The 56,750-nt window shown below is 72.8% G+C and carries 48 protein-coding genes and 3 pseudogenes (1 of these 51 running past the window's edge); 32 read left to right on the top strand and 19 right to left on the bottom strand.

The genetic code is table 11. The features are described from left to right. Positions 1-39: 39 nt before the first annotated feature. The gene (locus ACWGKQ_RS38060; protein WP_453296614.1) at positions 40-873 is read right to left on the bottom strand and encodes an SCO2400 family protein; all 834 of its coding nucleotides are present in this window, start codon (positions 871-873) and stop codon (positions 40-42) included. A gap of 440 nt (positions 874-1,313) precedes the next feature. Here ACWGKQ_RS38060 and ACWGKQ_RS38065 point away from each other — a divergent pair, with 440 nt between their 5' ends. The 4 genes and pseudogenes from ACWGKQ_RS38065 (at position 1,314) to ACWGKQ_RS38080 (ending at position 3,966) form a co-directional block, all read left to right on the top strand. Next, positions 1,314-2,243: an SGNH/GDSL hydrolase family protein gene (locus ACWGKQ_RS38065; protein WP_453296615.1), complete on the top strand. Its 930-nt coding sequence runs from the start codon at positions 1,314-1,316 to the stop codon at positions 2,241-2,243. 174 nt (positions 2,244-2,417) lie between these two features. Continuing rightward, positions 2,418-3,090 (top strand): annotated as a pseudogene (locus ACWGKQ_RS38070) (MMPL family transporter); the annotation flags it as partial. A gap of 71 nt (positions 3,091-3,161) precedes the next feature. Next, positions 3,162-3,290 (top strand): hypothetical protein, encoded by a 129-nt coding sequence (locus tag ACWGKQ_RS38075; RefSeq protein ID WP_453296616.1) that lies wholly within the window; start codon positions 3,162-3,164, stop codon positions 3,288-3,290. Next, positions 3,287-3,966, top strand: a pseudogene (locus tag ACWGKQ_RS38080) (response regulator transcription factor). Before ACWGKQ_RS38075 ends, ACWGKQ_RS38080 begins: the two are co-directional and overlap by 4 nt. A gap of 27 nt (positions 3,967-3,993) precedes the next feature. Here ACWGKQ_RS38080 and ACWGKQ_RS38085 read toward each other — a convergent pair. Together ACWGKQ_RS38085 and ACWGKQ_RS38090 are read right to left on the bottom strand one after the other, a co-directional pair. Next, a complete protein-coding gene (locus tag ACWGKQ_RS38085; RefSeq protein WP_453296617.1) occupies positions 3,994-4,452 on the bottom strand; it encodes a PaaI family thioesterase in 459 nt (152 codons plus the stop codon). Positions 4,453-4,711: 259 nt separating this feature from the next. Beyond that, positions 4,712-5,533, bottom strand: a complete 822-nt coding sequence (locus ACWGKQ_RS38090) for a class I SAM-dependent methyltransferase (protein WP_453296618.1) — start codon at positions 5,531-5,533, stop codon at positions 4,712-4,714. Between the two features lie 350 nt (positions 5,534-5,883). Between ACWGKQ_RS38090 and ACWGKQ_RS38095 the strand changes: the two genes are divergently transcribed. Beyond that, positions 5,884-6,234 carry a 5-carboxymethyl-2-hydroxymuconate Delta-isomerase gene (locus ACWGKQ_RS38095; protein ID WP_453296619.1) on the top strand — a complete coding sequence of 117 codons (351 nt, stop codon included), beginning with the start codon at positions 5,884-5,886 and terminating at the stop codon, positions 6,232-6,234. Here ACWGKQ_RS38095 and ACWGKQ_RS38100 read toward each other — a convergent pair. Further along, a pseudogene (locus ACWGKQ_RS38100) lies at positions 6,235-6,687 on the bottom strand (substrate-binding domain-containing protein); the annotation flags it as partial. A 253-nt stretch (positions 6,688-6,940) separates the two neighbouring features. Here ACWGKQ_RS38100 and ACWGKQ_RS38105 point away from each other — a divergent pair. The 3 genes from ACWGKQ_RS38105 to ACWGKQ_RS38115 all read left to right on the top strand — a co-directional run bounded on the left by ACWGKQ_RS38105 (position 6,941) and on the right by ACWGKQ_RS38115 (position 9,137). Further along, positions 6,941-7,162, top strand: a complete 222-nt coding sequence (locus ACWGKQ_RS38105; protein ID WP_453296620.1) for a hypothetical protein — start codon at positions 6,941-6,943, stop codon at positions 7,160-7,162. Between the two features lie 186 nt (positions 7,163-7,348). After that, a complete protein-coding gene (locus ACWGKQ_RS38110) occupies positions 7,349-8,302 on the top strand; it encodes an NAD(P)-dependent oxidoreductase (protein ID WP_453296621.1) in 954 nt (317 codons plus the stop codon). Positions 8,303-8,429: 127 nt separating this feature from the next. Next, positions 8,430-9,137: a VC0807 family protein gene (locus ACWGKQ_RS38115; RefSeq protein ID WP_453296622.1), complete on the top strand. Its 708-nt coding sequence runs from the start codon at positions 8,430-8,432 to the stop codon at positions 9,135-9,137. A gap of 45 nt (positions 9,138-9,182) precedes the next feature. Here the strand turns inward: ACWGKQ_RS38115 and ACWGKQ_RS38120 are convergent, their stop codons facing one another. Further along, complete coding sequence (locus ACWGKQ_RS38120) at positions 9,183-9,857, bottom strand: response regulator (protein WP_453296663.1); 675 nt, start codon at positions 9,855-9,857, stop codon at positions 9,183-9,185. Positions 9,858-9,868: 11 nt separating this feature from the next. Then, entirely contained in the window at positions 9,869-11,116 is a 1,248-nt protein-coding gene (locus tag ACWGKQ_RS38125; RefSeq protein WP_453296623.1) for a sensor histidine kinase, read from the bottom strand. Positions 11,117-11,164: 48 nt separating this feature from the next. Between ACWGKQ_RS38125 and ACWGKQ_RS38130 the strand changes: the two genes are divergently transcribed. Beyond that, complete coding sequence (locus ACWGKQ_RS38130) at positions 11,165-11,620, top strand: RpiB/LacA/LacB family sugar-phosphate isomerase (RefSeq protein WP_453296624.1); 456 nt, start codon at positions 11,165-11,167, stop codon at positions 11,618-11,620. Positions 11,621-11,638: 18 nt separating this feature from the next. On the opposite strand, the gene ACWGKQ_RS38135 is transcribed toward ACWGKQ_RS38130, so the two are convergent. Next, on the bottom strand, positions 11,639-12,004 hold the full coding sequence (locus tag ACWGKQ_RS38135) for a DUF6479 family protein (protein WP_453296625.1): 366 nt from the start codon (positions 12,002-12,004) through the stop codon (positions 11,639-11,641). Between the two features lie 90 nt (positions 12,005-12,094). Continuing rightward, on the bottom strand, positions 12,095-12,709 hold the full coding sequence (locus ACWGKQ_RS38140) for a CBS domain-containing protein (protein WP_453296626.1): 615 nt from the start codon (positions 12,707-12,709) through the stop codon (positions 12,095-12,097). 326 nt (positions 12,710-13,035) lie between these two features. Here ACWGKQ_RS38140 and ACWGKQ_RS38145 point away from each other — a divergent pair, with 326 nt between their 5' ends. The 3 genes from ACWGKQ_RS38145 (at position 13,036) to ACWGKQ_RS38155 (ending at position 15,383) form a co-directional block, all read left to right on the top strand. Continuing rightward, positions 13,036-13,479, top strand: a complete 444-nt coding sequence (locus tag ACWGKQ_RS38145; RefSeq protein WP_453296627.1) for a universal stress protein — start codon at positions 13,036-13,038, stop codon at positions 13,477-13,479. Positions 13,480-13,548: 69 nt separating this feature from the next. Then, positions 13,549-13,923: a ferredoxin gene (locus tag ACWGKQ_RS38150; protein ID WP_453296628.1), complete on the top strand. Its 375-nt coding sequence runs from the start codon at positions 13,549-13,551 to the stop codon at positions 13,921-13,923. Between the two features lie 395 nt (positions 13,924-14,318). Then, entirely contained in the window at positions 14,319-15,383 is a 1,065-nt protein-coding gene (locus ACWGKQ_RS38155) for a Glu/Leu/Phe/Val dehydrogenase dimerization domain-containing protein (RefSeq protein ID WP_453296629.1), read from the top strand. A 234-nt stretch (positions 15,384-15,617) separates the two neighbouring features. On the opposite strand, the gene ACWGKQ_RS38160 is transcribed toward ACWGKQ_RS38155, so the two are convergent. Continuing rightward, on the bottom strand, positions 15,618-16,328 hold the full coding sequence (locus ACWGKQ_RS38160) for a methyltransferase (RefSeq protein WP_453296630.1): 711 nt from the start codon (positions 16,326-16,328) through the stop codon (positions 15,618-15,620). 333 nt (positions 16,329-16,661) lie between these two features. Here ACWGKQ_RS38160 and ACWGKQ_RS38165 point away from each other — a divergent pair, with 333 nt between their 5' ends. From ACWGKQ_RS38165 to ACWGKQ_RS38185, 5 genes are all read left to right on the top strand, one after another. Next, positions 16,662-17,186, top strand: coding sequence for a cupin domain-containing protein (locus ACWGKQ_RS38165; protein WP_453296631.1), 525 nt, complete (start codon positions 16,662-16,664; stop codon positions 17,184-17,186). A 94-nt stretch (positions 17,187-17,280) separates the two neighbouring features. Next, the gene (locus ACWGKQ_RS38170) at positions 17,281-18,459 is read left to right on the top strand and encodes an acyl-CoA dehydrogenase family protein (protein ID WP_453296632.1); all 1,179 of its coding nucleotides are present in this window, start codon (positions 17,281-17,283) and stop codon (positions 18,457-18,459) included. A 9-nt stretch (positions 18,460-18,468) separates the two neighbouring features. Further along, complete coding sequence (locus tag ACWGKQ_RS38175) at positions 18,469-19,314, top strand: oxygenase MpaB family protein (protein ID WP_453296633.1); 846 nt, start codon at positions 18,469-18,471, stop codon at positions 19,312-19,314. A 61-nt stretch (positions 19,315-19,375) separates the two neighbouring features. Next, the gene (locus tag ACWGKQ_RS38180; protein ID WP_453296634.1) at positions 19,376-21,595 is read left to right on the top strand and encodes a tetratricopeptide repeat protein; all 2,220 of its coding nucleotides are present in this window, start codon (positions 19,376-19,378) and stop codon (positions 21,593-21,595) included. Positions 21,596-21,766: 171 nt separating this feature from the next. Continuing rightward, entirely contained in the window at positions 21,767-23,338 is a 1,572-nt protein-coding gene (locus ACWGKQ_RS38185) for a phytoene desaturase family protein (protein ID WP_453296635.1), read from the top strand. Between the two features lie 9 nt (positions 23,339-23,347). On the opposite strand, the gene ACWGKQ_RS38190 is transcribed toward ACWGKQ_RS38185, so the two are convergent. From ACWGKQ_RS38190 to ACWGKQ_RS38200, 3 genes are all read right to left on the bottom strand, one after another. Continuing rightward, the gene (locus ACWGKQ_RS38190; protein ID WP_453296636.1) at positions 23,348-24,115 is read right to left on the bottom strand and encodes an SDR family oxidoreductase; all 768 of its coding nucleotides are present in this window, start codon (positions 24,113-24,115) and stop codon (positions 23,348-23,350) included. Between the two features lie 12 nt (positions 24,116-24,127). Next, the gene (locus ACWGKQ_RS38195; protein ID WP_453296637.1) at positions 24,128-25,333 is read right to left on the bottom strand and encodes an acyl-CoA dehydrogenase family protein; all 1,206 of its coding nucleotides are present in this window, start codon (positions 25,331-25,333) and stop codon (positions 24,128-24,130) included. Positions 25,334-25,398: 65 nt separating this feature from the next. Then, entirely contained in the window at positions 25,399-26,325 is a 927-nt protein-coding gene (locus ACWGKQ_RS38200; RefSeq protein WP_453296638.1) for a 2-hydroxyacid dehydrogenase, read from the bottom strand. Between the two features lie 238 nt (positions 26,326-26,563). On the opposite strand from ACWGKQ_RS38200, the gene ACWGKQ_RS38205 reads away from it, so the two are divergent. Then, a complete protein-coding gene (locus ACWGKQ_RS38205; protein ID WP_453296639.1) occupies positions 26,564-27,673 on the top strand; it encodes an NAD(P)H-dependent flavin oxidoreductase in 1,110 nt (369 codons plus the stop codon). After that, on the top strand, positions 27,670-29,223 hold the full coding sequence (locus tag ACWGKQ_RS38210) for an acyl-CoA synthetase (protein WP_453296640.1): 1,554 nt from the start codon (positions 27,670-27,672) through the stop codon (positions 29,221-29,223). The genes ACWGKQ_RS38205 and ACWGKQ_RS38210 overlap by 4 nt, the downstream gene beginning before the upstream one ends. A 14-nt stretch (positions 29,224-29,237) precedes the next feature. Here the strand turns inward: ACWGKQ_RS38210 and ACWGKQ_RS38215 are convergent, their stop codons facing one another. The 3 genes from ACWGKQ_RS38215 to ACWGKQ_RS38225 form a co-directional block, all read right to left on the bottom strand. After that, positions 29,238-32,150, bottom strand: coding sequence for an ATP-binding protein (locus ACWGKQ_RS38215; protein ID WP_453296641.1), 2,913 nt, complete (start codon positions 32,148-32,150; stop codon positions 29,238-29,240). 188 nt (positions 32,151-32,338) lie between these two features. Further along, positions 32,339-33,352, bottom strand: a complete 1,014-nt coding sequence (locus ACWGKQ_RS38220) for a (-)-alpha-amorphene synthase (protein ID WP_453296642.1) — start codon at positions 33,350-33,352, stop codon at positions 32,339-32,341. Then, positions 33,330-34,799 carry a cytochrome P450 gene (locus ACWGKQ_RS38225; protein ID WP_453296643.1) on the bottom strand — a complete coding sequence of 490 codons (1,470 nt, stop codon included), beginning with the start codon at positions 34,797-34,799 and terminating at the stop codon, positions 33,330-33,332. The genes ACWGKQ_RS38220 and ACWGKQ_RS38225 overlap by 23 nt, the downstream gene beginning before the upstream one ends. A 301-nt stretch (positions 34,800-35,100) precedes the next feature. Here ACWGKQ_RS38225 and ACWGKQ_RS38230 point away from each other — a divergent pair, with 301 nt between their 5' ends. From ACWGKQ_RS38230 to ACWGKQ_RS38245, 4 genes are all read left to right on the top strand, one after another. Next, positions 35,101-36,603 (top strand): acyl-CoA synthetase, encoded by a 1,503-nt coding sequence (locus ACWGKQ_RS38230; protein WP_453296644.1) that lies wholly within the window; start codon positions 35,101-35,103, stop codon positions 36,601-36,603. Positions 36,604-36,746: 143 nt separating this feature from the next. Beyond that, on the top strand, positions 36,747-38,267 hold the full coding sequence (locus tag ACWGKQ_RS38235) for a metallophosphoesterase (protein ID WP_453296645.1): 1,521 nt from the start codon (positions 36,747-36,749) through the stop codon (positions 38,265-38,267). Between the two features lie 27 nt (positions 38,268-38,294). Next, positions 38,295-39,014, top strand: coding sequence for a class I SAM-dependent methyltransferase (locus tag ACWGKQ_RS38240; protein WP_453296646.1), 720 nt, complete (start codon positions 38,295-38,297; stop codon positions 39,012-39,014). A 62-nt stretch (positions 39,015-39,076) separates the two neighbouring features. Beyond that, positions 39,077-39,913: an alpha/beta fold hydrolase gene (locus ACWGKQ_RS38245; protein ID WP_453296647.1), complete on the top strand. Its 837-nt coding sequence runs from the start codon at positions 39,077-39,079 to the stop codon at positions 39,911-39,913. On the opposite strand, the gene ACWGKQ_RS38250 is transcribed toward ACWGKQ_RS38245, so the two are convergent. Together ACWGKQ_RS38250 and ACWGKQ_RS38255 are read right to left on the bottom strand one after the other, a co-directional pair. Next, on the bottom strand, positions 39,850-41,628 hold the full coding sequence (locus tag ACWGKQ_RS38250; protein WP_453296648.1) for a sulfatase: 1,779 nt from the start codon (positions 41,626-41,628) through the stop codon (positions 39,850-39,852). The genes ACWGKQ_RS38245 and ACWGKQ_RS38250 overlap by 64 nt on opposite strands. Before the next feature lie 111 nt (positions 41,629-41,739). Continuing rightward, complete coding sequence (locus tag ACWGKQ_RS38255) at positions 41,740-43,353, bottom strand: acyl-CoA synthetase (RefSeq protein ID WP_453296649.1); 1,614 nt, start codon at positions 43,351-43,353, stop codon at positions 41,740-41,742. Positions 43,354-43,561: 208 nt separating this feature from the next. On the opposite strand from ACWGKQ_RS38255, the gene ACWGKQ_RS38260 reads away from it, so the two are divergent. The 8 genes from ACWGKQ_RS38260 to ACWGKQ_RS38295 all read left to right on the top strand — a co-directional run bounded on the left by ACWGKQ_RS38260 (position 43,562) and on the right by ACWGKQ_RS38295 (position 52,567). Then, positions 43,562-44,362 carry a crotonase/enoyl-CoA hydratase family protein gene (locus tag ACWGKQ_RS38260; protein WP_453296650.1) on the top strand — a complete coding sequence of 267 codons (801 nt, stop codon included), beginning with the start codon at positions 43,562-43,564 and terminating at the stop codon, positions 44,360-44,362. Positions 44,363-44,472: 110 nt separating this feature from the next. Continuing rightward, on the top strand, positions 44,473-45,414 hold the full coding sequence (locus tag ACWGKQ_RS38265) for a Zn-ribbon domain-containing OB-fold protein (protein WP_453296651.1): 942 nt from the start codon (positions 44,473-44,475) through the stop codon (positions 45,412-45,414). After that, on the top strand, positions 45,414-46,460 hold the full coding sequence (locus tag ACWGKQ_RS38270) for a thiolase domain-containing protein (RefSeq protein WP_453296652.1): 1,047 nt from the start codon (positions 45,414-45,416) through the stop codon (positions 46,458-46,460). The genes ACWGKQ_RS38265 and ACWGKQ_RS38270 overlap by 1 nt, the downstream gene beginning before the upstream one ends. Further along, the gene (locus ACWGKQ_RS38275; RefSeq protein ID WP_453296653.1) at positions 46,457-47,623 is read left to right on the top strand and encodes a thiolase domain-containing protein; all 1,167 of its coding nucleotides are present in this window, start codon (positions 46,457-46,459) and stop codon (positions 47,621-47,623) included. The genes ACWGKQ_RS38270 and ACWGKQ_RS38275 overlap by 4 nt, the downstream gene beginning before the upstream one ends. 83 nt (positions 47,624-47,706) lie before the next feature. After that, complete coding sequence (locus tag ACWGKQ_RS38280) at positions 47,707-47,949, top strand: DUF397 domain-containing protein (protein WP_453296654.1); 243 nt, start codon at positions 47,707-47,709, stop codon at positions 47,947-47,949. 158 nt (positions 47,950-48,107) lie between these two features. Further along, positions 48,108-49,028 carry a universal stress protein gene (locus ACWGKQ_RS38285; RefSeq protein WP_453296655.1) on the top strand — a complete coding sequence of 307 codons (921 nt, stop codon included), beginning with the start codon at positions 48,108-48,110 and terminating at the stop codon, positions 49,026-49,028. Between the two features lie 131 nt (positions 49,029-49,159). Beyond that, a complete protein-coding gene (locus ACWGKQ_RS38290; protein WP_453296656.1) occupies positions 49,160-51,835 on the top strand; it encodes an ATP-binding protein in 2,676 nt (891 codons plus the stop codon). Between the two features lie 234 nt (positions 51,836-52,069). Then, entirely contained in the window at positions 52,070-52,567 is a 498-nt protein-coding gene (locus ACWGKQ_RS38295) for a glycosyltransferase family protein (protein ID WP_293997271.1), read from the top strand. Positions 52,568-52,573: 6 nt separating this feature from the next. Here the strand turns inward: ACWGKQ_RS38295 and ACWGKQ_RS38300 are convergent, their stop codons facing one another. Both ACWGKQ_RS38300 and ACWGKQ_RS38305 read right to left on the bottom strand, forming a co-directional pair. Continuing rightward, the gene (locus tag ACWGKQ_RS38300) at positions 52,574-54,592 is read right to left on the bottom strand and encodes an N-acetylmuramoyl-L-alanine amidase (RefSeq protein ID WP_453296657.1); all 2,019 of its coding nucleotides are present in this window, start codon (positions 54,590-54,592) and stop codon (positions 52,574-52,576) included. A 275-nt stretch (positions 54,593-54,867) separates the two neighbouring features. After that, on the bottom strand, positions 54,868-56,007 hold the full coding sequence (locus tag ACWGKQ_RS38305) for an aminoglycoside phosphotransferase family protein (RefSeq protein ID WP_453296658.1): 1,140 nt from the start codon (positions 56,005-56,007) through the stop codon (positions 54,868-54,870). Between the two features lie 266 nt (positions 56,008-56,273). On the opposite strand from ACWGKQ_RS38305, the gene ACWGKQ_RS38310 reads away from it, so the two are divergent. Further along, positions 56,274-56,750, top strand: the beginning of a protein-coding gene (locus ACWGKQ_RS38310; protein WP_453296659.1) for a DNA-binding protein NsdB. Its footprint extends 1,020 nt past the window's final position; the window shows 477 of its 1,497 coding nt (coding positions 1-477); its start codon is at positions 56,274-56,276; its stop codon lies off the right edge, out of view.

Below are 56,750 nucleotides of genomic sequence, written 5' to 3' on the forward strand. Positions count from 1 at the left end.
GGGCTGCCTCACCCCTTCGCACGCGGCAGCCCGGCCGGTTCAGCCGAGGCAGATGACCAGCAGGCAGAGTTCGGAGGGCGAGGTCGCCGCCGGAGCGGGGCTCGCCGAGGAGGTCGGCGTGCCGGCGCCGGTGCCGGAGCCGCTGCCCGTGGAGGCAGAGGTCGAGGTGGAGGTGGAGGCGGTGGCTGTCGGCGTGGCCGCGGCCGTCGTCGTCCCCGCAGCCGTGCCGTCGGTGGTACCGGACGCCGTGGCGGCGGACTGCGCCCTGGCGGCGGAGGTCGCCGCGGGGTGCGGTGCGGCAGCGGTGTCCTGACCGGGCGTCGGCGTGGCGCGAGGCGCGCCGGTGGTCTGCTCGTGCGGGGTGTTCGCCGTCGCCGAGCGGGTGGTGGCAGTGGCGTCCGGGGCTCGGTGCCGGCCGGTCGGCACCGGCGTCTGGGCGGCGTCCGTGGCCTGCTCGTCGGCGAGCCCCATGGGCCTGTTGTCCGGGGCGGTGGCCGCCTGGGCCCGGTCCGTGCCCTGCCGGTTCATCGAGGCGACGGTCAGTCCGCCGCCGATCAGGGCGACCGTGGTGGCCACCACGGCCCGCCGCTGGTTCTTCTTCCAGCGGGCCCGCTGCCGGCGCCGGGCCGCCCGGCCCACCGACGCGGGCGGGGCGGCGTCCGGACCGTCGTACGGGCTCTCGACGTCCTCTTCGGCGTACGCGTCCGTGTCGAACCACGCGGTGTCGGCCGGGGCCTGCCAGGCCGCCGTACCGGGCGTCGCCCGGGGCGAGGGCGCGGCCGTGCGCGGCGCGATGTCCGGGGCGTAGGCGCCACAACCGGGGCACACCAAGGCGCCGTTGAGGTGCCGACGGCACGAGGAGCAGTAGTCCATCCGCGTCTTCCTGACTCGACTGCGCCGACGGCGTCCCGCGCCATGGCCTGGTCTCGTTCGCACGTGGGGCCGAACGGCCAGAACGGTAGCGAGCCTTTGGCCAGGCAGTGTGCAGCCTGTGTGTCGCTTCTGCGCAGATGCCGTCCCCGCCCGTGCACAGCCCGGCTCGGACGGCGTCCGGACCGCACCCGGGGTGTTCCCGGGGATCTGCCGCCGCGGTGGTGCGGGCTGCTGAGACCGCGGTAGCCGCTGCTGAATCCGCAGTACGCCGCTGCCGCCGCGCGTACTGCGCGGTGAGGCCGCCGATTGCCCACAGCGGTACGACGACGGGACACACGGCGCCCGGAGAGCCTGAAGCGGTGTCGGAGACCGGCGCCGGGCCGCCCCGCGAGGGCCGGCCCCGCACCGGTCGGATCCCCAGCAGCAGACAGGACCTTCGGATGAGGACTTGTACCGGGTTCGGGCTCGCGGCGGTCGCCTCGTGCGTCGCGCTCGTCACCGCCGTGACCGTCGGCAGAGGCGGCGGCGGTGGCGCCGCGCCGCCGCCCGAGGGGCCGTACGTGGCGCTCGGCGACTCGTACACCGCCGGGCCGGGGATCCCCGGGCAGCACGGCCGCCCGGCCGGCTGCGAGCGCTCCGACCGCAACTATCCCGCCCTGGTCGCCGCCCGACTCGCCCTGCGGGCCGCCGAGTTCCGGGACGTCAGCTGCAGCGGGGCCGTCATGGCCGACCTGTCCGCGCCGCAGTCGACGGACGACGGCGTCAACCCCGCGCAGCTGTCGGCCGTGACCGGCGCCACGCGGCGGGTCACCCTGGGCATCGGCGGCAACGACATCGGCTTCGGATCCCTGATCACGACCTGCGTGAAGAGCGGCGTGGCGTACCGGCTGGAGCAGCGGATCGTGGGCGGCGCGGCCGACGGGGCGCCGTGCCGCGACCGGTACGTGACGGACGGCACCGACGAGGTCGAGGCGAGGATCGGGACGGCGGCCGGCCGGCTCTCCGGCGTGCTCGACGACGTCCGGCGCCGGGCACCCGCGGCCCGGGTCTACGTGGTCGGCTACCCGGCGATCCTGCCCGCCGCCGGAACCGACTGCGCCGCACTCGGACTGGCCCCCGGCGACGTGACCTACCTGCGCGCGAAGGAGCGCCGGCTCAACGCCGTGCTGCGCGAGCGGGCGCGGGCCGCCGGGGCCGGGTACGTCGACACCTACACCCCCTCCACGGGCCGCGACGCCTGCGCGGATCCCGCCGCGCGCTGGATCGAACCGCTGGTCCCGGCGGCACCGGCCGCCCCGGTCCACCCCAACGAGCGCGGTGAGCGCGGCATGGCCGAGGCCGTGCTCCGCGAGGTCGGGGCGACACCCTGACGGCCCGGGTGTCGTACCGGGGCATGATCCCGCTCCCCGGACGCGTACTGCGGTTTCAGTAGTCCGTGCTGCGGATTCAGTAGCCGGCATTGCCAGTAGCCGGACGACGACGGGGGGAGCCCGCGCCGGGACAGCCTGGGTGACCAAGCGAGATCGGATGTGGAGTTCCCTGACGTGGCTACTTTTCTGTGTCGACTGGGCCGACTGGCCTTCCGGCGGCGCCGATACGTCGCCCTGCTGTGGCTGGCCGTGCTGGCGGCCGTAGGACTGGGCGCGTCGCAGGCGCCGGGCGCCGCGGACGAGGAGTTCTCGACGCCGGGCATCGAGTCCCAGAGGGCGTTCGACCTGATGCAGGAGCGTTTCCCGGGCGCCGCAGCCGACGGCGCCACCGCACGGGCAGCGGGTCACCGCCACCGCGCACCGCGAGGCGATCGAGGAGACGGTCACCGCCCTGGGCGACGGCGCCCAGGCGGCCGGCGTCACCGACCCGTTCACGGCGGACGCGGTCAGCAAGGACGGTACGACGGCGTACGCGACCGTCACCTACAAGGTCAAGTCGTCCCAGATCAGCGACACCGCACGCACGGCACTGGACGACGCGGTCGGCCGGGCGCGGGACGCGGGCCTCACCGTCGAGACCGGCGGCTCCGCCATGGACAGCGGCGGCGGACCCGGCGGTGTCGCCGAGGTGATCGGCATCGCGGTCGCGGCCGTCGTGCTGCCGGCCACCTTCGGTTAGCTCGCGGCCGCCGGACTGCCGCTGCTGACCGCGATCCTCGGCGTCGGCCTCAGCACGTTCACGATCACCCTGCTGTCAGACGCCCTCGGCCTGTCCTCCAGCACCGGCTGCTCATCTCGGTCACCAACGAGGGCACCGCCGCCGCGGAGCCGGCCGACGGCGGCTACGGCCTGATGGGGATGCGCGAGCGTGCCCACTCCGTCGGCGGCGACCTGCGGGCCGGACCCCGCCCGGGCGGCGGCTTCGAGGTCACCACCGCCCTCCCGCTCCACTCCCTCGCACCGGAAGAACCGGAGGCCGCCGCGTGAGTGTCCGTGTCCTGCTCGCCGACGACCAGGCCCTGCTGCGCGGCACGTTCCGGCTGCTGATCGACTCCTGCCCGGACCTGGAGGTGGTCGCCGAGGCCGCCGACGGGCAGCAGGCGGTGGACCTCGCCCGCACCCACCGCCCCGACATCGTCCTGATGGACATCCGCATGCCCGGCACCGACGGCCTCGCCGCCACCGCCGCCATCTGCGCCGACCCCGGCCTGTCCGGCACCCGCGTCCTCGTCCTCACCATGTACGAGACCGACGAGTACGTCGCCCGGGCACTGCGCGTCGGCGCCAGCGGCTTCCTCGGCAAGTACGTCACCACCGACACCCTCCTCGACGGCATCCGCACCGTCGCCGCCGGCGAGGCCCTGCTCTCCCCGGGCGCCACCCGCGCCCTGATCACCCGCTTCCTCGCCGGCCCCGCCCCCGGCCCCCTCCTGGCACCCCCGAGCGCCTCGACGACCTCACCCCGCGCCAACGCGAGGTCACCGCGCTCGCCGCCCGCGGCAGGTCCAGCGACGAGATCGCCCGGGAACTCGTCCTGAGCGTTCTGACCGTGCGCAGCCACATCCAGCGCGCCCTGACGAAACTCGGCGCCCGCGACCGCGCCCAACTCGTCGTCATCGCCTACCAGACCGGCCTGGTACGCCCCGAGTCACGGCAGCTCTGAGCGCCACCGAAGCCGTGCGGGCGGAACTCAGCCGGTGCCGCCCACGCGGATCAGCGTCTGCTGGCCGTTGGCCACCAGCCTGCGCTCGCCGTCCTCCTGGACGCCGTACACCTCAAGCCGGCACACGGTCAGGGTCCGGCCGGACTTCAGCACCGTCCCGACCGCCTCCAGGTGGTCGCCCACGGCGGGCGCCAGGAGATTGATCTTGTACTCGACGGTGAGGACCTCGCAGTCCTCGGGGAACAGCGTGAGCGCCGCGTAGCCGCCGGCACTGTCCGCGATCGCGCTGGTGGCACCGGCATGGACGTAGCCGTGCTGCTGGGCCACCTCCGGACGGGCCGGAAGCAGGATGTGCACACACCCCGGTGCGATCTTCGTGATCCGCGCCCCGAGATGGGCCATCAGCCCCTGCCCGTCAAAACTCTCCCGAACGCGCTTGCGGACCACGGGACTTGCTTCTTCTACCTGTTCCGCCCGGTCATTCACCTACGTGCTCTCCTTCCGGACTCCACACCTGCTCTGCCACGTGAGGAAGGCTAGGCTGATCCACCCGAACGCGCACCGTCGATGGATGACCGTTGATCAGTGGCCGTGGAGGGTTGCCGGACGAGAAGCGTGCCGCTGCCGTTCGACCTGGTCCGGGACGAGGCGGACCTGGTGCGTCATCCGTTCGACGGCGCGGCGGCGGAGCGCGCCCCGGGACGGGGTGACGGCCGCCCCGGCCTCGTGACCGGTGCCGCTCCGGTCAGCGGGAGGTCGTCCCTTCTTCGGCCTTCCAGCCCCAGACGGTGAGCATGCCGGCCGACAGCGCCGCGCACTCCTCGGAGGCCAGGTACCGGACCGCCGCGTCGACGGCGGCGTCGTCGACCAGGCCGGTAGCGAGCATCGCGGCCCGGCCCCGCTCCCAGGTGTCCGCCCAGAAACGGCTGATGGGGCTGCCCGGCTGGAGCGGCGGCACATGGATCTCCGCGGCCACGGACCCGAGCCCCGCGCGGCGCAGCACCTGCGGATAGGACGGCACCCAGGAGACGTCCGTACCGATGGCGGCCCGCAGCCCCTGCCACATCGCCCGCATCATCGTGGTGTACGGCGTCGCGGGCGTCCGGTCGCTCGTCAGGTCGACCGCGTCGCTGAGCACCAGCACACCGCCCGGCGCGACGAGTCCGGCCAGCGTGGCGACCAGACGCTCGTGCTCGGGCAGGTGCATCAGGACGAAGCGCGCGTGGACGAGCCGGAACCGGCCGCGGACGGCGCCCGGAGCGGTGATGTCGGCCTCCAGCACGTCGAGTCCGGGCCGCGCGGCCCGCTCGGTGAGGAAACGCACGTCGCGGTCCACGGCGAGAACGGTCTCCACCCCGGCCTCGTCCAGCAGCCGACGGGAGACCGTGCCCGTACCGGCCCCCACGTCGAGGCACCGCCATCCCGGGCCGGCCCCGAGGGCCCGCAGCCGCGCCATGGTGATGTCGTCGTAGGCCAGGGCGCCGAAGTCGATGCGCTCGCCCTCGCCGGCCTGCTCGGGGCGGAAGACGGACTCGCCGTAGCGGCCGCCGCCCGGCGTGCCGGTCACGCCGCCGCCGCAGTGGCGCCGGGGCCGCCGCCGGGCCCGGGCGGCCGGCACAGCGAGTCGTCGAGGAGTTTCATGGCCTGGCCTTCGCACGTGGTGGGGCGGTACCGGCCGGCCCGTCCGGGGGCCGGCGCCCCACCGATCCTCCATCGGCGGCCACCGGCACGGCCGAGGCGCGCCGCGTCGACGGCCGATCGGCCCAAGGGCACCGGCCTCCGGCAGATCGAAGGCTGATACAACTATCTTCGCCGCACACCAGGCGCACACCAACCGCACACCAGATGGTGCCGAGGGCGACCGTCACACCGGGACGCGCTCGAGGCATCCGACCGGCCAAGAGGATCAGGGTCTGCATGCCGCACATCACCGTCGACTACTCCCCGCGGATCGCCGACTTCCTCGACCTGCGGGTCTTCGCGCACGAGCTCCAGCCGACGGTGCTGGAGCCGAGCGGTTCCGTGGGTACGTGCAAGACGCTGTTCCGGCAGGCGGCCGAGGCCCACGTGGCAGACGGGCACGGCGATGCGGCGGCCTTCGTCCATGTGGAGGTGGGGCTGTTGCCCGGGCGGCCCGAGGCGGTCAAGGCCCGGCTGTCCGAGGACGTGCTGAGACTGCTGGAGAAGCACCTGGGCACGAACCGGCCCGTGGTCTGCTCCGTGGAGGTCCGTGACCTGACCGGCTCGTACCGCCTGCGGACCTTCTGATCACCAGGCGCGGGCGGCCGCGCGGAGGTACTCGCGGACCTGTGCGACGTCCAGCGAGCGGGGCAGCACGCTGTATCCGGCGCCGGCGTTGACCGCCGACAGCACCGCGTAGAGGTTCGGCACCGCGACGGCGGCCCGCGCGGTGGGCTGCTCGCCGAACACCGTGCGCCAGTAGCGCCGTACGAGCGGCAGGTCCTCCGCGTAGGTGACCAGCGGGACCCCGCGGAGGGCGGCGCACACGTCGCCGCCGCCCGACCGCTGTGCCCACCCGGGGCTCGCCACGAGCACGTACTCCTCGTCGGCCAGCGGTGCCGACGGGAGCGCCCGCCCGCGCGGCCGCCGGGTGGCGATCACCAGGTCGTGCCGCCCGGAGCGCATCTCCTCCAGCAGGGGTTCGGGCAGCCCCTGGGCGACGCGCAGCTGGACGCCGTCGGCGACCGGCGGCACCAGGGCGAGACGAAGTTGTCGCCGGTGCCGGGGAGGTACTTCTCGGGCCAGCTGATCGCGTTCTGCGTGGTCATGGGGGTGGTGTCCTTAGGTGAGGTGCGGGGTCAGGGGAGCTTCTTGAGGAGTTCTGCGGCGAGGGGGCCGGGGGCAGGTCGCGGCGCCCCTGGACGCGCTCGCCGCGGTCGACGGCGGCGGCCCGCTCGCCGGGCAGCCGGCACCCGTCCATCTCGCGGGCCCGTCGGAGCTGCTGTGCGTCCGGGTGCTGCCCGTCTTCAGCTTCGGCACGTTCGGCTTGCCGCCCCTGGACGCGCGGGTCGTCGAGTACCAGGCACCGGCTGCCGGAGTGCCCGGCCGCCTGTCCTGGACGGCCCGGCAGGACGGCACGCCCGGGCAGCGGCTGGACGTCCTGTACGCCTGGCTGGTCGAGGACCTGCCCGGCGGCCGGGTGCGCGTCCTCACCCAGGACACCCAGCACGGCTAACCGGCCGCGGCCCTCGCCCAGGAACGGCCCAACCCCATGCTCAACGGCCACCAGGCCTGGCTGGACGGCCTGATCCGCGCCGCCGCCGGACGGCTCGACGCGGCGGCCTGAACCCGTCCCGCCGTCCGGGCGCCGTACAGTGCCGGGTGATCCCGGCCCACCGCACGACGACCAGGAGTCGCGACGATGACGCAAGCGACCGGCAGCCCCGGCGCCCCGACGTACGGCTTCGTCGGACTCGGGGTGATGGGGCAGCCCATGGCGCTCAACCTCGCCCGGGCCGGCACCCCGCTCGTCGTGTGGAACCGGACGCCCGGGCGGGCGGAGGCGCTGCGGGCGGCCGGGGCGCGGGTGGCGGCGAGCGCCGGGGAGGTCTTCGCCCGCGCGCGGGTCGTGATCGTCATGCTCCTCGACGAGACGGTGACGGACACCGTACTGGGCCGGGGCGGCCCGGAGTTCGCGAAACTGGTCGCCGGCCGGGTCGTCGTGTCGATGGGCTCGACGGCGCCGGAGTACGCGCGAGGACTCGCCGCCGACATCGAGGCCGCCGGCGGCCGCTTCGTCGAGGCACCGGTCTCCGGGTCGCGCAGGCCGGCCGAGGCGGGCGAACTGGTCGCGATGCTGGGCGGCGACCCGGACACGGTGGCGGAGGTACGGCCGCTGCTCGCCCCGATGTGCCGCGAGACCGTCTACTGCGGGCCGGCCGGATCCGGGGTCCTGATGAAGCTGGCGGTCAACCTCTACCTGGACACGACGCTCGCGGCGCTGGCCGAGGCCGTGCACTTCGCCCAGCGGCAGGGCCTGGACCTGGAGACCTTCCGCGCCGTCGTCGACTCGGGGCAACTGGGCAGCGGCATCACCCGGGTCAAGGTCCCGATGCTCGCCGCCCACGACTTCACGGTGCAGGCCGCCACCGCCGACGCCTACACCAACACCCGGCTCATCGCCGCCGCGGCCCGCGCGGCCGGGATCGCCACGCCCATGCTCGACCTCAGCAGCGACCTGTACGGCGAGAGCGTCCGGCTGGGCAACGCCCGCCTCGACATGTCCTCGGTCCTCACCGCCATCGAGGCCCGCACGGACACCGCGGCGCCGGGTGGAGAGGTTTCTCCACCCGGATCTGGGCCGGACACCGTATGACCGTCGTCATCGGAAAACGTACCGTCGACACGAAAAGGAGCGGGGAGTTCGCGAATTCCGGCGAATTCATTTCTCGGCTCGGGAATTCGCTCCGATTCCTTTCCCCGCTCGATCACCGGGAGTCGACATGCCGCAGACCTCGCCCGACCCGACCACCGCCACCACCTCGGCCGGCGCCGCCGAACGGTCCGGCGGACGGCGGTTGAATCCGGCCTTTCGCGGAATGGCCTCCCTGCTGTTCTTCGACGTCGGTCTCTCGGTGATCGCGTACTTCGTCGCCGAACTCCTCGGGGCGAGCAACTACGTGGCGCTGCTGGCCGGCACCGTCGTCTCCGGTCTGCGTGTGCTCTGGGTGGCGGTGCGGCAGCGGAAGGCCGATCCGTTCGCGGTGTTCCTGCTCGCCCTGTTCGGTTCGGGTCTCGCGCTGAGCTTCACCACCGGCGATCCCCGTTTCATCCTGGCCAAGGACGCGGCGGGGTCCACCACCGCCGGCCTGGTCCTGGTCGTCAGCTGCCTCATCAGGCGTCCGCTCGCCTACTACGCCGCGCTCCGTTTCGCCCGCTCGTCCGGCGGCGCGGAGCACGAGGAGTTCCAGGCCACCGCGAACTCCGCCGCCATGCGGGCGCGTTGGTTCCGGGTCTCGCTGGTGTGGGGCGTCTCGCTGCTGGTCGACGCGAGCCTGCGCATCGCGGCCATCTACCTGTTGCCGATCGGAATCGCCTCCGACGTCTCGCAGGTGCTCATGATCGCCGTCTTCACCCTGCTCTTCGGATGGACCGTCCTCTCGGCGAGGAGGACGGAAGCCACCGCACGGGCCGACACAGCCCGGTCGTGACGGACCCGGATACCACCGGCACGGGGCGGGTCGCCTGCGCTCGCGTCACCGGCCGTGATCACGGGCAGGTGCGCCGCCAGGAGCGCGCCGGAGGCGCAGGGCATAGCGGACCGCGTCGGCGCGGGAGTGGAAACCGCCCTTGGCGAATATGTTGTTGATGTGCGTCTTCACCGTGGCCTCGCTGATCACCAGCTGCGCCGCGATCTCCGTATTGCGCAGCCCCTCGCCGATCAGCCCGAGGATCTCGCCTTCCCGCGCGGTCAGGCCGACGCCCTCGTCCTCGGGCGGTGCGACGGGGGCGGGCCGGGAGGCGAGGGCGAGCAGACGGCGCTGCACCTCGGGGGCGAGCACGGTCTGGCCCTGGGCGGCGGTGCGCACGGCGTGCAGGATCGTCGTACGGCCGGCCTCCTTGGTGAGGTAACCACTCGCGCCGGCCTGCAGCGCGGCCAGGATCGACTCGTCGTCGTCGAAGGTCGTCAGCATCAGGACGCCGGTGTCCGGCAGGTTCCGGTGGATGTGCCCGGTGGCCTCCACACCGCTCATGACGGGCATGTTGAGGTCCATGAGCACCACGTCCGGGCGGTGCCGCCCAGCCGCCTCGACGGCCTCGGCGCCGTTGGCGGCGGTGGCTACGACGGTCACGTCGTCGGCGAGGCCGAGCATGACCGCGAGCGCCTCGCGGACGGTCGTCTGGTCGTCGGCGACGACAAGGGTGATCATGCGGTTCTCGGTCAACGGGGCAGCTCCAGTTCCACGATCCAGCCGCCCTCGCGGGCCGGCTCCGCCAGCAGGGTCCCACCCAGCAGAGCGGTGCGCTCGCGCATGCCGACGAGACCGGTCCCGGTACCGCCGGCCAGATCGGTGCGCACGTCCCCGCGGGCGGGTTCGTTGCGCACGGTCAGGGTGACGCGGTCGCCGGTGAAGGCCAGCCGCATGCTGCGCCGGGCGCCGGGCGCGTACTTGGCCGCGTTCGTCAGTGCCTCCTGCGCCGTCCGGACCATCGTGTGCGTCGCTTCGGCGCCGACCTCGAAGACCTCGCCGACGACCGCGAAGTCGACCATGTCGTGTTCGGCGAGCCGGCGCAGGGTGTCCGGCAGCGGCAGCGTGCTCCCGCGGAGCGCGTGCACCGCGTGACGGGTCTCATCGATGCTGTCCACGGCGAGTGCGCGGGCCCTGCGGACGGCCGCGGTGGCCTCGTCCTCGCGGCCGCTCTCGCGGAGGGCGTCGGCCATGTCCAGTTGCAGTGCGACACCGGACAGCGAGTGGCCGAGCACGTCGTGGATCTCGCGGGCGATGCGGCCCCGTTCGATCAGCGCCGCCTCGCGTGCCTCCGATTCCCTGGCCCGCTGGGCCTCCTGGGCCGCGAGCCGGGCGCTGCGCAGGGCTTCGAGCCGGTCCCGGTTCGACATCCCGATGTAGACGGGCAGCCCGACGGTAAGCGCCACCCACCACGGCCACGGCGCGGGGTCCGACGCGAGCCGTTCGACGAGCCGGCACGCGACCGCCGCGGTCAGCGCACCGGTCACGGCGACGCCGATGGCCGCTCTGCGGGAGGCGAGTCTGCCCCCGGCCGTCGCAGCGGCGAGGTACGGGAAGAACGACCCGGCCGTGGTGTGGTGCACGAGCGGGAGCAGCAGTGAGCCGAGCAGCATGCAGGCCGTCGCGGCGGCCAGTCGCCCGCGGTCGCCGAGCCGCGTCCACGGCAACAGCGCGCCGATCGCGGCGACCGAGGCGAGGGCGAACAGCGGCAGCGCGACCGCCGGGAGCGAGATGCGGCTGACCGGCCACTCGGCGACGGTGCCGGCGATCATGGCGAGCGTGAGGAACGGCCGGATCAACTCGTCCCGGAAACGTTCCGACGGAGCTGATGGCTGCGGTGCCGCCGTGGTCATGGGGCTGCTGGTTCCGATCGTCGGCATGGGGTGGCCGCGGCCGGGGCCGCGGCGCTCGGGGCCGCGGGACCACAGGTCCGCACTCACGCGGCTCTGCAAGTTTGGCCCTTTGCACGGGGGAGAAGAGAGGGAACCATGAAGATCTCCGTCTCCTCCGACATGGACGAACCCGTCGCCCGGCTTCTCGTGGAGGAGCTGCGCCGGCGGGGTCACGAGGTGCGCACGTACGGCGCGCTGGAACCCGGGGCCGACCCGCAGTGGGCCGTCTGCTCGGAGGCGGCCGCCCGGGACGTCGCCGCAGGCGCCGCCGACCAGGCGGTGGTGTGCTGCTGGACCGGCACCGGCGCCTCGATCGCCGCCAACAAGGTGCCCGGCGTCCGCGCCGCCCTGTGCGCCGACGCCTACACCGCCGACGGCGCCCGCCGCTGGAACGACGCCAACGTCCTCGCCCTCAGCCTGCGTCTGACCTCGCAGCCGGTGCTCAAGGAGATCCTCGACGCCTGGTTCACGGCAACGCCGAGCCAGGACGCCGAGGACCTCGGGAACGTGGCCCGCATCGGGCGCCTCGACGCGGGCCGGGGGACGGTCTAGGGGCTGTACCGGGACAGGTCAGTGGGCGCCGAGCCCGCCGCCGCCGAACGAGCCGCTGGAGCCCTTGCTCCAGCGCGGCCGGTCCTTCGACGTGCTCGGCCTGGTCTGCTGGTTGCTGAGTTCGTACGGGGTGAGCGGACGGCCGCCCTTGGGCATCAGCGGGATCTCCTCGGACTCGCGGTTCTCCCGGATCTCGTGCACCGCGCCTCCCGGCGGCAGTTTCGGCTGCTCCTCGGGGAGCGGTCGGGTCGACTCGCGGTACTTGACCCGGTTGCCCAGCCAGAAGCCTCCGGCGAGCATCGCCAGCACGGCCACGGCCACCACGAAGAGCGCGAGGCTCAGCAGTCCGCTGGGAGCGGCCAGCTGCATCGGTTCCGTACTCATACTCATAGCAAAGGGATACCCTTCTCAGAACGGTACGAATCGGACGCGCTTGGTGGCCGATCGTACACAGTGGGCGACAGCGTCCGGGCGTCAGCGCGGACCGTCGCCGGGTACGGAGACCGGGCACAGGCGGCAGTGCACGTCGACCACGCCGTCCACGGCGCGGGCCAGCCGTTCGGCGACCGGCGCCGGTTCCGGACTGTCGATCCAGCCGGTCAGGGTGACGACCCCCTCGGAGACCTCGACCCGGATGTGGTCGGCGGAGAGCGGGAACAGGCGGTCGACGACCTCCCGGCGCACCTCCTCGGTCAGCTCCTCGTCCGCCCGCAGGAACACCTTCAGCAGGTCCGCCCGGCTGACGATGCCCTTGAGCACGCCCGCGCCGTCGACGACCGGCAGCCGCTTGACCCCGCGCCGGGCCATGAGGCGCGCGGCCTCCGCCAGGGCGGCGTCGGCGTGCACGGTCACCGCGGGCGCGTTCATCAGGTCCCCGGCGGTCACCCCGCCGGCCCGGAGCTCGTCCTTGAACAGCAGGTCGGCCTCGGAGACGACGCCGACCACCCTGCCCTCGCCGTCCAGTACGGGGAGGGTGCTGACCTTCCACCGGTCCATCAGTGCGACGACGTCCTTGAACGGGGCGTCGCGGCCGACGGCGACGGGGGCGCGGGTCATCACGTCGCCGACGGTGTGCGGGCTGCCGTGCATCGCTGCCTCCTCGGATCCCGCCGATCACGAGAGGGCGGGAAGGACGCCATCCACTTCTCGCGGATCCTGATTGCGCGGTGCGCGACCGTGGCCGGCCGCTTCCCCGCGTCACTGCGGGCCCTTCCCGTCACCTCCAGCACACCACGGGAACGCCCGTGCCACCAGGGCCGGCCGGCACTGATTTCACCGAGCCCCGGCCGAGCCCCGCCGCTACGGCGGGCGGCGAGCCCTGTCATGCCGCCGGCCGCCCTTCTGTGGCGGTGCGGCCGCCCGTCGCGCAGCGTGGAGCAGGGGCCCGGCCGAACGCCCGAGGAGAGGTGGAACGCATGGACAGGGATGTCACCGAGCGACGGGTCGTGGTCGGCGTCGACGGGTCGCCGTCCTCGTACGCGGCCCTGCGCTGGGCCCTGCGGTACGCCGGCCTCGTCGGCGGTGTCGTGGAGGCGGTCGCCGTATGGGAGCTGCCGGGGCTGTACGGCTGGTCGGGGCCCGCCGTCGACATGGACATCGACGCGGAGGAGGCCCGGGACAACATGCGGCAGGAACTGACCGACGTGCTCGGCGCGGACGCCGTGAGCGCGGTCCGTTCCCACCTGGTGCACGGCAACACCACCGACGTCCTGCTGCGGGCCGCGGAGGGCGCCGAGGCCCTGGTCGTCGGAAGCCGCGGCCGCGGCGGGTTCGCCCGCGCCCTGCTCGGCTCGGTCAGCCAGCAGGTGTCCCAGCACGCCACCTGCCCGGTCGTGATCGTCCGCGCGGAACAGGACTGACCCGAGGCCCGTGCCCGTGCCCGTGCCGCGGGGCGTTTGCCGGCGCCGCGGGCTGGTTACCCGGGCCGCATGACTTGGACGTCTTCTCAGCAGGACCTGTACCGGTTCCTGGAAGACCGGTTCGCGTGCGCCCAGGCCTGCACGGAGTGCGCCCGGGTGTGCGCGCTGCGGGCCGGCGTGCTGGATCCGGACGGAACCACCGAGGTGGAGCGGCTGCGCCGCACCGGCATCATGTGCGCCGAGGTGTGCGACGCCACCTGTCGGCTGCTGACCGAGGAGACCGGCCAGGACGAGGCCGGGCTGCGCGTCCAGCTGGAGTGGTGCCGTGCGGTCTGCCTCGACTGCGCGCGGGCCTTCGACGCCCGGCCCGGCGCCGAGCCGAGCGCCGCCGCCTGCCGGGCGTGCGCCGCGGCCTGCACGGACTTCATGGCGGTGCTCGGCTGACACGAGCCGAAAGGGGCCGGCACGGGCTGACGCCAGCCGGCACCGGCCGGCGCCGACGAGTGGACGGCAGTCCCCGAGCGGGGGACCGGGCATGCCCCAGGAACGGAGACTGCCCACCGATCCGTGGTCACGACTACCGTCGGAGCGCGCGCGGTTGGCCGCCTTCCGACGTTCGTCGGCCGCCACCGGCGCGCCCCGTGACCCGTTCTCATCGGTTTTCGCCAGGAGCCCCTTGCCGTGAACAGCGGTCTTCTCACCATGCCCGCGGTCCGTGCCGGTGCCGCCGCGCCCCGACCTCCCGAAGCGGCACTGACCTGGACCGACCCGTCACCGGACGCCAGGGCTTCCTCGTCATCGACCGGCTCGTCCGGGGCCTGGCCAGCGGCGGCCTGCGGATGCGCGAGGGCTGCCGTCACGAGGAGGTCAGGGAACTGGCGGCGGCGATGAGCGTGAAGGAGGCGCTGCACTACGACCCCGCGGGCCGCTACCTCCCCATGGGGGGAGCGAAGGGCGGGATCGACTGCGACCCGCTCAGCGGCGAGGCACGCGGTGTGCGCTCCCGCTTCCTCGCGTTCATCCGGCCGTACGTGGCGAACCACTGGGCGACCGGCGACGATCTCGGCACCACCACGGAGCTCATCGACGAGGTGCTCGGCGAGCTGGGCGTGGACGGCTGCATCGCCCCGGTCGTGCGCACCCTCGATGATCCGGCGGCAGCGCGGAGACGGTTCACCGACGCGTTCGCCGTCGAGGTCGACGGTATCGGGCTCGCCGAACTCGTCGGCGGCTGCCGGGTGGCGGAGGCCGCCCTCACGGTCCTGGACCGGGACGGGATTCCACGGTCGTCCGCCACCGCCGTCGTCCAGGGCTTCGGGGCCATGGGCGGGGCCACGGCACGGTACCTGCACGCGGCGGGCGTCCGGGTGGTCGGCGTCTCCGACGTCCACGGCACCGTCGCCAACCCGCGCGGCCTCGCCGTCGAGGACATGCTGCGCCACCGCCGGGCGTACGGAACCGTCGACCGCGGCCGGCTCGGCCCCGCCGACGTCCTCCTCGAACGCGACGCCTGCCTGGCCCTCGATGCCGACGTCCTGGTCCCGGCCGCGACCTCCTACAGCATCCACGGCGCCAACCAGGACCGGATCGCCGCCCGGTACGTCGTGGAGGCGGCGAACCTCCCCGTGACGCCGGAAGCCGAGGAGCGGCTGCTGCGGCGCGGCTGCGTCGTCGTACCCGACGTGGTCGCCAACTCCGGTACCAGCGCCTGGTGGTGGTGGGTGCTCTACGGCGACGTCGCACCGGACGCGGCCGCCTCCCTGGCCAAGGTACGGGCAGCGCTGCGCGCCCTGGTGACCGAGACACTGCAACTCGCCGAGGACGCGGTGTGCACGCCCCGCCAGGCCGCACGCCTGCTGGCCGACGCCAGACGGGACGTCCTGCTGAACCGGCCGGGCGCCTGATGATCACCACACTGCTGGCCACGGTCGCGGCGGTGGGATGGGGAGCCGCGGACTACTGCGGTGCCCGCGCGTCGCGGAACATGCCCGCCGGGCGGGTCGTCCTCCTCTCCCAGGTGCTGTCCCTCCCGGTGCTCGCCGGCTGGCTGGCGGCGACCGGGACCACGGACCCGACCTGGCGGCCCTCGCCTGGGGGTGCGCGGCCGGCGCCTTCGGAGTGCTGGGCCTGGTGCTGCTCTACCGCACCTTGGCGACCGAGGGGATCGTGCTCGTCGCCCCGGTCACGGCGGTGTCGGCGGCCGTCGTACCCCTGGCGGTCGGACTGGCCCTGCAGTCGGCCCCGACGCTCGGCCGGTCGAACTGGACGCCCTCGGTGCCGGGAACGGCGTCCAGGATGCCGCGCAGCAGGTGACCCCGGCCGCCGCCGATGTCGGCGATGACGGGGAACGGCGTGAAGTCGTAGGCGTCGACGACCGCCGTGACGTCGGCCGCCGCCTTGGAGGTCATGGCGTGGTTGAAGATCTCGGCTTCGCCGGGCTGCTCCCGCAGATAGGCCCAGATCCCCTCGGCCTGGAGCACCTCGATCGCCGGCTCCCCGGTCATGACGGTGTGCTGGAGCAGCGAGAGGCTGTCCAGGTGCATCGGCAGACCCGTCAGGCGGAGCAGCGGTCGCGCGCTCATCGGGTGGTCGTCGCGCAGGACACGCGATGCGGCGGTGTGCGCGTAGCCGCCGTCCCGCTCCTCGAACACGCCGTACGCGCCGAGCAGACGCAGGACGCGGTCGAGTGCGCCGGGAGCGGCCCCGCAGACCGCCGCGAGCTTGCCGACGGGGACCGGTTCGTCGTCGATGTGGTCGGCGACGCCGATCTCCGCGGCGACCTGCAGGCAGCGCGCCGGGTAGGCGCCGTGGGCGAGCGTGTGGATCATCTCGGCGGATTGCTGTGTCATGACGGGCAGGGCTCCATCTCGTCGGTGTGACACGCCACGAAGAAGCCAGGAGCGGGGGCCCGACGCCCGACAGGTCTTCGTTCGGGGATCTGGGAATGTCCCCGTGCTGCGGCCGTACGGTGTCGGGCGGCGTCAGCCGGGCCCGAACCGGCGGCATGGCGGCCGTGCCCGCCGGAGAACCCCCTGTACGCCACCGTCGAGGAGCTGCCCGCCGACCCGATGGCTGGCATCGCCGATGCGCGTTTCCGCCGCGCCGCGGGGCTGCCTAGCGTGACAGGAGTTCCGCACCGTCCCGAGTCTTCCGCGTCCCCCGTGCCACACCAGGAGCGCCGTATGAGCCAGCCGCCCCGCCGGATCGTCACCGGTCACGACGAGACGGGCACCTCCGTGTTCCTCTCCGACGGCGAGCCGCCCGTCATCCGCACCGCTCCGGACGGCGCCGCCTTCTACGAGATGTGGAACACCGACTCCGTACCGGCGCCTCTCGCGGCGGACGAGGCCGAGCCCACGGAGCGCGACCTGACCGTGCCGCCGGCCCCGGGCGGCACCAAGATCCGGGTCAACGAGTTCCCGCCGGGCTGTGTCTCCCCGACGCACCGGACCCAGACCGTGGACTACGGCATCGTCCTGGCCGGCGAGGTCGTGCTCGTCCTCGACGACTCCGAGCGGGTGCTGCGCGCCGGGGACGTGGTGATCCAGCGCGGCACCGACCACCGCTGGGAGAACCGCACGGACACGGCGGCCCGGATGGCGTTCGTCCTCGTGGACGGCGTCTTCACCGGGCCGCTGCTGAAGGTCCTGGGCGCCGGGGTGCTCGGCTCCCTGCACGGCAGCCCGCTGGCGCCCGGCCAGTCCTGACACCGGTCGCGGTGAGCCGCCGCCATTCCCAATTTCTGGAACACGTTCTACGGTGTGCGCCGTCAGGACCGCCCTTGGGGAGCCTGGAGGCGCCGTGCACCTCGACCACACGCCCGAGCAGCAGCGGCTGCGCACCGAACTGCGCGCCTACTTCGCCGGCCTGGTGCCGGACAACGCCTACGCCCGCTACGCCGACCCGGCCGCGCAGAAACGCTTCTACCGGGAGACCGTCCGGCGGCTGGGCACCGACGGCTGGCTCGGGGTCGGGTGGCCGAAGGAGTACGGGGGGCGCGGCCTGACCGCGATGGAGCAGTTCATCTTCTTCGACGAGGCCGCCCAGGCCGGCGTACCGCTCCCGCTGATGGCGCTGAACACCGTCGGTCCGACGATCATGCGGTACGGCACCGACGAGCAGAAGTCGTACTTCCTGCCCCGCATCCTCTCCGGCGAGATCGACTTCGCCATCGGCTACAGCGAGCCCGACGCCGGCACCGACCTCGCCGCCCTGAGGACCAGGGCCGTACGCGACGGCGACGAGTATGTCGTCGACGGGCAGAAGATCTGGACCACCAACGGCGACACCGCCGACTGGGTCTGGCTCGCCACCCGCACCGACCCCGAGGCCCCGCCCCACAAGGGCATCACCATGCTCCTGGTGCCGACCACCGACCCCGGCTACTCCTGCACCGTCATCAACACCCTCGCCTCGCACGACACCACGGCCAGCTACTACGAGAACATCCGCGTCCCCGTCTCCCGCCGGGTCGGCGAGGAGAACCGCGGCTGGCGGCTGATCACCAACCAGCTCAACCACGAGCGGGTCACCCTCGCCGCGCACGGCACCATGGCCATCCGCGCCCTGCACGACGTGCAGCGCTGGGCCATGGAGACCAAGCTCGCCGACGGCCGCCGCGTCGTCGACCTGCCCTGGGTGCGCCGCCACCTCGCCCGGACGCACACCCGACTCGACGCCATGAAGCTCCTCAACTGGCAGATGGTGACCGCCGTCCAGGAGGGCACCCTCACTCCGCAGGACGCCTCCGCCGTCAAGGTCTACGGCTCCGAGGCGCGCCGCGACGCCTACGCCTGGCTGATGGAGGTCGTCGGCGCGGCCGGTCCGCTGAAGGAGGGCTCGGCGGGCGCGGTCCTCCACGGCGACCTGGAACGCGGCTACCGCTCGGCGGTCATCTTCACCTTCGGCGGCGGCAACAACGAGATCCAGCGGGAGATCATCTCGTGGATCGGACTGGGGATGCCCCGGGTACGGCGTTAGCCTGCCCTCATGAGCGGCGATCCCGGGCTCTTCACCCCGGACTCCGTGACCTGGCGGATGCACGGTGACCCGATGATGTGGGTCGCCGGCGTCCGCGCGCTCTACCTCCAGGCCCTGCACCCGCGTGCGGTGCGCGGCGTGATGGAGAACTCGGACTTCCGCCGCGACGCCTGGGGCCGGCTGATGCGGACCGCGAACTTCGTCGGCACGACGACCTACGGCACCACCGAGGCCGCCGAGCGGGCCGGGGCCCGGATCAGGAAGATCCACAGCATGCTGCGCGCGACGGACCCGGACACCGGCGAACGGTACGGCGTGGACGAGCCCGAACTGCTGCTGTGGGTGCACTGCGCCGAGATCGACTCCTACCTGCACGTGGTCCGCCGCTCGGGCTTCCCGCTCACCGGCGCGCAGGCCGACCGCTACATCGCCGAACACCGGGTCAGCGCCCGCCTGGTCGGCCTCGACCCGGCCGCCGCACCGGGCGACCAGGAGCAGCTGACCGCCTACTTCGAGAAGGTACGGCCGCGGCTCGCCGCCGGAGCCGACGCACGCGCGGTGGACGACTTCCTGCTCCGCCCTCCGACGCACCCCCTCCTGCTACCGGCGCGCGAGGTGCTGTGGCGGCGCGTGGCCCACCTCGCGTACGCCTCTCTGCCGCCGTACGCCCACACGTTGTACGGCAGACCCGCCCCCGAACCCGCCGTCGTCACCCGTCGACTGCGCGCCACCGGCACCCTGCTGCGCTGTGTTCCCGCACGTCTGCGCTGGCAACTCCCGCCGAAACACATCCTGCGCGCCATCGCGAGGCTCGGCCCGGACGCACGCCCCGCACCGTACAAAGTCGGGCGATAGACAGCCATACTGGGCGAGCAGGGGGGTGTCACGGACCGCGACGGGGGGGCGACGGCGCGCGATGGCTGACAGCAGGCTGGTCCAGGGGCGGTACCGGCTGCTCGACCTGATCGGGCGGGGCGGGATGGGCGAGGTGTGGCGGGCCCGCGACGAGTCCCTCGGCCGGCAGGTCGCCGTGAAGTGCCTCAAACCGCTCGGCCCGCACCACGACCAGGCGTTCACCCGCGTCCTGCGGGAGCGGTTCCGGCGCGAGGCCAGAGTGGCCGCCGCGCTCTCCCACCGAGGGGTCACCGTCGTCCACGACTTCGGCGAGCACGACGGCATCCTCTATCTGGTCATGGAGTTACTGGACGGCCGCGACCTCAGCCAGCTCATGGAGGACAACAGACACCACCCGCTGCCCGTCGGCGACGTCGTCGACATCGCCGAACAGGTCGCCGCCGCCCTCGCCTACACCCACCAGCAGGGCATCGTGCACCGGGACCTGAAACCGGCGAACATCATGCGGCTCACCGACGGCACCGCGAAGCTCTGCGACTTCGGCATCGCCCGCCTCGGCCACGACATCGGCTTCACCTCCCGCCTCACCGGCACCGGCATCGCCATGGGCACCCCGCACTACATGTCCCCGGAGCAGATCGGCGGCACCGAGGTCGACCAGCGCAGCGACCTGTACTCGCTGGGCTGCGTGCTCTACGAGATCGCCACCGGGGCACCGCCGTTCGACCTCGAGGACGCCTGGGCCGTCCTCGTCGGCCACCGCGACACCCGGCCCGCCCCGCCGCGCAGCCACCGCCCCGAGCTGCCCGGCTGGTTCGAGAAGGTCGTCCTCGACCTGCTGGCCAAACGGCCGGAGCAACGACCGTACGACGCCCGGGAGCTGGGCCGCCGGATCACCTCCGGGCGGACGACACCCACCTACGTCCCCACCGTCGTCACCGCGCAGCCCCGGCTCCGGCCCCCCGAACCGGCCGCCCACGAGCCCCGGCTGCCGTCCTGGACCCGGGGCATGACCACCGGCCACAAGGCGACCGGCGCCGCCCTGCGCAGCACCCCGCCCGACCCCGGTGCCGGACTCACCGGCGAGTGGACCACCCGCCCGGCCACCGGCGCGGCGGCACCCGCCCCCTCCCCGCAGGCCCTCACCGCCCTCGCCGGCCGGCACAACGCCGGGCTCAGCCTGGGACGGCTCGGCCGCTGGGCCGAGGCGGGCGAGGTGCACCGCGCCGTCGCCGCCGAACGCACCCGCCTCCTCGGCCCCGACCACCCCGACACCCTCGCCAGCCGCTACGAGATCGCCTTCGTCCTCAGCCGCACCGGCCGCGCCGCCGACGCGCTGCGCGAGTACACCGAGGTCGCCGCGGCCCGGGAGCGCGAACTGGGCGCCGACCATCTGGACACCCTCGCCGCCCGCCAGGAGACGGCCTACGTGCTGGGCCAGTTGGGCCGCCACTTCGACGCCCACCAGGTGTACACGGCCGTGCTCGCCGACCGGCAGCGGCTGACCGGCCCCGACCATCCGGACACCCTGCGCTGCCGCCACAATCTCGCCTTCAACCTCAGCAGGCTGGGCCACTTGGAGGACTCGTACCGGATGGCCCACGACGTGGCCGCGGCCCGCGCCCGGGTGCTCGGCCCGCTGCACCCCGACACCCTGGTCACCCGCTACGAAGTGGCCTACGCACTGGGCCAGTTGGGCCGCTGGGAGGAGGCCCTGCAGACCTACCGCGAGGTCGCCGACGCACGCGCCCGCGCCCTCGGCGCCGACCACCCCGACGCCCTCGCCGCCCGCTACGAGGTCGGCATCAGCCTCGGCCGCCTGGGCCGCAGCGCCGACGCGCTCGCCCTCTACCGCGCCCTGATCGACGACCGCACCCGCGTCCAGGGCCCCGCCCATCCCGAGACCCTGCGCGCCCGCCACGGCCTCGGCGTCAACCTCGGCCGGCTCGGCCGCTGGGAGGAGGCCCTCGCGGAATCACGTGACGTGTGCGCGATCCGCGAACGGGTCCTGGGCGCCGACCACCTCGACACCCTGGTCAGCCGCCGCGAGGTGGCCGTGAGCCTGGGGTGGCTGGGCCGCTGGACGGACGCGCTGACCGAGTACCGGCGCGTCGCCGCCGCCCGGGAACGCGTCCTCGGCTCCGACCACCCGGACACCCTGGCCAGCCGCAACGACGAGGCACACTGCCTGGAACAGCTGGGGCGGGGCACGGAGGCGGTGGAGCTGTACCGGAGAGTGGCGGTCCTCCGCCAACAGCGCGCTTCAGGAGGCCGACTTTGAAACGCGGCCCCACTACGCGCCCCAAAGGAGCGCGGGGCTGTCACACATATGCGGCTCCGCCGCGTGGGCGCGACCAGCCACCCACGACCCGCACGTGGAAACCGGCCCTCCCCAGCGGAGCGTACCGGCATGGCTCTTACCTACCTAGATCATCATGTGTTACGAAGAACCATGCCCGCTGCCACCGCACCCGCCCGCGCCTACGACGTGATCATCGTCGGCGGCGGCCACAACGGCCTCGTCGCGGCCGCCTACCTCGCCCGGGCCGGCCGCACCGTACTGGTGCTGGAGCGGCTCGGCCGCACCGGCGGCGCCGCCGTCTCCACCCGCCCCTTCGCCGGTGTCGACGCACGGCTGTCCCGCTACTCCTACCTGGTCAGCCTGCTGCCGAGAAAGATCGTCCGCGATCTCGGCCTGGACTTCCGCGTCCGCGGCCGTACCGTCTCCTCGTACACGCCCGTGGAGCGCGACGGGCGCCCGACCGGACTGCTGGTCGGCGGCGGCGAGCGGCGGATCCGCGAGGCGTTCGAACGGCTGACCGGGGGCAAGACCGAGTACCAGGCCTGGCGCCGCTTCTACGGCATGACCGGCAAGGTCGCCGAGCGGGTCTTCCCGACGCTCACCGAACCGCTGCCCGCGCGCGAGGAACTGCGCCGCCGGATCGACGACGAGGCGGCCTGGCGCGAGCTGTTCGAGGAGCCGATCGGGGTGGCGATCGAGGAGAACTTCTCGGACGACCTGGTGCGCGGGGTCGTCCTCACGGACGCGCTGATCGGCACCTTCGCCGACGCCCACGACGCCTCGCTGCGCCAGAACCGCTGCTTCCTCTACCACGTCATCGGCGGCGGCACCGGCGCCTGGGACGTGCCGGTCGGCGGCATGGGCGCCCTCACCGACGCGCTGGCCGCCGCCGCGCGCTCGGCGGGCGCGGTGCTCGCCACCGGGCACGAGGCGGTTCGGATCGAGACGGACGGCCGGGCCGCCGAGGTCGCCTACCGCACCGCCGACGGGGAGGGCATCGCCGCCGCCCGGCACGTCCTGGTGGGTGCTTCCCCGCAGGAACTCGCGGCCCTCACCGGCGACCCGGCCCCGGAGCCCGCCGAGGGCGCCCAGCTCAAGGTCAACATGCTGCTCAAGCGGCTGCCCAGGCTGCGCGACACCGCCGTGGACCCGCGGGAGGCGTTCTCCGGCACCTTCCACATCGCCGAGGGCTACGGGCAACTGGCCGCCGCCCACGCCGAGGCGGCGGCCGGCCGGCTGCCCGCCGCCCCGCCCTCGGAGATCTACTGCCACTCCCTGACCGACCCCACCATCCTCGGCCGTGACCTGGCCGAACGCGGCTACCAGACGCTCACCCTCTTCGGCCTGCACACCCCGGCCCGGCTCTTCACCGCCGACAACGACGCCGTACGCGACGAACTCCTCAAGTCCACCCTCGCCCAGCTGGACGCCCACCTCGCGGAGCCGATCACCGACTGCCTGGCCCTGGACGCCGACGGCCGCCCCTGCATCGAGGCGAAGACCCCCCTGGACCTCGAACGCGACCTCCGCCTGCCCGGCGGCAACATCTTCCACCGCGACCTGTCCTGGCCCTACGCCCAGGACGGCACCGGCCGCTGGGGCGTGGAGACCCCGCACGCCAACGTCCTGCTGTGCGGGGCGGGCGCGGTGCGCGGGGGAGGGGTGAGCGGGGTGCCGGGGCACAACGCGGCGATGGCGGTGCTCGAACAGCGGGACGGCTGACCACGGGCGTCAGCGCATGTGCGTCCCGCCGTTGATGTCGAACGTGGCACCGGTGACGTATCCGGCCTCCTCGCCCACCAGATGGGCCACGAGGGCGGCCACCTCGACCGGTCTGCCCAGCCGTCCGACAGGGATGCCCGCCGCCATCCCGGACACCGCCGCCGCGCCGAGTTCCGCCACCGCAGGCGTCTCGACGGCCGCGGGTGCGACCGCGTTGACGGTCACGCCGTACGGCGCCAGCTCACGGGCGAACACCTTGGTCAGGACCAGCACACCGGCCTTCGACGCCGAGTAGTGGGCGCCGGCGAGCGTGCCGCCCTGCTGGCCCGCCAGCGAGGCGAGGTTGACGACCCGCCCCCACCCGCGCTCCCGCATCGCCGGCGCGCACAGCCGGGTCAGCGCGAAGACACCGCGCAGGTTGGTGGCCAGCACGGCGTCCCACTCGTCGAGCCCGATGTCCCACACGGATCCCGGAACAGTACGGGCGGCGTTGTTGACCAGCACATCAGGCGCGTGCCAGACGCCGGCGACCGTGCGCACCGCGTCCTCGAGCGCGGCGGTGTCGCTCACGTCGGCGGCGAGCGCCAGCGCGGTGCCCCGGCCGGGATCCAGTTCGGCCGCCAGCGCGGTGACCGCGTCCTCGTCGCGGTCGAGGAGGGCCACCCGGAGCCCGAGCCGGTGCAGCCGTCCGGCGACGGCCGCGCCGATGCCCCGCCCGGCACCGGTGACCAGGGCCACCCTGGGCGCTGCGCCGCTGTCGGCACTCGTCTCGCTCACTGTCGGCTCCTCTCAGATGACCGGGTTCGCCGGCAGCGGGGCACCCAGCAGAGCACGACCGTAGATCTCCTTGCTGGTCTGCACGCTGAGCGCCGCGTGCCGGGACGCCGTCTCGATGTCCCGCCAGGCTCTTTGCAGCACGGTCCCGTCGGCGAAGCTCCCGGCCCCGGCGGTGTCGAGCAACAGGCTCACGGCCTCGCGAGCGCACCGCATGGCGTGCGCGGCGTCCATGCGCATCCGGGCCCGCTCGTGCGGGTCCGGCCGCCGGCCGGCACGCGCCCGGGCGTCCAACTCGTCGGCGGCGCGGCCGAGATGCAGCCGCGCGGTGTCGATCAGCAGCGCGGCGTCGGCCACGTTCAGCTGATGGGCGGGGGCCTCGGCGACCAGCCGGTACAGCGGCGAGGCCGCCCGCTTTCCGCCCGCGACGGCTGAGACGACCCGGTGGAGTGCCTCGACGGCGATCCCCACCGCGGTCGCCACCAGCGGCAGGTTGATGGAGAGGTGGAAGGTGATCCGCGGCTCGTCGGGATGGCGGTCCCGGTACGTCCCGTCCGCCATGGCGGTCAGGGAGATCGTCCGCGCGTCGGGCACGAACACGTCGTCCGCCACGGCCGTGTTGCTGCCCGTTCCCCGCATCCCGGCGACGAACCAGACGTCGTCGACGGTCAGGTCCGACGTGGGGACCAGGCCCATGCCGCGTTCCGGCTCGCCGCCGTCGTTCGTCCACGTGAAGCCGAGCAGCGTCCAGGGGGCGTGGTGGATGCCGGAGATCCAGGGCCAACTGCCGCTCAGCACCCAGCCGTCGGCGGTCCGCCGGGCCGTTCCGGACGGGTTGGCCGTGCCGCAGACGAACCCGTCCGGGTCGTCCTTCCACAGGACGGCACGCTCGGAGTCCGCGAGCTGGGACGCGAACAGGTTGCCGCCGTAGGCGATGCCCACGATCCAGGAACTGGCGGCACAGCCGCGCGCCAGCTCCTCGCACACGTCCACCGCGGTACGGGCGCCCGCACCGTGGCCGCCGTCCGCCACCGGGGTGCCCAGCCGGAACATCCCGGCCTGCCGCAGCGCGCTCACGCCGGTGTCCGTGAGCCGGCGGCCCTCCTCGGTGCGGGCGGCCTGCTCGGCGAGGAGAGGGACCAGTGCCCGTGCCGCCGCCACGGGCGAGAGATCGCCGGACGCGCCGGACCGGCCCCCGGGATCGGAGAGTTCGGTGCCCACACTGGCTCCTGTTCTGTCGTTCCTGCACTCCGTCGGCGTCCAGTCGGCGTCCTGGTCTCGCGGCATCAGTAGGCGACCACGTTGTCCAGCTCCTCGTCCGCCGCGAACCGCACGAGCTGCCGGCGGACCAGGGCTTCGAGACGGGGCCACAGCGAAGGGGTCAGCGCACCGACGTGCGGGGTGATCACCACGCCGGGGGCGCCCCAGAGCGGATGGTCCGCGGGCAGCGGCTCGGGGTCCGTCACGTCCAGCGCGGCGCGCAGCCGCCCGTCGCGCACTTCCTCCCACAGGGCGTCCGTGTCGACGACCGCGCCCCGGGCGACGTTCACCAGCAGCGCGCCGTCCCGGAACCCGGCCAGCAGCTTCGCGTCGACCAGCTGACGGGTGGCCGCCGTCAGCTCGGTGGTCAGGATGACCACGTCCGCCTCCGCGACGAGTTCCGGCAGCCGCGACACGGCGTGCACCGGCCCGCGCGGAGACCGCCGTCCGGTCCGCGCGACCCGGACGACCGCGCATCCGAACGGCGCCAGCAGGTCCTCCACGGCGGACCCGAGGGCGCCGTACCCGACGACGAGGACGGTCCGCTCGTACAGCGACGAGAACACCGCGGGCCGCCACTCCCGGAGGTCCTGACACCGGGTGAACTCCGGCGCGCCCCGCAACGAGGCGAGGATCAGCGTCAGGGCGAGCTCCGCCGTGCTGGGCGCATGGGTGCCCTTGGCGTTGCACAACGTGACCTTGCCGGGGAGGCGGCGCAGTTCCGCGCTCAGCCCGTCGTGACCGGAGCTCAGCGCCTGCATCGCTCTGAGACGGGTCATCCGGCCGAGCGGTCTGCTGATGGTCCGGAGATCCTGGACCAGGGGAGGGACGTAGAACTCCACCCGGCCCGGATCCGACGGAAAGTCGGCGTGGCCGTCCCAGCGTGCGTACCGCAGGGTCTCGGGCAGGCCCGCGAAGCTGGTGAACTGGGCGGGAAGCCAGACCTGCCCCATGACTCCCTCACGATCGCACGACGACACCGGATCCCCCCGCTGGTCCACGATCATCATCTGCGTGACGCGCTGTCACGTGATCGAGGAGACATTGCCCGTTGGGGTCGGATGGAGGGCCGAAAGGGTGCGGGCCCCAAACGAGGGCGCGCCGGGAGAACCGACCGGGAATCATCGACGAATCTGACGGGGCATCAGAAAACCTCTTCCGTCGGCCGCGTGACTGCGGCATCCTGCGCCCATGCAGACGGAGCTGAGCAAGACCCTGGGAGTCGAGCACGCCGTCTTCGGCTTCACGCCGTTTCCCGCCGTGGCCGCGGCCATCAGCCGGGCCGGCGGTTTCGGAGTGCTCGGCGCGGTCCGCTACACCGCCCCCGACGACCTCAAACGCGACCTCGACTGGATCGAGGCACATGTCGAAGGGAAGCCGTACGGGCTCGATGTCGTCATGCCCGCCAAGAAGGTCGAGGGCGTCAGCGAGGCCGACGTCGAGGCGATGATCCCGGAGGGGCACCGGCAGTTCGTACGGGACACCCTCGCCAAGTACGGCGTGCCCGAGCTGGCCGAGGGGGAGGTGTCCGGCTGGCGCATCACCGGGTGGATGGAGCAGGTCGCCCGGACCCAGCTCGACGTCGCCTTCGACTACCCGATCCGGCTGCTCGCCAACGCCCTCGGATCGCCGCCCGCCGACGTCGTCGACCGCGCCCACGACCAGGACATCCTCGTCGCCGCGCTGGCCGGCAGCGCCCGGCACGCGGTCAAACACCAGGACGCGGGCATCGATGTCGTCGTGGCCCAGGGCTACGAGGCCGGCGGCCACACCGGCGAGATCGCCACCATGGTGCTCACCCCGGAGGTCGTCGACGCCGTCGCCCCGCTGCCCGTCCTGGCGGCCGGTGGCATCGGCAGCGGGCAGCAGGTGGCCGCCGCGCTCAGCCTCGGCGCCCAAGGAGTATGGCTGGGCTCCATGTGGCTGACCGTCACAGAAGCCGACCTCTCCTCGCCCGCCGTGACCCGCAAGCTGCTCGCCGCCGGCTCCGGCGACACCGTCCGCTCCCGTGCCCTGACCGGCAAACCGGCCCGCCAGCTGCGCACCGAGTGGACCGACGCCTGGGACGACCCGAACGGTCCCGGCACCCTCCCCATGCCCCTCCAGGGCCTGCTCGTCGCCGAGGCCCTCACCCGCATCCAGAAGTACGAGGTCGCGCCCCTGCTCGGCACCCCCGTCGGCCAGATCGTCGGCCGCATGACCAGCGAACGCAGCGTCCAGGCCGTCTTCGACGACCTCACCCGGGGCTTCGAGCAGGCCGTCGACCGCATCAACCGCATCGCCGGAAGGAGCGGCACGTGACCAGTACGCCCCCCGCCGGATTCTGGGCCCAGGCCACCCGGGACCCCGACCGCACGGTCCTCGTCGCACCCGACGGCGAGGAATGGACCGCAGGCCGGCTGCACGCGGCCACCAACCGGCTCGTCCACGGGCTGCGGGCCGCGGGCCTGGAACGCGGGGACGCCTTCGCGGTCGTCCTGCCCAACGGGCCCGAGTTCCTCACCGCCTACCTGGCCGCCTCCCAGGCCGGCCTCTACCTCGTCCCGGTCAACCACCACTTCGTCGCCCCGGAGATCGCCTGGATCGTCGCCGACTCCGGCGCCAAGGTGCTGCTCGCCCACGAACGGTTCTCCGTCCCGGCCCGCCAGGCCGCCGACGAGGCCGGCCTCCCGGCCACCCACCGGTACGCGGTCGGCACGGTCGAGGGCTTCCGGCCGTACCCCGAACTCCTCGACGGACAGCCGGAGTCGGCACCCGCGGACCGCGAACTGGGCTGGGTCATGAACTACACCTCGGGCACGACGGGCCGCCCCCGCGGCATCCGCCGCCCGCTGCCCGGCAGGCTCCCGGAGGAGGCCTACCTCGGCGGCTTCCTCGGCATCTTCGGCATCCGCCCCTTCGACGACAACGTCCACCTGGTCTGCTCGCCGCTCTACCACACCGCCGTACTCCAGTTCGCGGGCGCGTCACTCCACATAGGCCACCGCCTCGTCCTCATGGACAAGTGGACCCCCGAGGAGATGCTCCGCCTGATCGACGCACACAAGTGCACCCACACCCATATGGTCCCGACCCAGTTCCACCGCCTGCTCGCCCTCCCCGCGGAGGTACGCGCTCGCCATGACGTCTCCTCCATGCGGCACGCCATCCACGGCGCCGCCCCCTGCCCGGACCACGTCAAGCGCGCCATGCTCGACTGGTGGGGCCCCAGCGTCGAGGAGTACTACGCGGCCAGCGAGGGCGGCGGCGCCTTCGCCACCGCCGAGGACTGGCTGAAGAAGCCCGGCACGGTCGGCAAGGCGTGGCCCATCAGCGAACTCGCGGTCTTCGACGACGACGGCAACCGGCTGCCGCCCGGCGAACTCGGCACCGTCTACATGAAGATGAACACCGGCGGCTTCGCCTACCACAAGGACGAGGCCAAGACGAGGAAGAACCGCATCGGCGACTTCTTCACCGTCGGCGACCTCGGCTACCTCGACGAGGACGGCTACCTGTTCCTCCGCGACCGCAAGATCGACATGATCATCTCGGGCGGGGTCAACATCTACCCCGCCGAGATCGAGTCCGTGCTCCTGTCCCACCCCGCCGTCGCCGACGCGGCCGCCTTCGGCATCCCGCACGACGACTGGGGGGAGGAGGTCAAGGCCGTCGTCGAACCCGCCCCCGGACACGAACCCGGGCCGGGCCTCGCCGCCGACCTCCTCGCCCACTGCGCCGGACAACTCGCCGGCTACAAGTGCCCCAAGACCGTCGACTTCATCGCCGAGATGCCCCGCGACCCCAACGGCAAGCTGTACAAGCGGCGGCTGCGGGACCCCTACTGGGAGGGACGCACCCGGCCGGTCTGACGGTGCCCGGCGCCTCAGGGGTGCGGGCGGTGGAGGGCCTCCAGGAACCCGGCGAGGCCGGCGGCGTCGGTGCCGAGCTTGCGGTAGACGCGGGACAGCAGCTGCCGTACACCCTGCTCGGTGAGTTTCAGCTCCTTGGCGACCACGGCCACCGGCTGCCCCTGGACGGTCAGTTCGGCGGTGCGCAGTTCCTGCGCGGTCAGCGTGTCCGCCTGCGCGTAGCGCAACGGCAGCGGCCGCAGCCCGGCCGCCGAGAGCTCCTCCCTGGCCCGGGCCGCGAGCGCCTCGGCCCCGCAGTGGACGGCACCTTCCAGCCCCTGGTAGAGCCGGTCGGCGGCCTCCTGGAGCCGGCCGCCCAGGGACAGTGCGGCGCCGTGCCCGATCTGTGCGCGGGCGAGTTCGTAGGCCGCGGGCGACTGCTCCAGCTGCTCGGCGGCCTGGGCGTACAGGTCGACCGCCGCCTGCCCGCCGGTCACCTCGGCGAGCGTGTGCAGGGCCTGCCCCACGGCGGAGGCGGCACCGAACTCCCGGGCCCGGCGCACCGCCTCCTCGGCGTGGCCGACCGCCTCCTCCGGGGCGGTGGGGGCGAGCGCGGACGCGAGCCGCAGCTGCCACGGGCACCAGGCCGGGTTGCGCCAGCCCCGCGCGTCCAGCCAGTCCCCGACCGCGGACAACAGCCGCGCCGCCTCGGCGTGCCGTCCCTCGGCGAGGAGGAGCTCGGCGTAGACGGTGCGGGGGTCGGGGTAGATGACGGCGTTCGGAGCCGTCGCACCGAATTGGTGCTCGTCGGCGAGTGCCCGCGCCTCGGCGACGCGCCCACGGGCCAGCAGCGTCTGGATCAGGATGCCCAGGGCGAACCACTGGGCGGGAACCGCCCCCGCCACCTTGTCGGCGATCTGCAGACCTCCCCGGACCAGCTCCTCGGCCTCGGCCAGACAGCCGCGGCGGTAGCGGATGTAGCCCGCGAGGGTCTGGCCGAGGGCCAGGTGGGAGCCGCGCCAGCCCATGGCCACGCATTCCGCGATCCCCTTGCCGAACAACTCCTCGGCCCGCCGCGGCTGGTCGGCGTACATGAAGACCAGCGCGACCGAGGCGGGGACCTCGAAACCCCGGTTCTCGTCGGTCCAGCTCATGCCGCCGGCCAGGGCCTTCTCGGCATGGGCAAGGGTGCTCTGCCGTGGTTCGCCACGCAGGACGGCATCCCAGGCCCGCAGTCCCAGGATGTAGCGCTCCTCAAGACTGCGGCCGGGCAACTGCTCGGCCAGCCGTGTCAGTGTCCGTGAGCGTGCGGGGGACTCGTGGTCGTCGGCCTGGAACATGCCCCAGACGAACTGATCGGCCTGCATGCGCAGTTTGACGCGCGGATTGGTGGCCTTCCGCGCCTCCTCGGTGGCCACGCTCACGGCCTCGGACAGCTGGTCGGTGTGGGCCAGCGCCTGCGTCAGCCGGAAAACGACGGACGCGCGCAGATCGGGGTCGACATCGGACTCCGCCAGCGCCTGGCGCAGGTACCGCACCGTGGCCGTGGGCTCGATCAGGAAGGTGGAGCACGCGAGTTCGTGCAGGACCGCGGCACGGTCCTCGGGCAGCGGCGGCTCCCGCAGCGCGCGGCTCAGCAGCCGTCGGGCGGCCTCGGTGGCCCCGGCGCGCAGGTACAGGCGGGCCGCCTCGCGGAGACACTCCACCGCCTCCGGGTTGCCTTCGCAGGGCACCTCCAGCAGATGCCGGGCGGCGGCGGTGGGACCGTGTCCCGCGGCCAGGACGGCCACCGCCGCGGCGTTGTGCATACCGACCCGGATGGCCGACGGGCGGATGGACCGGTAGATCGTCGTGGCGATCAGCGGGTGCACGAACTCGAGAGAGCCGTCGAGGTCGTGTCCGTAGGACAGGAACCGGGCCGTACGCAGCTTCTGGATCGCCTCGGCCGCCGCCTCCTCGCCGAGCACCGCGACGGTCGCGGCGAGCTGCGGCGAGAAGGGCGAACCCAGCACGGCCGCCGCGTGCGCGAAGCGCTGGGTCGCCGTGCCGAGCCGCTCCAGCTGCTCGATCAGTCCAGGGCCCTTGATCGCCGCGGCGATCTCACGCATCGCGGGCAGGTCGTCCTCGGTACCGGTCACCTTCCGCTCGGCGAGCTTGATGGCGAGTTCAACCGTCTCGAAGGGGCTCCCGCTGGTGGCCAGCCAGCATTCCTTGCAGAACTGGTCCTCGGCCGACTCCCCGACCTCGGCTCTGACGATCCGGGTCACCCCCTCGGTGGTGAGCAGCGCCAACTCGTGGGGGCGGTCCCCGTGGTGGCCCACGAGCGTGCGCAGTTCGCCCCCTTCCGGCGGCAGGTCGTCGGGCCGGTAGGCGACCACGAGCAGCAGCGGGAGGTCGTCGACCCGCGGCACGAAGGAGGTGAGCCACTTCAGGGACTCGGGGTCCGCCCAGTGCAGGTCGTCCAGGAGCAGGACCACGGGCGCCTTCTTCACCGTGAGCCGGGTCATGACCCAGTCCAGGCCCTCCTGGACTCCGGTGGGGTCGGGAGCGGGAGCGGACCCCTGTGCTTCGAGACCGAGCACGGCGGCGACGGTGTCGTACCAGCTTCCCAGGAATGCGTGGAGTTCCGCCGCGTCCATCCTCGCCAGTGCGGGCTGCATCAACTGGCGTACGACACGGAACGCCGAACCCTGTTCCGCCTCGCCGCCCCGGCCCGACAGCACGGTGAACCCGTCCGCCGCGGCCCTGGCGCGTGCTTCCGTGATGAGGGCCGTCTTGCCCAGTCCGGCCGACCCTGTGAAGGCGAGCAGTCCCTTGCGCCGCGCTCGTGGCACGCCGCCGGTGGTGCGCCGCAACTCCCGGAACGCGGCGTCGAGGGCCTGAATTTCCCGTCGGCGCTCGATCAAGGTCTTTTGGTCCGTGACCGGTTGCCGGGGCTCCGTTGCCATATGCCGTACCGCTTTCTTTCGTTCGGCCCGGGGAGAGCCGAGCGTACGCCTTGTCGCGGTTCGGGCAGGTCGGACTGAGTACTATCGGGTGAATCATGAACTGGAGAAGGGATAATGTCCTCCCTCTGGGTAAGAGGCCCTGATCGCCGTCTCGGAGAGGCGCATTCGCCGGACCACGTCGGGTACTCCTACGGCACGGCGGGCACCGTCACCACATCCGCGTACCGGGGTACGGTCCGGGACCAGTGGTAACACCCGCGGATCCAGCCGGTCATACCCTCCAGGTAGTTGACCCCCGCGGCGCTCAGCTCCGGCTCGACCTTGGCGCAGAGCTCCTGGAACTCCTCGATGGTGCCGTTGATCTGCCGGATGGCGAGGACCACGGCGGCCTGGAGAGAGCACCGGTTCTCGCGCTGGTGGGCCAGGGCCAGGTTGATCATCCCGCCGGCCCGCTGTTCTTTCACCGCGGAGAACAGGTCGGGTATCCACACCGCCGCGTCGGCCGACAGCCGGCCCAGTCGCTGTACGACGGGGTGGTGGAGTTCGGCGGGGGACAACTCGTCCGGATGGCCGGCCTCGCACAGCGGGTAGAACGGCTCGACTCCCGCGATGAGGGACCGGATGGAGGTGCAGTCCCCGGCCCGCAGAAGGTAGGGCTGGGCCTGGGCCACTGCTTCGTACAACAGGCCGTGTACGTATTCGCGGCTCTTCCAGGCCCAGCGGGCGGCCTGCCCGGGAGTGCACCGCTCCTGCACCTGCCGGTAGAGGTCGGCCAGGGCCGCGCCGAGGGGAGTGCCGGGTGGCCGGTCGTCCCGGAGGATCGCGATGCTCTCGAACAGCATCGGCAGCAGCAGACCAGGCGAGCGCTGACCGATGTCCTCCGCGCGGTCGTCGAAGATGAACTGGTAGGCGATCTGGTTGGCCATGATCTGGAGGAGACCGGAATCCACGCCGGCACTGATGTAGGACGCGAGCTCGGCCGGCCGGGTTCGGGTGATCATCTTCGCCACGCCCGGTTGGTCCGTCAGCCCCCACACGCGCAGCCATGTGTCGACGCCGGCCGCGGCTTCGGCTTCATGGGGGTTGCGCAGGAACGGGAAGGGCACGCGGAGGTGGGCGTCGATCAGGTCCCTGAGGTTGGCGACCGGAGTTCCGTCCGGTAGGTCGAGGGCGATTTCCTCATGCGTTGTCGACAACGTCATCACCTGCCGTTCGGGGCTCCGGAGAGCGAGGTGGGGCCGTGGTCGGCCGGCGGAACGGGCGCGACTCGCCCGAGGGCGTGCGCGGCCTGGCCCCACAGGCCATCACCAGCGACCGCGGCCCCAGCGTGATCGCGGGACGCGGTGCCCGTGGGACGTACCCGGGCAGATGGCGCAGCCGCACGCGTCCGGCGATGGTCGCGAGCGCCACCGTGACCTCCACCATGGCGAACTCGTCGCCGAGGCATTTGCGGTTGCCCGCGGCGAACGGCATCATCGCGCGGCGCTGTTCGGCGGTGGGCCGCCCCGGCAGCCAGCGGTCGGGGTCGAAGCGCTCGGGGTCGGGGAACGACGCCGGGTCGTGGTGCAGGAGGTAGGGGCTGTAGAGCACGGTGGCTCCCGCCGGCAGCCGGCATCCGGCGAGTTCGGTCTCCCGGGTGGCGACGCGGGTGAAGAGCCAGCCGGGGGAGGAGTGGCGCAGCGTCTCGGAGACGACGCACCGGGTCTGGACGAGGTCCGGCAGATCGCCGGGGCCGGGCCGGCGGCCGCCCGGGAGGACGGTGTCCAGTTCGGCGTGCAGGCGCTGTTCGGCCTCCGGATGGCGGGCCAGCAGGCTGAACGCCGCGGCCAGGGTCAGGGCCGAGGTCTCGGCGCCGGTGAGCAGCAGGGTGATCAGGTGGTCGTGGATCTCCTGGTCGGTGAGGCCCGCCGTCGTGCCGTCGTCGCGGGTGGCCGCCAGCAGCGTTCCCAGGACGTCGTCCCGGGCGGCGCTGCGGCGGCGTTCCGCGATCGCCGCGTCGATGACGGCGTGCAGGCGGGCCAGCGCGCGCCGGTAGCGGCGGTTGGCGGGGGCCGGGAGCCGGAACAGGGCGTCGATCGGTACGACCGTGCGGACGAAGAGGCCCCGGACGACGTCGGCGAGAGCGTCCCGCACCTGCGCGGACGTCGTGTCGTCCAGCGAGTCGGAGAGCAGGACCCGGCTGATCACGCGGGTCGTGAGGGTCGTCATCGCCTCGGTGACGGGAACCGTACGGCCCGCCTGCCACCCCTCGCACACCGACTCGGCCTCCTCGGCGACGAGTTCCGTGTACGCGGCGGCGTGGGACGGGCGGAAAGCGGGCTGCAGCAGCCTGCGTTTGTCCCGGTGCGCGGACTGACGGCAGGTGACCAGTCCGTCGCCCATCAGCTTGCCCAGCCGGTCGTAGAGCGGGCCCCCTTTGTCGAAGGTGTGCGGGTCCGTGAGCACCTCGTGGGCCAGCTCCGGGTGGCACACCATCCAGGCGCGCTGGGGGCCCAGTCGTATCTCGACCAGATCCCCGTACGCGGGCAAAGAATTCAGAAACGCCAGCGGTCGACGGTATAAGGCGATACCGTGACCGAGGAGTGGGAATATGCCGGGAGCAGTACCTGTCGTCCACGTTCGTTTTTGTTCAGGCACAGCACCGTTCATGGAAGCCTCCTGCCCAGTGCGACACGTGAAATGAGCGAACCTGCTTCGGGTCTGACACCCGAGACAAGTCCTGCCCAGTTCAACCGTGTCCGGGTTTCCGGAAACCTTTCTCCAAAGGGGCGCACGGGGGCACGCTGAAGCAAAAAGCACAGGGGACGTACGTCTCTTGATGCATGGCGCATCGATTGTGATTGCATCTGTCCCCCCAGTGACCTCCCGCCCCGTCCGGCCCCCTGGGCTTTCGAGGTCCGCCTTCGCGCTCGCTTGACCTGCCCCGGCGACAGGCCGAGGATCATGAGCCATGACGCAGGGACAGGGCAGCACGGTGGACGGGGTGCTGCGGCGCAGTGCCCGGCGCACTCCCGCACGGGTGGCGGTGCGGTACGGCGACCGGCGGTGGACGTACGAGGAACTCGACGACGCCGTCTCACGCGCGGCGCGCGTACTGCTCGGCCAGGGCCTCGACCGAGGTGACCGGGTCGGCACCTACGGACACAACTCCGACGCCTACCTGATCGCCTTCCTCGCCTGCGCCCGCGCCGGCCTGGTCCACGTCCCGGTCAACCAGAACCTCACCGGCGACGACCTCGCCTACATCGTCGGCCAGTCGGGCAGCTCACTGGTGCTGGCCGACCCGGATCTCGCCGACCGGCTCCCGGACGGCGTACGGGCGCTGCCGCTGCGGGACGCCGACGGCTCGCTCCTCGCCCTGCTCGCGGACGCGGCGCCGTACGACGGGCCCGAACCACGCACCGAGGACCTGGTGCAACTGCTCTACACCTCCGGGACCACGGCGCTGCCCAAGGGCGCGATGATGACCCACCGGGCGCTGGTGCACGAGTACCTGAGCGCGATCGCCGCCCTCGACCTGAGCGCCGGGGACCGGCCCGCGCACGCGCTGCCGCTCTACCACTCCGCCCAGATGCACGTGTTCCTGCTGCCCTACCTGGCGGTGGGCGCCACCAACATCATCCTCGACGGGCCGGCCGGCGACACCCTCTTCGACCTGGTCGAGGCCGGGGACGTGGACAGCCTGTTCGCGCCGCCCACCGTGTGGATCGGACTCTCCAACCGCCCCGACTTCGCCACCCGCGACCTCGGCGGACTGCGCAAGGCCTACTACGGCGCCTCGATCATGCCGGTGCCCGTCCTGGAGCGGCTGCGCGAACGGCTGCCGAAACTCGCCCTGTTCAACTGCTTCGGGCAGAGCGAGATCGGACCGCTCGCCACCGTGCTCGCCCCCGAGGAGCACAAGGGACGGCTCGACTCCTGTGGCCGCACCGTCCTGTTCGTGGAGGCACGCGTGGTCGGCGAGGACGGCGAGGACGTGCCCGACGGCACACCCGGTGAGATCGTCTACCGGTCACCGCAGCTGTGCGAGGGCTACTGGGACAAGCCCGAGGAGACCGAAGAGGCCTTCCGGGACGGCTGGTTCCACTCCGGCGACCTCGCGGTGCGCGACGCCGACGGCTACTACACGATCGTCGACCGGGTGAAGGACGTCATCAACTCCGGTGGCGTGCTGGTGGCTTCACGACAGGTCGAGGACGCCCTCTACAGCCACGAGGCGGTCGCCGAGGCCGCCGTGATCGGCCTGCCCGACGCGCGGTGGATCGAGGCGGTCACGGCCGTCGTCGTACCGCGCGGCGAGATCGACGAGGCCGGGCTGATCGCCCATGTGAAGGAGAAACTGCCCGCCTTCAAGGCGCCCAAGCGGATCCTGTTCGTGGACGCGCTGCCCCGCAACGCCAGCGGGAAGATCCTGAAGCGGGAACTGCGGGAGCGGTTCGGCCCCGCCACGTGAGGTCCCGGGAGGCGGCTCCCGCGATGCCCCGGGACGTGAGTGTCGGCACAACGCCCGCCCAGAACCCAAGAAGTCTGGTTCCATACCATGTGCGGCTTCCGACACCACGTCCGCCGTTCACCGCCGGCGTGCACCCAACAGACATGAGCTGCTGCCTCCCCGTCCCCCTCGGCGCACTCGCGGGCATCCCCGGTCCCTGCGAGACGCTGCGCTCCGCCTTCCTCCTCGCACCCGCCCTGCTCCGGTCCGCCACCGTCCCCCGCCCCCGTCACCCCCGTTCGCTCATCGCCGTCCACCTGGAACTGGTCACCCTCACCGAGGACCGCGCCGTCATCACCTGGCACACCGCCCTGCCCGGCAGCGACGACGGCACCGGCCGGCCGCTGCCCGCCGTCACCGAGGGCGAGGTGGTCTACGGCACCCACCCGGCCCGCCTCAACCACACCGCCGGGGAGGACGGCCCCACCGCGCACCACCACGTCGAACTCACCGGCCTGGAGCCGGGCCAGACGTACTACTACCAGGCCCGCTCCCGGGGCCTGGCCGCCACCCCCACCGCGCTGCACCTGGTGCGCGGCAACGCGGCCGGCACCTCCCGCCACGGCTTCGACACGCCCGGCGGTCCCTACTCCTTCACCACTCCGCAGCCCCCGCCCGGCCGCCACCTGCTCTCTCTCGCCCTCTGCAACGACCTGCACATCGGCGAGAGCGTCGCCGGTCTGGTCGCCGGGGTCCCCGTGCTGCGCGGAGTGGCGCAGCGGGCGGGACTCGCCCCCTACCCGGAGCTCATGAGCCGGGCCGTGGTGGCCGAGGCCCGCCGCCGCGGAGCCCAGTTGCTGCTGGCCGCCGGTGACATCTCCGCCGGCGGCGGACCGCGCGACCTGGCGACGGCCCGACGGATCCTGGACGGGTTCGGCACCCACCGGCGGGACTACTTCGCCGTCCGGGGCAACCACGACCGCGGCGCGGACGGGGACGACGCCTTCCACCGCGTGTTCGGCGGATCCGACCGGCCCGGCTGGTTCGAGCACGACGTGGGCGGACTGCGGATCATCGGCCTCGACACCTACGACAAGCGCGGCAACGGCGCCGACGCGGGCGGCCTCGGTGCCGAGCAGCTGTCCTGGTTCCGGCGCCGGCTGCGGGCCCACCGGGAACAGCCCACCGTGGTCTTCGGCCACCATCCGCTGACCGTGCGGGAGTCGCTCTTCCCGGTGAGCCCGGCGCAGCGCCTCGGCCGCCGCCAGGCCCGCGAGATCCTCCGGGCCTACGCCGCCGCCCCGGGTGTGTTCCTCCACCATGTGGGCCACACCCACCGCAACAAGCGCACCCATGTGCCTCTCGCCCCGCAGGTGACGCTCCAGGAGGTCGGTGCCGCCAAGGAGTACCCCGGCGGGTTCTTCCTGCTGCGGATCCACAGCGGCGGCTACGCGCTCAACTTCTTCCGGGCGCGCACCGCCGAGGCCCTGGAGTGGAACGACCGCAGCCGCAGGCAGGCCGGGGGACTGTGGCCGTACCACGCGCTCGGCCGAACGGTCGCCGACCGCAACAGTGTGGTCGCCCGCGACCTGTCCGGCATCGGCCGGCTGGTGCCGCCGTCCGCCCAGCCGTATTCGCCCCATGGGATGACGGCGGTCCCGAACGCCCGCCCGGATGTGGCCTGAGAAGGGACACCTCCGTAGCGTGGGGACATGTCGACCCTGTGGGAACTCATGCAGGACTGCATCCCTGACGACCACGCACGTCAGGTCACCTCCCGCTACTACCTCGACGAAGCCATGCGCTCGCCGCGGGCTCCGGACCGGGTGGTCGACCTCGGCTGCGGGCGGGGCACGTCGGCCGAGCTCTTCCGCAAGCACGACTCCGGCGTCCGCTGGGTGGGTGTCGACATCCGCGATTCGCCGGAGGCCGCCCAGCGCACGCCCGGCGGTGACAGCGTGGTGTACTTCGACGGCGTCAACCTGCCGTTCCGCTCCGACGCCGTGCCGCTCGTCTACTCGCATCAGGTCTTCGAACACGTGGCCCGCCCCAGGGAACTGCTCGCGGAGGTGAGCAGGGTGCTGCGGCCGGGCGGGCTCTTCATCGGCAGCACCTCCCAGTTCGAGCCCTACCACTCCTTCAGCCTCTGGAACTACACGCCCTACGGATTCCGGGTGCTGGTCGAGGAGGCCGGGCTCGCCCTGGAGGAGATCCGGCCCTCGCTGGACGGCGTCACGCTGATCATGCGCACCTACCACGGCGCACGGAAGAAGGAGTACGGCCGTTTCTGGCAGACGGAGTCGCCGCTCAACACGGAGATCGACGTCTGGGCCCGCAAGAGCAAGCGCAACACGGCCCTGGTGAACCTCCGCAAGCTCACGTTCTGCGGGCAGTTCGCCTTCCGGGTGAGCAAGCCGGCCCCGCGCACCTGACATCGGGGCCGTCCGCCGAAATCCGTTGCGACAGTGCGCCGCCGTCCCCGAGGATCAGCGCCATGCCCTCCTTCACCGCAGCCGACGGTACCCGGCTCGCCTACCACGTCAGCGGCGAGGGCGAACCGCTCGTCGTGCTCCCGGGCGGCCCCATGCGGGCCTCCGGCTATCTCGGGGACCTCGGCGGCCTGGCCGGCCACCGCCGGCTGATCCTGCTCGACCTGCGGGGGACCGGCGACTCCGCGGTGCCCGCCGACCCGGCGTCGTACCGCTGCGACCGACTGGTCGACGACGTGGAGATGTTGCGCGCCCACATGGGGCTCGACCACATGGACGTACTGGCGCACTCGGCGGGTGCGAGCCTGGCGATCCTGTACGCGGCAGCGCATCCCGACCGGGTGTGGCGGCTCGCGCTGATCACCGGCAACCCCTCGGCCCTCGGCCTGCGGGCCACCCCCGAGGAGCGGCTGGCGGCGGCCCGGCTGCGGGCGGCGGAGCCCTGGTTCGCGGAGGCCTTCCCCGCGCTGGAGGCATGGCTGACCGGCTCCGGGGACTTCGACGAGGTGTTCATGCCCTTCTTCCACGGCCGCTGGGACGACGCCGCCCGGGCCCATGTCGCGGCCACCGAGAAGCAGACCAACTTCGACGCGGGCGACCGCTACTTCGCCGAGGGCGCCTTCACCCCGGACGCCACCCGCACCGCCCTGCGTGCTCTCACGGCCCCCGTCCTGGTGTACGCCGGTGAGCTCGACGGCAGCCCCGGCCCGGCCCTGGCCCGGCGGGCCGCCGAGGCCTTCCCGGCCGCCGAGGTCGTCGTGCAGCCCGGGGCCGGTCACTACCCCTGGCTGGACGACCCCGAGTGGTTCGTCCGCCGTACCGTCGCCTTCCTGGACGCCTGAGCCGCACCCGGGGCCCGCGGTCCGAAGGCCTTCAGGAAGCGGTCGCGGAACTGGTTCATCGCCCAGATCGGCGCGTCCGGGGCGGGCTTCGGCCCCGGTGTCCAGCCCCAGCCGGCGACCCGGTCCAGGACCGCCGGGTCGTGCGCGACGACCGTGACCGGGACGTCCCGGCGTGGGCTGCCGGCGACGACCTCCGGGCGGGGCTGGTGGTCGCCGAGGAAGACCAGGACCGTGTTCCGGTGGGCGTAGCGGCCCATGAACGCGAACAGGCTGCGCAGCGAGTACTCGATCGAGGCCCGGTACTCGGTGCGCACGCTCGCGGTGTCCTTCCAGACCTCCGCCGGGTCCTTGCCCGCCTTCCGGATCGGCCCGAAGACCGAGCCGTCACCGAGGTCCCGCCAGTCGATCATGCGGGGCAGGGGTGCCCAGGGCTGGTGGCTGGAGGCGAGGACGATCTCCGCCATCAGCGGGCGCCGGTTCTTCTTCCCGTACTCCAGACGGTCGAAGGCCTCCAACGTGAACTGGTCGGGGACAGGGGTCCAGCTGAAGTACGGGCCGTGGTAGCCGAGGTGCGTGGCGTCGTAGGAGCGGTCGAGGCCGAAGAACCGGGCCTCCGGCCAGGCGCGGCGGACGCCCGGGACGACACCGACCGTGCGCCAGGCGCCGGTCCTGCGGAAGTACCGGTTGAGGGTCGTCCGGTCGCCGGAGACCAGATGCCGGTAGCGCTGCTGGTTGTTGATCCACAGCCCGGACAGCAGCGTGGCATGGCACATCCAGCTGCCCGCCCCGAGCACCGGGGACCGCAGCCAGCCGCTGCGCGCCTCGAAACCGGCCGCCCTGAGCGAGGCGCCGCCCTCCTTGAGGACCGCGCCGACCGGCCCCGCCATCGCCGGGTCCTCGATCGCGGTACGGCCGTAGCTCTCCACGAACATGAACAGCACGTCCTTGCCGCGCAGGCCCGTCAGCAGCCGGTCCGGCGGAGTGCGCTCGAAGGCGTCGACGGCGGCCTCCGCCGCGAAGACCCGCTCGTCCGCCAGACCCGCGCGGACCGCCTGCACCCGGTCGTCCACCAACTGCGCGTCGAACGTCGAGGCGACGGGCGCGCCGCCGGCCTCGAGGCCGAAGGTGGCACAGGTGACCCAGGCGACGGCCAGCACCAGCGTGGTACGGCCCGCGGGCGGGCGCCGGCGCGCCATCCGCTCGGCGAGCCGCACCAGGGCGAGGGCGGTGAGGGCCGGCACGGTCGCGGCGAGGAGCACGGCTCCGGCGATCGCGAGCACCTCACTGGTCCGGCCGAACGACTCGCGTACGTAGTCCGCCGCGTCGTCCAGCAGGATCCAGTCGAGCACCAGGTCGAACGGCCGTTGCAGCACCGAGTAGAAGCCCATGTCCAGGCACTTCACCAGCGTCAGCATGCCCAGCACGGCGCCCGCCAGCACCGCCGTGACGCGCCGCGCCCGCCCGGGCAGCACCAGCAGCACGGACATGAGCACGAGCCCCTCGGCGGGCAGGCGCAGGAAGGCCGTCGGCGTGAGCAGGTCGAGCCGGTTCGGCAGCAGCAGCGCGGCCAGGAGCAGGACGGCGCAGGCGACGGTCGTCGCCACCGCGACGGCCCGGGCGGTGCGCGGATGCCTTCGCCGCCGGCCTCCGTCCGTACCCGGACCGGCCGGTGCGGGCACGGCCTTGGGCGTCCGGGCGGGCGTGGGGTGCGACACCGGAGGTCCTTCCGTACGGCCGTCGTGACACCGCGTGCATGATCGACATCGGATCGTGCGCACAGCGTACGGCCCCCGGACCGCCCCGCGGCGGTGGCACACCCACGCGTTCTACCGGTCGGCGGCCACCGCCACCTCCCGCGCCCACCGGTAGTCCGCCTTGCCGCTCGGCGACCGCTGGATCGCCTCCGTGATCACCAGCTGCCGGGGGACCTTGTATCCGGCCAGACGGGTACGGCAGTGGGTCTGGATGTCTGTGAGGGAGGGCGGCTCGGCACCCTGGCGCAGCTGCACCACGGCCGCCACATGGTTGCCCCAGGTGGTGTCCGGCACCCCGGCGACGAGCGCGTCGTACACGTCCGGGTGCGATTTCAGCGCCTGTTCGACCTCCTCCGGGTACACCTTCTCGCCCCCGGTGTTGATGCACTGCGAGCCCCGGCCGAGCACGGTCACGACGCCGTCCTCGGCGACCGTCGCCATGTCGCCGAGGAGCACCCACCTCCGGCCGTCCTTCTCGAAGAACGTCTCGGCGGTTTTCACCGGGTCGTTGTAGTAGCCGAGCGGCACGTGCCCGCTCTGCGCGACCCGGCCGATCTCGCCCACCGCCACCGGCTCGTGGGTGGCCGGATCGACCACCTGGGTACGGGAGTTGACGCGCACCCGGAAGCCGCTGCCGGCCCCGGAGTCATCGGTCGCGGTGCCGTTGAAGCCGGACTCGGAGGACCCGAAGTTGTTCAGCAGCATGGTGTTCGGGACGAGCTCGCTGAACTGCCGGCGCACGGTCTCGGAGAGGATCGCACCGGAGGAGGAGACGCTGAACATGGCCGAGCAGTCGATGCCCTTCAGCGGCCCGTTGAGCGCGTCGATCAGCGGGCGCAGCATCGCGTCGCCGACCAGGGACATGCTGGTGACCTTCTCCTTCTCGATGGTCCGCAGCACCTCCTCGGGCACGAACTTGCGGTGGATCACGACGCGTTGCCCGAAGTTGAAGCCGATGAAGGTGGTGAGGGTGGACGTGCCGTGCATCAGCGGGGGAGTCGGGAAGAAGGTGATGCCGGTCCCGCCCGCCGCGACCCGCTCGGCCAGCTCCTCCGGCCGCTTCACCGGCTCGCCGGTCGGCGCTCCACCGCCCAACCCGGCGAAGAACAGATCCTCCTGACGCCACATCACACCCTTGGGCATCCCGGTCGTGCCGCCGGTGTAGATGATGAACTGGTCGTCCGCCGAGCGCGCCGGGAACCCCCGCTCGGGCGACCCGGCGGCCTCGGCCTCCGCGAAGGGGACGGCCTTGAGTCCCGCGTCCACCGGCTCGCCCACCCGCACCAGGTGCCGCAGCTTCGGCGCCCGGGGCAGCGCCCCCGCCACCCGGTCGTCGAACTCCGCGTCGAAGACCAGTGCGACCAGATCCGCGTCCCGGTAGAGGTACACCAACTCCTCTTCGACGTACCGGTAGTTGACATTGACCGGTACGACCCGGGCCTTCAGGCAGCCGAGCACCGTCTGGAGGTACTCGACCCCGTTGTAGAGGTGCAGACCGAGATGCTCGCCCGGGCGGATGCCGCTGTCGATCAGATGGTGGCCGATGCGGTTGGCGGCGGCGTCCAGCTCCGCGTAGGTCAGCCGGCGTTCCGCACCCGTGCCGGGGTGGTCGAGGTAGACGAGCGCCTCGCGGTCCGGGGCCACGTCCACGACCGACTCGAACAGATCGGCAAGGTTGTACTCCACCGCTCCTCCTGACCCCGGCAACCGTGACGAAGAAAGGCGCACCTGTCCGTTCGCCGGTCATCAGAGCAAAGGGCGCGGCAAGTGTGAAGGGTTCGCGCGAAGAAATCTGACTGTCTGTCAGAAAACCCTTGAAGTGCCTCCCCGGCTACTGCAACCTGTTCTCGTTCTGGTGGAGGGGAGACGATCCCTTTCGGAGGGGAGACGGTCCATGGGTGGGACGGAACACCTCACCGTGCGGCGCGAGGGCGCCACACTCGTGCTCACGCTCAACCGGCCCGAGGCGAAGAACGCGCTCTCGATCTCCATGCTCGTCGGCCTGTACGACGGCTGGATCGAGGCCGACGAGGACGACGACGTCCGCTCGATCGTGCTCACCGGGGCCGGGGGCGCCTTCTGCGCCGGGATGGACCTCAAGGCGCTCGCCGGACAGGAGATGGCGGGGGAGCACCTGCGTGACCGGCTGAAGGCCGACCCCGATCTGCACTGGAAGGCGATGCTCCGCCATCATCGCCCGCGCAAACCGGTGATCGCGGCCGTCGAGGGGTACTGCGTCGCGGGCGGCACCGAGATCCTCCAGGGCACCGACATCCGGGTGGCGGGCGAGTCCGCGACGTTCGGTCTCTTCGAGGTCCGGCGGGGACTCTTCCCGATCGGCGGTTCCACGGTGCGGCTGCAGCGGCAGATTCCGCGCACGCACGCCCTGGAGATGCTGCTCACCGGACGGCCGTACAGCGCGCGTGAGGCCGCGGACATCGGGCTGGTCGGGCATGTCGTTCCCGACGGGGGTGCGCTCGACAAGGCACTGGAGATCGCCGAACAGATCAACGCGTGCGGGCCGTTGGCGGTCGAGGCGGTCAAGGCGTCGGTGTACGAGACCGCGGAGCTGACGGAGGCCGACGGGCTGGCCGCGGAGCTGAAGCGGGGGTGGCCGATCTTCGACACGGCTGATGCGAAGGAGGGCGCTCGCGCCTTCGCGGAGAAGCGGCCGGCCGTCTACAAGCGCGAGTGATGCCCGGGGTGCGTCGGACGCTGCGGGCCGTGTGTGGCTGGTCGCGCAGTTCCCCGCGCCCCTAAAAGACGGGGCGTCACCCGCACCGACCTTAAGGAGGCAAGCCCCCTATGCCCGAAGTCCTCAAAGCCCCCCTCGTCGTCGAGTTTCCCTTCACCCGGTCCCTCGGGCCCGTGCAGAGCGCCTTTCTCACCGGGCTGCGGGAACGGGTCGTCCTCGGGGTGAAGACCGGTGACGGCCGTGTCCTCGTCCCACCCGTCGAGTACGACCCCGTCACCGCCGAGGAGATCCGTGACCTGGTCGAGGTCGCCCCCACCGGGACCGTCACCACCTGGGCCTGGAACCACGAGCCCCGCCGCGGGCAGCCCCTGGACACCCCCTTCGCCTGGGTCCTGGTCCGGCTCGACGGTGCCGACACCGCCCTGCTGCACGCGCTCGACGCACCGGGGCCCGACGCCGTGCACACCGGAATGCGGGTCCGCGTCCGGTGGGCGCAGGAGCGGTCGGGGGCCATCACCGACATCGCCTGCTTCGAGCCGTACGAGGGTGAGACGGCGCAACTCTCCGGGCACAGCGGCGAGTTCGAGGACGCGGTGCACGGGATCATCGCACACGCCCGGCTCGACTACACCTATTCGCCCGGCCGCGCCCAGTCCGCCTTCATCGAGGCCCTCGCGTCCCGGCGGACCTTCGGCGAGCGCTGCCCCTCCTGCCGGAAGGTGTACGTCCCGCCGAGGGGTGCCTGCCCCACATGTGGGGTGGCCACATCGGAACAGGTCGAGGTGGGTCCCGGCGGCACGGTCACCACCTTCTGCATCGTCAACATCAAGGCGAAGAACCTCGACATCGAGGTGCCGTACGTCTACGCCCACATCGCCCTCGACGGCGCCGGCCTCGCCCTGCACGGCCGGATCGGCGGCATCCCCTACGACCAGGTACGGATGGGGCTCAGGGTCGAGCCGGTGTGGACCGAGGGGTCCCGCTTCCCCGACCACTACCGGCCCACCGGCGAACCCGACGCGGACTACGAGACGTACAAGGAGCTGCTGTGATGCGTGACATAGCACTGGTCGCCTTCGCGCAGACCGACCACCGCCGCACCAGCGAGGAGCTCTCGGAGGTCGAGATGCTCATGCCGGTGCTGCACGAGGTGCTCGAACAGACCGGCCTGAAGACCGGCGACATCGGCTTCACCTGCTCCGGATCCAGCGACTACCTGGCCGGCCGCGCCTTCTCCTTCACCGTCGCCCTCGACGGCGTCGGCGCCTGGCCGCCGATCTCCGAGTCGCACGTCGAGATGGACGGCGCCTGGGCCCTGTACGAGGCCTGGACCAAACTCCTCACCGGGGACGCGGACACCGCGCTCGTCTACTCGTACGGCAAGTCCTCGCCCGGCTCGGTGCGGGACGTGCTGACCCGGCAGCTCGACCCCTACTACGTGGCCCCCCTCTGGCCCGACTCCGTCGCCCTCGCCGCCCTCCAGGCCCAGGCCCTCATCGACGCGGGGCAGACCGACGAGCCCGCACTGGCCGCCGTCGGCGCCCGGAGCAGGGCGGACGCGGCGGCCAACTCCCATGCGCAGCTGAGCGGTTCGGTCCCGCAGGGGGACTACGTCGTACGGCCGCTGCGTACCGGCGACTGCCCGCCGATCGGCGACGGTGCCGCCGCCGTGATCCTCGCGGCGGGGGAGCGGGCCCGGGAGCTGTGTGCCAGGCCCGCCTGGATCCGGGGCATCGACCACCGCATCGAGGCGCACGGCCTGGGGGTCCGCGACCTGACCGACTCGCCTTCCGCGCGGCTCGCCGCCGAGAAGGCCGGTGCCTTCGAACGGCCCGTGGACACCGCCGAGTTGTGCGCACCGTTCAGCTCGCAGGAGGTCGTGCTGCGCAAGGCGCTGCGGCTCGGCGACGACGTACGGGTGAACCCGTCCGGCGGGGCCCTCGCAGCCAACCCGATCATGGCCGCCGGGCTGATCCGCCTCGGCGAGGCCGCCGCCCGCATCCACCGCGGCGAGTCCGACCGTGCCCTCGCCCACGCCACCTCCGGGCCCTGCCTCCAGCAGAACCTGGTCGCTGTACTCGAAGGGGATCCGCGATGAGCAAGGAGCCCGTGGCCGTCACGGGGATCGGCCAGACCAAGCACGTGGCGGCCCGGCGGGACGTGTCGATCGCCGGGCTCGTCCGCGAGGCCGCGCGACGCGCCCTCGACGACGCCGAGCTGGACTGGGCCGACGTCGACGCCGTCGTCATCGGCAAGGCGCCCGACTTCTTCGAGGGCGTGATGATGCCGGAGCTGTACCTGGCGGACGCGCTCGGGGCGGTGGGCAAACCCATGTTGCGGGTCCACACGGCGGGCTCGGTGGGCGGCTCGACCGCGCTCGTCGCGGCCAACCTCGTCGCCGCCCGGGTCCACTCCACCGTACTGACCCTCGCCTTCGAAAAGCAGTCCGAGTCCAACGCCATGTGGGGCCTGTCCCTGCCGATCCCCTTCCAGCAGCCCCTGCTGGCGGGCGCGGGCGGTTTCTTCGCGCCCCATGTGCGGGCCTACATGCGGCGCAGCGGCGCCCCGGACACCGTCGGCTCACTGGTCGCCTACAAGGACCGGCGCAACGCACTCAAGAACCCCTACGCCCACCTCCACGAGCACGACATCACCCTGGAGAAGGTCCAGGCGTCCCCCATGCTGTGGGACCCCATCCGCTACTCGGAGACCTGCCCCTCCTCCGACGGCGCCTGCGCCATGGTCCTCACCGACCGCGCCGGAGCCGCCCGTTCCGCCAAGCCGCCGGCCTGGATGCTCGGCGGGGCCATGCGCAGCGAGCCCACCCTGTTCGCAGGCAAGGACGCGGTGTCGCCGCAGGCCGGGAAGGACTGCGCCGCCGACGTCTACCGGCAGGCCGGGATCGCCGACCCGCGCCGGGACATCGACGCCGTCGAGATGTACGTGCCGTTCTCCTGGTACGAGCCCATGTGGCTGGAGAACCTCGGCTTCGCCGAGGAGGGCGAGGGCTGGAAACTCACCGAATCGGGGGTCACCGAACTCGACGGTGACCTCCCCGTCAACATGTCGGGCGGCGTCCTGTCCACCAATCCGATCGGCGCCTCCGGCATGATCCGGTTCGCCGAAGCCGCCCTCCAGGTGCGCGGCCAGGCCGGGGAACACCAGGTGGACGGCGCCCGGAAGGTGCTCGGCCACGCCTACGGCGGCGGTTCCCAGTTCTTCTCCATGTGGCTTGTCGGGGCCACGGCCCCCGACAACTGAAAGGACCCGTTCACGTGGCCTGTTGAGTGCCGGAACCGAAAGCTAGGCTGGCCGCGGACGACGAATTCGGGAGGAGCACGGACGTGGCCGAGAGCACCATCCAGCAGCAGCCGGTACGGGGCTGGGAGAAGCCGGAGCTGGACCTCAGCGGGGCCGACTGGCAGTCCAGCAGCCGAGGCCTGGGGGATGTCCAGATCGCCTTTGTCGAGGGATTCATCGCGATGCGCAACAGCGGTAGCCCGGAGAGCCCTTCCCTGATCTTCACCCCCGCCGAATGGGGTGCCTTCGTGTCGGGGGCCCGGGAGGGCGAGTTCGACCTGACCTGAGCGTGCGCTCTCCTCCCCGGGGCTCTGCGGCAGAGAGGTGAACCGGGGGGTGTTCCGCAAGGATTTCCGGACACGTGACCGGCAGCGCCTTTCCGGGACCGTCGCCTGAGACAGGCTGGCCCCGGAAAGGGAAGGCCGTATTCCGGAGATGGGGAACCATGAGCACTGCGCCGGTCATCGCCGCGGCGGACGGTTCGGACGACAGCCTGCGCGCCCTGGACTGGGCCGCGCGGGCGGCCCGGCAACGGGACGCACCGCTGCGGGTGGTGCACGTGCGCCAGTACGCCGCCTGGGGGCAGCCCGACGTCCTGGTCGCCGAGGAGCAGGACCCGGCCGGCGACCCCGTGCTCGACGAGGTCCGCGACCGGCTGCGCACCGATGCCGCTGCTGCCGGGCTCACCGTCGAGTACGTCGCACTGGAGGGCGCCCCCGGCGCGCTGCTGCCCGAACTGGGCGCCGACGCCCAGCTGCTGGTGCTCGGCTCCCGGGGCCGCGGCGGCTTCGCAGGCCTGCTGCTCGGCTCCAACGGCATGGTCGCCGCCCGCGACGCCGGCTGCCCGGTGGTCGTCGTACCCCGGCCGGGGCGGGAGGTGCACGAGGAACTGCCCGTCGAGCCCGGGCCCCGGGTCGTCGTCGGCCTGGACGTGGACCGCCCCGACGACGCCACCCTCGCCTTCGCCTGCGCGGAGGCCGCCCGGCACGGCGCCCGGCTCCAGGTGATCGCCGCCTACCCCTGGCCGGTGCAGAGCTGGATCGCGGCCGGCGAACTCGTCCCGCCGGCCGTCGACCAGGACGAGGTCGAACAGGAGACCCGCACCCTCGCCGAGGGCTTCCTCGCCCTGCACCTCAAGGACCGCCCGGACCTCCACGCCGAGGTCCTCGCGCTGCCCGGCGACGCGGCCGGCCTGCTGGTCGCCGCCTCCAAGGACGCCACCCTGGTCGTCGTCGGCCGCCACCGCCGACGGCTGCTCGCCCCGGCCCGCATGATCGGCTCGGTCACCCAGGCCGTCCTGCTGCACGCGGCCGCCCCGGTCGCCGTGATCCCGCCGGCGCCGACGCCATCGCCGTCACAGGAGTGATGTCAAGCCCCCTCGCTCAGTTACCTTCAGTAGGGAGCGGATCACCGTCGTCAGGCGTACGCTGAGCTGCCTGCAAGCCACGGTGCGCGACCGCTCCCCGCGTTCGCGTACCACCGTGGCGGGGGGTGGTCATGGGACAGCGGGTCCTGCGGAGCCGACGGACGCTCTACGAGCGTGACAGCGAACTCGCCGCCGTCGACGAGGCGTTGGCCGAGCTCACCGGCCTGGGCACGGACGGCACGGCCCCGGCCGACCGGCCGCTCGGCGCGCTCCTCGCCTTCGCCGGCCGGGCCGGCATAGGCAAGACCACCCTGCTCGCCGAGGTCCGCCGCCGCGCCGCCGCCCAGGGCTGCACCGTGCTCTCCGCGCGCGGCGGCGAACAGGAACAGCGCGTCGCCTTCCACGTCGCCCGCCAGCTCCTGCAACCCCGCCTGGCCGGCGCACCGGAGGCCGAACTCCGCGCCTCACTGGGCAGTTGGTACGACATCGTCGGCCCCGCCCTCGGCCTGTGCGCCCCGACCGAGGGCGCCCCGCCCGACCAGCAGGGCCTGCGCGACGGCCTCGACTGGGTCCTCACCCACCTCGCCGTGCGCCAGGCCCCGATGGTCCTCGTCCTCGACGACGCCCACTGGGCCGACCCCGAATCCCTCGGCTGGCTCGCCGCGTTCGCGCCGCGCGCCGAGCAACTCCCGCTGCTCGTCGTCGTCGCGTACCGGCCCGACGAACTCCCCGAGCACGCCGACGCGTTCCGCGGCCTGCCCGGCCGGGCAGGCGGCCGCCCGCACGGCCTCGAACCGCTCAGCGCCGACGCCGTCGCCGGCCTGGTCCGCGAGAGCCTCGGCGACCACGCCGACGACGCCTTCTGCCACGAGTGCTGGGCCGTCACCGCCGGCAACCCCTTCGAGGCCGTCGAGCTGACCGCCAAGGTCCACGACCGGGGCCTGGACCCCACCGAGGCCGGCGCACCGCTGCTGCGCGACCTCGCCGCCGCCGTCAAGGGCAGCGGGCTGATCGCCCGGCTGGAACGCCTCGGTCCCTCCGCCGCCCGGTTCGCCTGGGCCTGCGCCGTCCTCGGCACCGAGATCCATCCGGCGCTCGCCGCCGCCGTCGCCGGCCTCGGCCACGAGGAGGCCGCGGACGCCGCCGACGCCCTGCGCGGCGCCCGGATCCTCACCGGCGCCGAGACCCTGGAGTTCGTCCACCCGCTGATCGCCACCGCCGTCTACCGGGCCATCCCGCCCGCCACCCGGGTCGCTCTGCACGGCCAGGCCGCCTGGTGTGTGACCGACGACGGCCAGGGCGCCACCGCCGCCGCCCGGCACCTCCTGGAGACCCACCCCGAGGGCGACACCTGGGTCGTCCGGCAACTGCGCGCCGCCGCCGGCGAGACCCTCCGGGCCGGCGCCCCCGACACCGCCTGCAGCTACCTCGCCCGCGCCCTGCGCGAACCCCCGCCCGCCAAGGAGCGCGCCGCCGTCCTCCACGAACTGGGCAGCGCCTCCCTGCTCACCGAACCGGCCACCACCGTCAACCACCTGCGCGCGGCCCTCCAGGAACCCATCGCCGAGCCCGCCCTGCGCCAGCACATCGTCTACCGCCTCTCCCAGGTCCTCGCCCACAGCGACCGCCTCGCCGAGGCTTCCGAGACCCTGGCCCGCGAGATCCAGGTGACCGGCGACGCCCGGGTACGGCTCCGGATGCTCTCCGAGCAGTTCATGTGGGACGCCTTCCGCGCCGACGAGCCCGACCACCCCTCCCGGTCCCGACGCCTGACCCGGCTCGCCGACCGCCTCCGGGGCCGCGACCTCACCGAGCGGTACGTCATCGGGCTGCGCACCTGGGACGCCATCCAGCGCGGCGAACCCGCCGACGTCGCCCTCCACCACGCCGAACGCGCCCTGGCCGGCGGGCTCGGCTGGGCGGAGGCGGACCGCGGGTTCGAGGTCCCCGTCCTCGTCGCGCTCGCCTTCATGTACGCCGACCGGCCCGACCGCACGGAGGAGCTCTTCGCCGCCGGGATCGCCGACTTCGAACGCCAGGGCTGGCGCGGCGCCCACCTCTCCTTCGCCTACACCCTCCTCGGCTACGTCCGCTACCGGCGCGGCCGCCTCGCCGAGGCCGAGGACCTGGCCCGCTCCGGCCTGCGCCTCGCGGAACGCGTCGGCCCCGGCACCCCCGCCCACTGGTACGCCGTCGGCATCCTGATCCAGACCCTGCTGGCCCGCGGCCGCACCGACGAGGCCACCCGCCTCGCCGAGGACCACGCCTTCCGGGAGCCCTTCCCGGCGGCCGTGGTCTTCCCCGACGCCCAGACCGTCTACGGCGAACTGCTCCTCGCCCGCGGCCTCACCAAGGAAGCCGCCGCCGAGCTCTCCGCGGCCGGCCGCCGCCTCGAACCCCGCGGCATCCGCAACCCCTCGTGGTGCCCCTGGCAGTTCCACCTGGCCCGGGCAGAGCGCCACGACGCCCCCGAGCGCGCCCTTGCCACCGCCCTGGAAGCGCTGACCCGGGCCCGCCAGTTCGGCGCCCCCTCGGCCATCGGCGCGGCGTTGCGGACGGCGGCGGACGTATCGACGGGCGAGGCCCGCCTGACCTATCTGCGGCAGGCGGTGACCCACCTGGAGCGCTCTCCCGCCACCTACGAGCTGGCCTGCGCACTGGTGGCCCTGGGCACGGAATGCCGCGACGCCGGACTACTCCGCAGGGGACTCGAAACAGCTGTTGAGTGCAGCGCAGACGCGTTGGCGGTACAGGCCCGCGCGGAGCTGGCCGCAGCGATGGAGCAGACCGAGGGCGCAACCCCCTAGGGGCGCGGGGAACTGCGCGACAAGCCCCGACGGCGCCGCACCAGCCGAACGACCGCCACCCACCACGGCTAACACCGCCACCCGGCACGGCACCGCCGAACACCGCCGTCGTGGCTGATCACCGTCGCGGCGGATCAAGAGCGGCGGCGGACCAGGAGTGCCGTCCAGACGCCCGCCGACCCGCACCCGGAACTGATCCCCGTCCCACAACCCGGGCCCCGTACCATGGACCGCATGTCGTTCCTCCGTCGCCGCAGCGCCACTCCCGCCGGCCCCGACTTCGACGTACTGGCCATGGACCCGGGTGACTGGCCCGGCAACCTCGGTGCCGGGCTGCTGCCCGCCCCCGACGGCACCTGCCAGGGCGTCTTCCTGCGCTACGACCTCTTCGGCGGCCGTGGCCCTGCGATGATCATCGGTAACCTCCCCGAGGGCTCCCCGGCCCGCGAGGTGGAGGAGGGCGAGATCCCTTTCGAGGTCGGCCAGCTCCTCCTCGCCCTGGAGAACGACGAGGACGTCACGGTCGTCGGCACCGAGGACATGCCGGTGCTCCAGGGGGACAACCTGCTGATCGTGCGCCGGCTGAAGCTCTCCGAGAGCCGGATCTCCTGCGTCCAGTTCGACCGCAGCGACGGCGTCCTCGTGACCATCGCCGCCTGGGACCGTCCGATCACCGACGACCTGTACGCCCTGCTGAAGCCGCTCCCGGCGGAGCTTTTCCAGCAGGGCTGAGACCGGCTACTCCCCGTGGCCGTGGTGCCGTCCGGCCTTCGCGGTCGGCAGCACGTCCACGTCGGCCGCGCGGACGAACTCGACCCGGTGCCCGTACTGGATCTCGTAGTACAGGTCCTTGCCGACCACGACCTTGTGCGAGTCGGTGCTGAAGGTGACGGCGTAGTAGTACTCGCCCGGCACCTCGTCACCGACCACGTACTTCTGGCCCGCCGGGATCGTGTACGGCAGCGGGGAGATCGACTGGGCGGGTACCCCGGAGGGGTACGCGGAGGCTTCCGGATAGGCGCGGCCGTAGACCGGGATGCTGGTCAGACCTGCCTTCGGGGTGATCACCCGTCCGGTCGCGCTCACCGCCGTCGGTGCCGACGACGGGTTCTTGAACCACGCCTTCTGCCCGAGGTACCAGATCGCCGTCCAGTCCCCCCAGGTGTCCGCCACCGCGTACTGCTGCCCGGTGGACGCCCGTGACGAGAGGTCGTTCACGTCGGTCGTCGGCGTCGTGCCCATGCCGATGTCCTTGATCAGCGCCGAGCTCTCGTCGTGGTCGGAGTACAGCCGTACCTCGCTGGAACCGTGCGCGGCGCAGGGCTGGCCCTTGGTGACGCAGCCGGTGTACGTCGGCTGGTTCGTGGCGTAGTCCGGCAGGATCGTCACCGCACCACCGGTCACCACCCGGTGCTTCTTGCCCGTCCTGTGCTTGAAGGGGTGGTCGAGGAGCTCGAAGTAGTGCCGCCAGTCCCAGTAGGGGCCCGGGTCGGTGTGCATCCCGGGGATCGAGGACGTGACCGGGCCGGGCACGGTGTCGTGGCCCAGGATGTGCTGCCGGTCCAGCGGGATGCCGTACTGCTCGGAGAGGTACTTCACCAGCCGGGCCGAGGAACGGTACATCGCCTCCGTGTACCAGGCGTCCGGCGAGGCGAGGAAGCCCTCGTGCTCGATGCCGATCGACTTGGCGTTGATGTACCAGTTGCCCGCGTGCCAGGCCACGTCCTTCGCCTTGACGTGCTGGGCGATCAGACCGTCGGTGGAGCGGATGGTGTAGTTCCAGGACACATAGGTCGGGTCCTGGACCAGGTTGAGGGTGGTGTCCCAGGAGCCCTCGGTGTCATGGATGACGATGTACTTGATGCTCTGCGAGGCCGGCCGGTCGGCCAGGTCGTGGTTGCCGTAGTCGTTGTCCCCGAACTGCGCGTAGGGCGCCGGGATCCACTCGCACGACACCGTTGTCGGGCACTCCGTGCCGTCGTCCGCCGCCGCCGTGCGCAGCCCGGTCAGCTTCAGCTGCGCGGTGTCGGCCCGCAGACCCGGCTGGGCGGCGAGGGCGACGAACTGTCCCGCGTCGGTGGTGCGCTCCTCGCCCGTGTGCAGGACGTCGAACACGTCGTCGGCGTACGCCGCCGCGGTCGCCGTGTCGTCGGCGCCGGAGAAGCGGGCGATCGCGCCGTACCACTCGGCCGGATCGGCGGCGAGCGGCTGGTGCAGGTCCCGCTGGGCGGCCGCGAGCAGGGCGGCGCCGCCGGCCACGTTGGCGGCCGCGTCGGTGCGCAGGTCGGCGGCCGGGATCCCGGTCAGCGCGGCGGCCTTCGGCAGGGTCTTGAGACGCGCCGGGAGCGCGGAGTTCCGCGGGACCTTCACGCTGGGGTGCAGGCCCGGGCGGGCAGTGTCGCCGCGGGCGTCCTCGGTGCCGTCGGCGAAGTGCTCGGTGGCCGTCGCCAGCGCGGTGTGCGCGTCGGTGAGGTGCATCGGGCCGTAGCCGCCGGTCACGCTGGGCGCGCCGCCGTGCGTGTCCCAGCGGGACTGGAGGTAGGAGACGGCGAGCAGCACGCTCTGCGGCACGTGGTACTCGGTGGCGGCGGACGCGAACGCCCGCTGGAGCAGTCCGGCGGACGACTCGCCGGTGTTCGGGGGCGGTGCCGCACCCAGCAACGGCAGCAGCAGAGCCGCGGCGGCGACGGCTCCGGCCGTCCGGCGCGTACGTCTGCCGCTGGGCGGGGCTGGGGGCTCGGTGACAGATCCTCGCAATGCTGCCTCCTGGGGCGATGGGGCGCGACGGGGCGTGCGGGGCTGAGCGTGGCTCAGTGGTACCGGCTTGCCGACGATCCGTCAATCATGCCCAGAGAGGCCGGAATTCCCATGTCATACGATGATCGTGGGAGTTTCGCGGTGGCGGGCCACAGGCCTGCGAGGCGTCAGTGGAGTACACCAGTGGATGCGCGTGACACCCCCGGAGACACCCCGGACATGCGAGGATCCGCGGTGCGCAGTTGCCCTGAGCGCACCGCGGATCCTCGTCCCCGTCAGCGAGTGCCGACCGCCGCTCGTACGGCCCGGCGGGCCAGCTGGCAATCGTCGTGCAGCCGCCGGAGCAGCAGCCGCTGTTCCTCGCCGGTCGGCGCGGCGCCCGGGTGGGCCGTACCCGGTGCCGCCGGGGTCGCGTCGTGCATCGAACGCTGCACGGCGGTCTCGTAGGTCCGGATCTCCCGGGTGAGGACCAGCATCAGGTTCACCAGGAAGGCGTCCCTGGACGCGGGCCCGGCCGACTGGGCGATCTGGCTGATCTGACGGCGTGCCACCGGGGCGTCGCCGAGGACCGACCAGAGCGTGGCCAGGTCGTACCCCGGCAGATACCAGCCCGCGTGCTCCCAGTCCACCAGCACTGGACCGGCCGGGGACAGCAGGATGTTCGAGAGCAGGGCGTCGCCGTGGCAGAACTGGCCCATCCCCTGGCGACCCGCCGCGACCGCGATGCCGTGCAGCAGCTTCTGCAGGTCACCCATGTCCCGGTCGGTGAGCAGACCCAGCTCGTGGTACCGGGCGATCCGGGCCGGGTAGTCCACCGGGGCGTCGAAGGTGCCCGCCGGGGGCCGCCACGCGTTCAGCCGGCAGATCGCGCCCAGCGCCGCCCGGATGTCCGCCCGGGGCGGAGCCTCCACCGGGTGGCGCTGGACCGCCGCCACCCGGCCGGGCATCCGCTCGATCACCAGCGTGCAGTTGTCCGGGTCCGCCGCGATCAGCCTCGGCACCCGGATCGGCGGCCGGTGCCGGACGAACGAGCGGTATGCGGCTATTTCGTGGCGGGTCCGCTCCGCCCAGGCGGGGGAGTGGTCCAGTAGACACTTCGCCACGGCCGTGCTGCGCCCGGTCGTCCCGACGAGGATCACGGACCGCCCGGAGCGGCGCAGCACCTGCACCGGAGCGAACTCCGGGCAGATCCGGTGCACCGACGCGATCGCGGTGCGCAGCTGCGCGCCCTGGGGGCCGGACAGGTCGAGTCTCCCGCTGAGGGGCTGGGTGCCGAGACCCGCGGCGCGCCGTGGCCGGCCCACCACCGGTACCGCGGCCCCCGGACGCGCGGGGTCGAGATAAGGTCCGCCGCCCGCCGGGCGGGGGCGCAGCGACCGGGGCGGAGCGGACACGGAGGACGATGCTGCGTACATGGGCGATACAGATCCCTTCGTGTACCTGCGGTGCCTGCCTGAGAAGTCCTGTGAGGGGTTCTCGCGACCAACCCGTCCCGGCCGCCCGGGCACACCCTGGGGAGTGTGCCCTTCGAGTGGCGACCGGGTCGGGGTGGCGCGTTCCTACCTGACACCCGTCGCCCAGTGGCACACCATCTGGCGCACCCTGGCGAACCGTGGCGAATAGTCGCCCGGCAACCGGCACGGGGCTACTGTCAACTCAGCCGAGAACCTGGGGGCTTGACGTGACCGGAGAACCCAACACCCGCCTCTCGGACCTGTTCGGCCTGGCCGGCTGGTCCAAGGGCGAACTCGCGAGGCTGGTCAACCGGCAGGCGGCGGCCATGGGCCACCCCCAGCTGGCGACCGACACCTCCCGGGTGCGGCGGTGGATCGACACGGGAGAGATCCCGCGCGATCCGGTGCCGCGGGTGCTGGCGGCTCTGTTCACCGAGCGTCTCGGCCGTGTCGTGACCATCGAGGACCTCGGTCTGGTACGGCACGGGCGTACGGGAAAACGGCCGGACGACGGGAACGTGGAACATCCCGACGGCATGCCGTGGGCGCCCGAACGAACCGCCGCGGTCCTCACCGAATTCACGGGAATGGACCTCATGCTCAACCGACGCGGCTTGGTGGGCGCGGGTGCCGCGCTCACCGCGGGATCCGTACTCAGCAGTGCCATGTACGACTGGTTGCACACCGACCCCACACTCAAGGCC

Source organism: Streptomyces sp. NPDC054770, from assembly GCF_053611985.1.

Excerpts from the sequence above, each read along its gene's own strand:
- ACWGKQ_RS38060 (WP_453296614.1), bottom strand. The coding sequence starts at position 873 with ATGGACTACTGCTCCTCGTGCCGTCGGCACCTCAACGGCGCCTTGGTG.
- ACWGKQ_RS38065 (WP_453296615.1), top strand. The coding sequence starts at position 1,314 with ATGAGGACTTGTACCGGGTTCGGGCTCGCGGCGGTCGCCTCGTGCGTC.
- ACWGKQ_RS38075 (WP_453296616.1), top strand. The coding sequence starts at position 3,162 with ATGCGCGAGCGTGCCCACTCCGTCGGCGGCGACCTGCGGGCCGGACCC.
- ACWGKQ_RS38095 (WP_453296619.1), top strand. The coding sequence starts at position 5,884 with ATGCCGCACATCACCGTCGACTACTCCCCGCGGATCGCCGACTTCCTC.
- ACWGKQ_RS38110 (WP_453296621.1), top strand. The coding sequence starts at position 7,349 with ATGACGCAAGCGACCGGCAGCCCCGGCGCCCCGACGTACGGCTTCGTC.
- ACWGKQ_RS38115 (WP_453296622.1), top strand. The coding sequence starts at position 8,430 with ATGCCGCAGACCTCGCCCGACCCGACCACCGCCACCACCTCGGCCGGC.
- ACWGKQ_RS38120 (WP_453296663.1), bottom strand. The coding sequence starts at position 9,857 with ATGATCACCCTTGTCGTCGCCGACGACCAGACGACCGTCCGCGAGGCG.
- ACWGKQ_RS38130 (WP_453296624.1), top strand. The coding sequence starts at position 11,165 with ATGAAGATCTCCGTCTCCTCCGACATGGACGAACCCGTCGCCCGGCTT.
- ACWGKQ_RS38135 (WP_453296625.1), bottom strand. The coding sequence starts at position 12,004 with ATGAGTACGGAACCGATGCAGCTGGCCGCTCCCAGCGGACTGCTGAGC.
- ACWGKQ_RS38140 (WP_453296626.1), bottom strand. The coding sequence starts at position 12,709 with ATGCACGGCAGCCCGCACACCGTCGGCGACGTGATGACCCGCGCCCCC.
- ACWGKQ_RS38145 (WP_453296627.1), top strand. The coding sequence starts at position 13,036 with ATGGACAGGGATGTCACCGAGCGACGGGTCGTGGTCGGCGTCGACGGG.
- ACWGKQ_RS38150 (WP_453296628.1), top strand. The coding sequence starts at position 13,549 with ATGACTTGGACGTCTTCTCAGCAGGACCTGTACCGGTTCCTGGAAGAC.
- ACWGKQ_RS38155 (WP_453296629.1), top strand. The coding sequence starts at position 14,319 with ATGCGCGAGGGCTGCCGTCACGAGGAGGTCAGGGAACTGGCGGCGGCG.
- ACWGKQ_RS38160 (WP_453296630.1), bottom strand. The coding sequence starts at position 16,328 with ATGACACAGCAATCCGCCGAGATGATCCACACGCTCGCCCACGGCGCC.
- ACWGKQ_RS38165 (WP_453296631.1), top strand. The coding sequence starts at position 16,662 with ATGAGCCAGCCGCCCCGCCGGATCGTCACCGGTCACGACGAGACGGGC.
- ACWGKQ_RS38175 (WP_453296633.1), top strand. The coding sequence starts at position 18,469 with ATGAGCGGCGATCCCGGGCTCTTCACCCCGGACTCCGTGACCTGGCGG.
- ACWGKQ_RS38180 (WP_453296634.1), top strand. The coding sequence starts at position 19,376 with ATGGCTGACAGCAGGCTGGTCCAGGGGCGGTACCGGCTGCTCGACCTG.
- ACWGKQ_RS38185 (WP_453296635.1), top strand. The coding sequence starts at position 21,767 with ATGCCCGCTGCCACCGCACCCGCCCGCGCCTACGACGTGATCATCGTC.
- ACWGKQ_RS38200 (WP_453296638.1), bottom strand. The coding sequence starts at position 26,325 with ATGGGGCAGGTCTGGCTTCCCGCCCAGTTCACCAGCTTCGCGGGCCTG.
- ACWGKQ_RS38205 (WP_453296639.1), top strand. The coding sequence starts at position 26,564 with ATGCAGACGGAGCTGAGCAAGACCCTGGGAGTCGAGCACGCCGTCTTC.
- ACWGKQ_RS38215 (WP_453296641.1), bottom strand. The coding sequence starts at position 32,150 with ATGGCAACGGAGCCCCGGCAACCGGTCACGGACCAAAAGACCTTGATC.
- ACWGKQ_RS38220 (WP_453296642.1), bottom strand. The coding sequence starts at position 33,352 with ATGACGTTGTCGACAACGCATGAGGAAATCGCCCTCGACCTACCGGAC.
- ACWGKQ_RS38225 (WP_453296643.1), bottom strand. The coding sequence starts at position 34,799 with ATGAACGGTGCTGTGCCTGAACAAAAACGAACGTGGACGACAGGTACT.
- ACWGKQ_RS38230 (WP_453296644.1), top strand. The coding sequence starts at position 35,101 with ATGACGCAGGGACAGGGCAGCACGGTGGACGGGGTGCTGCGGCGCAGT.
- ACWGKQ_RS38235 (WP_453296645.1), top strand. The coding sequence starts at position 36,747 with ATGAGCTGCTGCCTCCCCGTCCCCCTCGGCGCACTCGCGGGCATCCCC.
- ACWGKQ_RS38240 (WP_453296646.1), top strand. The coding sequence starts at position 38,295 with ATGTCGACCCTGTGGGAACTCATGCAGGACTGCATCCCTGACGACCAC.
- ACWGKQ_RS38245 (WP_453296647.1), top strand. The coding sequence starts at position 39,077 with ATGCCCTCCTTCACCGCAGCCGACGGTACCCGGCTCGCCTACCACGTC.
- ACWGKQ_RS38260 (WP_453296650.1), top strand. The coding sequence starts at position 43,562 with ATGGGTGGGACGGAACACCTCACCGTGCGGCGCGAGGGCGCCACACTC.
- ACWGKQ_RS38265 (WP_453296651.1), top strand. The coding sequence starts at position 44,473 with ATGCCCGAAGTCCTCAAAGCCCCCCTCGTCGTCGAGTTTCCCTTCACC.
- ACWGKQ_RS38270 (WP_453296652.1), top strand. The coding sequence starts at position 45,414 with ATGCGTGACATAGCACTGGTCGCCTTCGCGCAGACCGACCACCGCCGC.
- ACWGKQ_RS38275 (WP_453296653.1), top strand. The coding sequence starts at position 46,457 with ATGAGCAAGGAGCCCGTGGCCGTCACGGGGATCGGCCAGACCAAGCAC.
- ACWGKQ_RS38285 (WP_453296655.1), top strand. The coding sequence starts at position 48,108 with ATGAGCACTGCGCCGGTCATCGCCGCGGCGGACGGTTCGGACGACAGC.
- ACWGKQ_RS38290 (WP_453296656.1), top strand. The coding sequence starts at position 49,160 with ATGGGACAGCGGGTCCTGCGGAGCCGACGGACGCTCTACGAGCGTGAC.
- ACWGKQ_RS38295 (WP_293997271.1), top strand. The coding sequence starts at position 52,070 with ATGTCGTTCCTCCGTCGCCGCAGCGCCACTCCCGCCGGCCCCGACTTC.
- ACWGKQ_RS38305 (WP_453296658.1), bottom strand. The coding sequence starts at position 56,007 with ATGTACGCAGCATCGTCCTCCGTGTCCGCTCCGCCCCGGTCGCTGCGC.